Source organism: Psychromonas sp. KJ10-5 (assembly GCF_055808325.1).
On the sequence record NZ_CM147864.1, the window covers coordinates 1,441,786 to 1,499,456 of the forward strand.

Here is a 57,671-nt window from a genome sequence, read left to right on the forward strand (position 1 = left end):
ATTCAAAGGGATTAGTTTGTTTACTTTTAATGCAAAATTTTGTTATCTACAGACTAAGATGGTAATAGCCGCCATACATTTTTACAAAAAAATATATATAAATGATAAAGGAATTAATCATGTCGATAGTTAACTCTATAAAATGGGCCACCTTAAGTTTATTAACCTTCAGCGCTGTTTTAACAAGCTTACATGCACAACAAGATACCCAGTCAGAAACCGATCACAACCCATTACAGAACATCGGAGAAGTAAAAGTGGTTGCCAGTGGATTTATCTCCACTGAAGGCCCTGTTTGGCATAAAAAATCCAATTCGTTGATCTTCAGTGATATTCCTGGTGACACTATTTATATCTTAGAGGCAGAAACAGATACCTTATCCGTTTTACGCAATCCCAGTAATAGCGCAAACGGCCTCGCATTAGATAACCAAGGATTTTTACTCGCGGCAGAGCAAAAAACCAGAATGATATCACGCATGGACCTTAGTACTTCAGAGGTCGTGCCGTTTATTAGTCGTCTTGAACTCGATGGAGAGAGTAAAAAGTTTAACTCTCCCAATGATATAGCAGTATTTCACGATGGCAGTGTATTCTTTACTGACCCTCCTTTTGGATTAAGAGGAAAAGCCTCTGACTTAGGATTCAATGGCATTTATGTGCGTTATCCTAGTGGCAAGATTAACTTAATCAAAAAAATGCCGTTAGATGAAAAACCTAATGGCATCCTTTTTAATGCACAACAAAACATCTTATATGTCGCTATTTCAGATGACCAATCTGGGCCTATTTTAGCTTATGACGTTAATTCAAAGGGGATGTTATTAAATGAGCGAGAGTTTGTTTTTGCACAAAATGCAGATGGAATGACCATTGATAAAAAAGGCAATCTATACGTTGCGACTCGTACTGGTATTGAAGTATTTTCAGCAACAGGACAGCACTGGGGGAAAATAACATTACCTAATTCATTGCGCACCACTAACTGTGCCCTAGGAGGGAAAGCGATGAGTACCTTGTATATTACCAATCGAAGTGGTGATCTCTACGCTGTGGAGCTGCCCGCGTTAACAAAATAAGAGCCAAGTGCCAATCAACCACACCTTAGTCGGTGATTGGCGCTTTAATCAAATGCTTGCTATAACCACTTTGATACTTGCGCTTGATAAGTAGCATAATTAACAGGAAAAATGTTTAATAAATGCTTTTCTTCAGCAATGCTTTGACGTTGTAATGCAATCACACCAATCACTAAACAAGCCAATGAAAACAATGAAGGTAATGCCAAGAAAAAACCTAACTGTGATAGTATAATACTGACAAACATAGGATGACGAGAATAGCTATAAACACCAGTAGTTTGTAGATATGCTGGTCCACTTGGGTCAATCCCCGTTCGCCAATGCTTACCTAATAATAAATGGATAAAAACAGTAGAAAGGAAACCAAGTGTTAACAATACATTGCCTAAGACAATAACACTTGCTGTATTTAAAAAAGAGATGGTACCCAGATAAATATCAACATCAATAAATGCTAAGCGAATCAAACAAACAAGCCAAATCGCAGCTCTAAACACTCGGAAGGTCATGTGATTCCACCAAGTATTACAAAAACGTTTGCCTGGAAAAATCACTGATTTAGATTGTAGTTTTTGCTGTTTTCTTATAATACGAACAGTATAAAATAAAGCAACAAAAGAGTAAAAAACCGCGAGATAAACACGGGTAAAATCCACCACCTGTTGGTGGCTGTAAAAAAGTTCCATCGCTAAAATTTACCTTACTATAGCCGCCGTTCAATAATGGTTGTTCACAACATCACTGAATACTATATACCACTGCTTTTATTGAGCTACTTATTGTAAATAGCATCAGTTAATACGGAGTATTCTAACTGAAATTAGCTAACTAATTAATATTTTAAGCTTAATTTTAGCTCTCTATTTATGGTGCATTTCTTTCTGAAGGTGAACGTTTAAATGTTCTCCCCATGCTTAACGGGTCAAGCAACTGTCGTTGTTGATGAGTCGCCTCCGCCCACCACATAAGTTGGTTAAAAGTTTGTGTAAAATAGTCAAACCATGAATCTTGATCTTGAGGCTCTTGTATCGCACCATCAGCGGCAAAAACGTCTTGCGCTTTGGGAATGTGAATCATCGATGAAACCGATAAACAACCTAGTTCAGACAAAAATGTACGCATAGCGACGGCCGCTCTCATTCCCCCCCATTGCCCAGCAGAGTAGGTGACAATCGCACTCGGTTTATATGAAAAGAGTGAACTACCAAAGTGATTTAACAAATGACTCAAAGCTGGACTCATAGAGTGATTATATTCCGGGCTAACCATAATATAACCATCACTTTGTTTAATTTTTTCAGCTAATGAATCCAAATCTGCTGGCACCTGACTTTTAGCATAGGCGAAATGAGGTTTGAAAACAGTTCCTAATGAATAGTCTAAGGCATCAACTAGCTCAAACTGATGCTCCCTATACCGCCCCTGCAAACAGGAGAGACAAGCCTCTGCCACTCTTTCTCCTAATCTTGCAGGTTTAGGTGGTGTACTATCACGCACCGAACCTAAAAATACCAAAAACTTCATTTCGCCTCACTTACAGTTAGTTAATAACTGCGATTACCCTTACATAAGTTAATAGATTATTTATACCGACTATATTAAATAAATGTTTTGAATTTCGCGCAGGAAAAATGACTTAGTTTAGGGTGTAAATTAAAGTAAATGGCTGTTTCCTTTTACGAAAATTACAACGAAGAAATAAGTTATTTTAACCAGTGAAATAGATCCGTTAATTAGTATGATTGGTATTAAACATCTAACACAAACTTTTGAATCGCTTTAGCGACACCACTTTCAGTATTAGACAATGTGACATAATCTGCGATCTCTTTTATATCGTCGGTAGCATTGCCCATGGCCACACCCAAGCCAGCGTACTTAAGCATATGGTAGTCATTGCCAGCATCACCAACACACATTACTTGCTCAGCTGGAATTGAAAAGTATTCAGCAATCGCCTTAACACCAATACCTTTGTTACTTTGTTTATTCAAAAACTCTAAAAAGAAAGGTGCACTTTTTAGAATAGTAAATTGCTCGTATAATTCAGCGGGTAACTTTTCAATCGCATCCGTTAATTTTTCTGGTTTATCAATGATCATCACTTTCAAAATAGCGTCGTCGTCATCAAACTCATTAAAGTCGAATAAGGTAATTAATTCGCCATTAGTGCGAGACTCTAAATCCGTGTATTCATTATGTGCTGGCGTTACTAAGCCTCTTTTTGCACAAAAGGCATGCACATGTAACCCCAGTAAATCAGCTAATGCAGCTATTTTTTTTGCATCTTTGCCCTTCAAAATTTGACTACGAATAATCTCACCACTTTTAACTTGCTGCACCACAGAGGCATTAAAACTTAAGACATAATCATCATTGCTAGTCATGCCTAACTCTTCTAATGCACCTCTCATACCACTAGTTGGACGTCCAGATACTAATACAACACGCACCCCCTTAGCACGAGCGGCATCAATAGCAGCTTTATTTTCAGCGGTGATTTTCTTATCCGGCGTCATTAATGTGCCATCAATATCTAGGGCAATCAGTTTATACATATAAATTCCTCTTTTTTCAGGCTAAAACAAGCTATTTTAACCATCAGTTCATAATAAAATTTTAGTGTTAAATTTACTCGTGTTCTTTAGTCAACCAATTAAGTACATCTGAGAAGCGATAATGTGCTAATGAAGCAAACCCTGTTAATTGACGTACTTTTAAACGCGTAAATATTGGCGTAGTTAATCCACATAAAAACCGTGCTCTTAATATATAGCTATCGTGCTCACCTAATCTTGCTGCAATAGGCTGACTTAACTGAACAGGATCATATGTCTGTAAAGGTGTTAACGTCGGTACTGGCGGCATCACTGCAGGCTGACCGACACACACAGAGCAATGTCCGCATTGACTTTGTAAACGTCGATCTGAAAAATAATGAGCAAGTTGCCAATTTAAACACTGATCACTTGCAAAAAAATCTAACAAATGGTGAATACGTTGAACTTCACTCTTCTCTTTTTGTAAAAATCGAGTAATCAGTTCATCACGTAAATCTTTAGTAATATTGGATTTATCAACTTTGTAGACCTGCGTCATCTGTTTTGTTTGCAGTTCGATCAACCCTTGTTGATCAAGATAATCTAATGCGGTTAGCACTCTACTCCGGTCACATTGAACCTTAGTTTGCATACGTTCAAAATTTAAAGAAGACCAAGTACGAGCTTTATCAGAAGTGGCTAAAATTGTTTGTACAAAGTGCGCTCTTTCACCATGAAAGCGGCCCACCAACTCAACTTCAGATACTAATAATTTATATTTGTATTCTGCATAATAACTATAAGCAGGCTCGATCACCGCTTCTAATTCGAGATAAACTAATAATGTTTTTAAGGCTAACAAGCGAATATTGGATTGGGTTGATAAGCTGTTCATTACGACTTCCCATTGCCCCTGTGCCTTGCTTATCTCTTCGATAATAAAGTCCACTGCACTGGCTTCTGGTGTATCCGCATGAACAAAGTTTTCTAGTACATTTAGATTATTTTTATTAGCTAAGACCAGGCATTCTGAGGTTTTGCCATCTCGTCCTGCACGACCGATCTCCTGAGCATAGTTTTCAATGGACTTAGGTAAATCATAATGCACCACAAAACGAATATCACTTTTATCAATACCCATACCAAAAGCAATGGTTGCTACGATTAACGGTAACTGACCACTCATAAACTGTTGTTGAATTTGTTGCCTTTGTTCATTACCTAACCCTGCGTGATAGGCCGTTGCCCTGACACCTGCTTGAGTTAATGCTTCAGCTACCTGTTCCGCCGTTTTCTGTAACGTGACATAAATGACCCCAGCTTGACCTACTTTACTTTCCAGCCAAGGTACTAAACAAGGTAATTTATTCTGCTCATCAACACCTAATACAGAAAGATTCAGATTCGAACGATAGGAACCCGTTAACGTAATATGCTCAGGTTGAATGTTAAATTTATCTGCCATGTCGTGGATCACTTTTTCAGTCGCTGTGGCAGTAAGTAGCAGCACTTGTTCAATAGAAAACTGATCTCGATAAGTCGCTAATTTTAAATAATCGGGTCTAAAATTGTGCCCCCATTCACTGATACAGTGTGCTTCATCAACCACCATCAATGAGATAGGAACTTGCTTCAAAAAAGTTCTAAAACGTTCACTGTTTAAACGTTCCACTGAGATAAACAAAATCTTAATTTGACCTTCGCTAACACGTTTATAAACCTCAGCTGCTTCTGCGCCAGTTTGCATAGATTGAATGCTCGCCGCTTGAATTCCTTTACTTTGTAAAAAATCCAGTTGATCTTGAATCAAAGCTAACAAAGGAGAAACGACCAAAGTTAAATGCGGTAGATGTAACGCGGGTAATTGATAGCAGAGACTTTTTCCTGAACCAGTAGGAAAAATAGCCGCAGCACTGTGCCCTGCTAAAAGAGATTGAATGACGGACTCTTGCCCAGGGCGAAACTGATCAAAGCCAAAATATTGCTGCAAGGTAGAATACATATAACAACTCGAAAACTAAATGAGTAAACATTTATACCATAGTTACTTATGTTTTGTAGTTATCTGTCTACACATATATCAATAAAATATAGTTAAACGATACGTCCATAAATGTGATTCAATGAAATGTAAGAACAACTTTAAAGGAATGACAACTATTCAATATAAATGCTATCTAATTGAATTTAAATATTTTACCAGCTTGTAAGTTTATAAAGATACGATCTTCACACAACAAACCTTGCCTGCTAACTAAAAGCCCCTTATCATCCTCTTGAAAATATAAACTTGAGGTCAAGATGACAACACCACAGCCTAACAAAGTCAGCAAACGATTAATTATTACTTTGTCATCTATCTATGCCATATCACCTTTTGCCATCGACAGTTACTTACCGGCTATTCCATTAATCGCCAATGAAATGCAGGTTGATATCTCCTTATTGTCAGTCACCGTAAGTTTATATATTTTAGGGTTAGCTATTGGTCAGCTAATTGGCGGCCCACTTTCTGATAAACACGGTAGATTGCCTATCATGTTGCTAGGCTTAGCGATCTTTGCTTCAGCAAGTTTATTACTTACCACCAGCACTCATATTGCTTGGTTATGGGGATGGCGATTAATGCAAGCCATTGGCGGTGGTATCGCAATTGTTGGAGTCCCTGCAACAATTCGCGACAATGCTGACGGTAAAGAGGCGGCCAAACTATTTGCTCTTGTAGCATTGATAATGATGATAGCGCCATCTATTGCACCGACCATTGGCAATTTAATTCTATCGTTACAATCATGGCATTGGATTTTCTACTTTACAGCCGGGTTTTCCTGTGTCGCTATGCTGATGGCGAAAAAATACGTTCCACATCAATCAAAGAAGCAAAAAAAGTTATTAGCAATCACCATTGAGCGTAATAAAGGCATAAAGTTTATTGAAGTATTTAAACACAAACAAGGGATCGGCTATATGATGGCCCAAGCTTTTGCCTTTGCAGTAATGATGACCTTTGTTACTAACTCCGCAATGATTTACTTGTCTATTTATGAAGTTAGCACCACTACCTTCACTCAACTTTTTGCCTTAAATATTGGTGGGTTAATCTTTATTAATCGACTAAACACACTACTATTAAACCGATTTGAACCCGCAACTTTAGCAAGATGCTTTTTAACGATGCAATTTTCAGGTGGTATTTTACTAGTCACTTCGAGCTGGTTAGCACCTAATAATTTAACACTCACTGTAATTGGCTTTATGTTAATGATCAGTGCAAACGGTGGGGTAATGGCAAATTGTAATGCATGTTTCTTAAAATATTTTGGCAAAAATGCAGGCACAGCTTCAGCAGTGTTAGGGGCTTTTCAATGTGCAATGGGAGCCACAGTGAGTGCCTTTGCAGCATTCATTAGTATGGGGTATTTACAACCTGTGGTACTGATCATGTTACTTTCTTCAACCGTGGCACTTACCGCAGTGATCCACAGCAATAAACAAGCTCGTTTGGCTGAAAATTTAGAGGCAGATAACCTGTAATCGTCTGAAGTATTACTTATGCTTTATAGCATACTAGTGAAATGCCCATAATAAAGCTTTTCACCCACCAGTGATTCTAATACTTCACGGCTCGGTAGGCTATACCAAAGCTCAGCCGCTTGCTTAACAGCTTGCTCACTTGTCCAAGTCAATTGCCAACAAACTTCATCTTCACGAGTAGTACTTTGTAAAATATCGTAGGAAGAAATCAACTGACCATGGTGATTAATCTCTTCGAAAATTAATAGACTTACACGCATTACCTCAGGGATATTTTGTTTAGAAACTTTAAAAATAGCAACTTCAGCGCATAAACTCATATTGTTTAACTCTTTATGAATAAGATTAAGAATACACAGTTTTTCTTAATCTTATTCATAAAGCAAACGTTAAAATCCTGATAAATTAACCAAGGTCAAATAAGATGAAAATAATAACCATTATGAGGTGTTATTTTTGATAAGCTAAGCTAATATTCCATTGATTGAGCGTTTAATTTTTAAGCTATTTAATCTACAAATATTATTTATTACGGTCGTTTGATGTTTGTCATCATTAAATATTTAAGCTCTAAAAATCATAAGAGAGCATTTTCAATGAACTTAATACCAATATTATTACATTTCTTTTCTACAAAAAGGTTAATTCTCCTACCTGCTTTACTACTTATTATTCCTAATGTATGTGCTACCGATACACCAGAGACTCCATTTGAACGAGACTCATTTGTTATTGGGCGTGTTAGCGACAACCCCAAAAAACATTTTAAAACATTAAAACCTTTAGCAGATTATCTCGCTGTAAACTTACATCAATACGGCATTAAAAAAGGCAATGTCATATTTGCAAAAGATAATCAACAAATGCGCCAATATATTGAACAAGGAAAAGTAGATTTAGTTTCTGAAACCGCTTTTTCTGCCACTATTTTAAGCCAAACCGATCATGCAGAAGTAATACTTAGACGTTGGAAAAAAGGCGTGGCTAATTACTGTACGTTGATTTTTGCACGTAAAGATAGCGGCATCAATTCATTAGCAGATTTGGTTGATAAGACAATCGCTTTTCAAGATCCTGGTTCAACTAGTGCTTTTTTTATCCCTTCTGCAACGCTAATTCGCAATGGCTTTGAGCTATATCCTTTAAAAAGTATCAGAGATAAGCCTCCAAAAGGAAAGATTGGGTATGTTTTTGCTAACAGTGAGATTAATATTTCCGCATGGGTAAATAACAATATTGTTGATGCAGGTGCATTCAGTAATTTAAATTGGGAAAACCCAAAAGATATGCCAGACACATTTAAACAATCTCTCTCAGTATTTTATGAAAGTGAGCACTTCCCTCGCGGTGTAGAGTTAATCCGTTCAAATATCGATCCTCGTATAAAACAAGCAGTCACCAATTTGCTACTAAACGCAGATCAAACACCAAAAGGGCAAGAAGCTTTATTAGCTCATCAAGAAACTAAAAAATATGAACCACTGTCTGAACAAGACTCTATTATGGTGATTACAAAAGCACTACAAGAAATTGTTTCTAATCAACTATAAACTTAGGAAATATCTATCCATTATAAATTATTAGAAATACTTAAAACTAAGCTTCCTTCATTACGATTAAGAGGTCGCTATGTATCAATTCATATGATCACAGTATTACTGACTGTGTTCATATTATCTTGTGTTCAACTTTACTTTTTTAATAAAAACGCGCAAACCATATTGCAACAAACAACCTTAAGCACCAGCACAAGTTTGCTTGAACAGATGAAAAAGAGAAATATTGGTGTCTTAGACTACCTTACAGAATCTTTAGTTAACCCATTATACCAACATGATTTATATGCAACTTATCACCTCCTTGCTCCCGCATTAACCAATACAGAGATACAAGCAATTTATGTTTTTGATAGCCAAGGAGCGCTATTTCATGATGGGCAAATGTATCCTAAAAACCTTGGAGTAGCTATTCAAAACACAGCCGTATTAGATTCAGTGATTAATCGTAAGAAAAATTATACTGCTGTGGATAACCATACATTAACCATAGCCAAACCTATTTTACTTGGGAATATGTTACTAGGAGGCGTGTCTTTAGAACTTTCATTGAAACAAATTAATAACGATATTGATCAAATGTCCGATATTTTCTTACAAGAAAACCAACAAAGTCTAAAAAGTATCACGCTTATCTTGTTACTTGCAGCCATTGTATTAAGTTTTATCGGTTTATTACTCTCTATTTTTATTTCCAATTCATTAGTACGTCCTATTCAAGCATTAGCATTACATGCAAAGCAGATTGGTAAGGGTAAGTTTGATCTAGTGAACAGCGTACAAAGAAACGATGAAATTGGCGAGTTAGCACAAAGTTTTAATAAAATGGGCAAAAAGCTAAAAGCACGTACTGAAGAGATCACTTTCCTTGCATATCATGATTCATTAACTTCACTACCTAATAGACCAATGTTCATTGAGCACACCTCTAAACTAATCACTAACTGTTTAAAGACTCACCAAAAATTTGTGGTGTTATTTATCGATTTAGATGACTTTAAAATGGTCAATGATAATTTTGGTCACAAAGCTGGCGATCACCTATTATGTGAAATTTCTGAGCGAATTAAAGGTCACTTAACAAAAAATAATATGACCCCACCTCATTTAGATGATGCTTTAATCGCTCGCATTGGTGGAGATGAGTTTTTAATCTGCTTACCTCAAATTAGAGTAGAAAAAGACATTAATCATTTTACACAAACACTTATAAGAAAAATTCGAGCTCCCATTACAATTAACACAGAACAAGTGATCGTTGCAGCCAGTGTAGGAATCGCAAAATTTCCTAACGACGGAAAAAATGCAGAAGAATTAATAAAAAATGCAGATATTGCCATGTTTCAAGCCAAAAAAGTGGGTAAAAATACCTTTAGTTACTTCACACTAGAGATGGACCAACACATAAAAAATAGAGCAAAATTAGAAAGAGATTTACGCAAAGCTTTAGTGAATTTAGAACAACTAGAGCTCTGGTATCAACCGCAATTTGATTTAACAAATAATACCCTTTGCGGTGCAGAAGCCCTATTACGCTGGAACCATCCTGAATTAGGAATAATCTACCCTGATCAATTTATTTCTATTGCAGAGGAAACTGGGTTAATCATCCCAATGGGTGACTGGATTATACAAAGTGCATGTAAACAACTCAAACAATGGAAGTCTCAACTAAATGGTCAGCCCTTCCACCTCGCACTCAACATGTCAGCCAGACAAATTTATCAAAGTAACCCTACTGGTATATTTAAAAGGATGCTCAAAAAATATCAAATTGAAGCAGGTAACTTACATATAGAAGTAACTGAAACATTATTGATGCGTGACGAAAATGAAGCTAAAAGTATGCTCAATGCAATTAGAGAGCTTGGAGTTGAAGTCTGGTTAGACGATTTTGGTACGGGTTACTCCTCTTTAGCGTACTTGCGCCACTTTGAAGTTGATGGATTAAAAATAGATCGCAGTTTTATTCTAGATATTGACCGAGGTATTTACGATAAAGCCCTCACCTCCGCGATCATTTCGATAGCGCATAGTTTAGATATAAAAGTAGTCGCAGAAGGCATAGAAAAACAAAGTCATATCGATTTCCTTAAACAACAGCAATGTCACTTTGGACAAGGTTATTTTTATGCCAAAGCAATTCCTGCAAATGAATTTTCAGAACAGTTTTTACCCAACATATAAAACAATTCTACAAATTAATGGGCTATCACAAAAACAATAAACAACATGATTGATATAGCGCTACTCATTTAGCTTTTATATGACTGTAACAATAAACAGATCATAATCAAAAATAGACCAAACCAACCTAATAATGAGATTGACTCTCCCACTACACACACAGCAAATATAGCAGCGACAGCAGGTTCAAAAAGGGTTAATAGTGTCGCTTTACTTGCATGAATTGTTTTTAAACCAAAACCAAAGCACAGGTAACCGATAAACATAGGAATAATGGCAATATAAAGCAACACCATAGTATTCACTGACGAAATAATAAATGTATTGGTGTTCAATAAAAATACAGGCACCAACAATATACCACCTAAACCAAATATACTGCCTACGGCTGATTTAGAGCTAACACCACGGTTGATTAGAGCTTTAGCTGCCCAAGAGTATAAAGCATAAGTAAAGCCAGCAACAAAGCCCAATAAAATGCCCAAATATTTATTACTCATGTCTAGTGTACTACTTGATACACTGGTTTCTGTACTGGCTAAAAAAGCAATGCCTATTGCCCCCAACAGCAAACTAAATAACCAGTAACCATCGATATTATTTTCTTTGCTAAAAAGTCGCTCGATAATCGCAACAAAGAATGGTGCACTAGCAATCGAGACAACCGTACCAATAGCAACACCGGATAACCGCATAGCGCTATAAAAGGCTAATGGATAAATAGCTAAAGCGATTGCGCCAATCAACAAGACATAACGAGCTTGAAGCAGTCTGTTAATATCTAAACGTATGTGTTTAGCCCCATTGATGGCAAGCAATAATCCGCCAATGCCCATGGTAAAAGAACCGATTGCTAAAGGACTAATACTAGAAGCATAAGAAGCTGCAGTTCCCGTTGTTCCCCATAATAATGAGGAAAATAATATAGCAAACACTCCCTGTTTACTTGCCTTAGGGCTCACTGTTAATTGGCTCAATGTTAGATTCCTTTACGAATTGATTTATGCTTCAAATAGTAAAGTAATAATTTAACACTTAGTTTGCAGTTAAGACGCTTTTTTTATCATTAAAGACTTACTTAACTTCTTATTTGGCGGGGAGATAGTTTGTAAAATTGAGAAAAGCGACGACTGAAAGCAGAGATATCACTATATCCGACTTGTTCTGATATCAATTGCACTGGGACATCAGTGTGAGTTAATAGCGCTTTGGCTTTCTCCATGCGCTGTACCGTAATATGTTGTAGCACACTTTGTCCGGTGCATTGTTTAAATACCTTTTTAAATTGTGTTGGGCTAAGGCATGCCATTTCAGCCAGTTGATTAATATTAAAAGACTGAGATAGATCATCAGAAATAGTTTGCAATACACGACGTATTCGTGGATCGATTTGCTCTTCTGCTCTCTGTTCCGATAACAACTTGTTAAACATCTCAATCATCATTTTTTCTAAAGACTTATCAACCTTATACTCTAATTGCTGCTCAATAAATGATAGATAAGTACGCAGCGGCGCTGACATTGAGAATACTAAAGAGGCCATTCTCAATAAATTGTCAGGCAGTTCATTGAGATCAGCCACAATAAAGCGAGCGGCTTCATCAGCTTTAAAAAGATGAAATACTTGTGCCGGTATTACTACACACTCTCCTACCGATACCTTACCTGTATAACCTTCTAGCTCTAGAATAATTGTCCCTAAGATAGGCAGAACTAACTGATGATAGGAGTGCACATGTCCTTTTTGTTGTTTACTATAAGCTCGAATGCTAAGGCTATCCTGCATTATTCACTCACTTCACTGCTATCAACTGCATTTTTAACACCAAAAGGGATATGCACAGATGGAGCAACGGTACTTGTCGAGCTTAAGTGACCCGATTGGTCATCAAAGAAAATATGTGGTTTTAATACACCCAAAATCAACCCTTTATCCACCCCGCCTAAGAAAAAAGCATCATTGGTCATCACGCCCCACTCTTTTAAGGTATTTAACGCTCTTTCATGGGAAGGTGCATTACGCGCAGTCACAATCGATACACGTAAACGATTACGGTATTCGGGATCATTTTTCTTCTTATGCTCTTCAATTTTTTGAATTGCAGACACTTTCACCAAAAATTCTTTCAATGGTCCAGGATTATGAGGTTGTAGCACATTTTTAGTTTCGTGCTCATGAAACTGATTAAGATCATTAGTTTTATGCATCACGGTTTCAGACTCATCGTCGGCCAGCACACCATCAAAGTCGAATGCAATACGTAAATCATCATCATCTTCATCAATAATTGCAGATTTCATCACATGCCCTGCCGGATAGCCTAATCTAATCGCTTCTTTTACATCAGAGGAGTTGCCTGATAAAAACAGAGAGATACTTAATGCAGGTATATATTGATAAGGCGACTTACCTTGCATAAAAATAGCCCGAGAAATAGGTAAGTTATGGTGCTTAATGGATTTCATGACACGTAGCCCTGTATCTGGGTCATTACGTGACAACAACACCACTTCAACCAATGGGTCAGACTTAGCATCATCGGTTAAATTATTGAGCGATAATAAACGCTTAACAAATGAAAATGATGGTCCCTTAGGTAATGGTACATCCACATGTTTTGTTTGATATTTACGGTATTCTTCTTCACCTTTGATGCGAAAAACCGTGTCGGATTCAGTCAAATCAAACATCGCACTAGATGCGACACCAATGACTAAACGATTACCCAGCTCATAGGGCATATAACAACTCCAAATATTAAAACAGTAAAATACTGCCACTGTAAACAACACTAGTATACAGCGAGTGTAAAGCTGTATGGCAAATGTATAGTGGATAAATGAATTCTATTTAACCTTAAGAACAACAAATGCAATAGTCATATTATTAATATTAATCGCACTTCAGTACTTTCACATAATGGTTGTTCACAGTTCCAATCAATCAAGCACTGAATCTTCATCACGATTAATGTATTATGTCGCGCATATATTCTCCCGACATAAAAGAACTTTCATGGCTATTCAACAATTCGATAATGAACTCACTATTATGCGCACTGCTAACACTGAAGTAGTGGCGCCTGTTATTGAGGGCTTATCTTCCTCCAGCATCATACTCTCCACACTTAACTCTAAATATATTCACTCCAGTTTAGGGCTACGTTACTTATATGCTAATTTAAAGGATCTACAAGCGAATTGTGAAGTTAAAGAGTTTGTTATCCATACACGTCCTTTGGATATTGTAGAGCAAATACTAGCGGCTAACCCTACTATTGTAGGCTTTGGTGTGTATATTTGGAATATTATTGAAACCACTAATGTAGTTAGCCTATTAAAAGTGATCGCCCCGCATGTAAAAATTATATTAGGCGGTCCGGAAGTCAGCTATGAATCTGAATCACAACCTATCGTACAAACTGCTGACTACGTATTAACTGGCGAAGCTGACATCAGTTTTTATGATCTGTGTAGAGATATTTTAAGTGGTAATGCACCTGATATTAAAGTGATCAAATCTAAGCCAGTAGATTTAAAAGATTTGGAAATGCCTTACCAGTATTACAGTGATGAAGATTTAAAAAATCGATTATTGTACGTAGAAGCATCACGTGGTTGCCCATTTAAGTGCGAGTTTTGTTTATCCTCTTTAGATACAAAATCAAACCCTTACGAGTTAACCGTCTTTCTAAAGCAGATGGAAACCTTGTACCAACGTGGTGCTCGTAACTTTAAATTTATTGATAGAACCTTTAATTTAGACATTAAAACCTCCTTACAAATTATGCAGTTCTTCTTGGATAGAATGACAGAGGATCTTTACCTACACTTTGAAGTAGTGCCAGATCACTTACCAAGAAAGCTAAAAGAGATGCTCGCTTTATTTCCAGAAAATACCCTACAGTTTGAAATAGGTATACAAACCTTTGATCAAGAAGTGCAAACCAATATCAGTCGTAAACAAAACAATCCAAAATCCAAAGAAAATTTAATCTGGTTAAAAGAAAACACCACGGCACATATTCACGCAGATTTAATCTTCGGATTACCTGGCGAAACATTTGAGACATTTAAAGATAGCTTCGATCAACTGTACGCTTGTAAACCACATGAAATTCAAATGGGTATTTTAAAGCGCCTTAAAGGTAGCCCAATCATTCGACATACAGAAAACTTCGATCTGCGCTTTAATCCACTGCCACCCTTTAATATATTAAGTACCGACAGAGTTGATTTTGCGACAATGCAACTGGTTAATCGCTTTGCGCGATACTGGGATATGATAGGTAATTCAGGTCGATTTAAACACACACTCGACCTATTATTAGCAGATAAGCCTTTTGATAACTTTATGGCTATCTCCAACTGGATTTTTGATGAAACAGGTCAAACGCATAAAATCAATTTGAAACGCCTGTATGAATTAATTTCTCAATCAGTGTTTGCTCTCTTCCCAGAGCAACATTCGCTCGTATTACCTCAATTAGAAAAAGATTACCAAGCTTCAGGATTAAAAAGCATCTTTAACACACTTAACCTTTACCAAGCTCAGAAAAAAGACAGCAATAAACCAAGCAAACTCTTACAACGTCAAAAACAACATATGAGTTAGTTTACTATAAAACTATAACTAAGCTGTTATTGAATAATTAGCTGAATTTTCCTTCAAAATTTTATTCAATACAGCCTAAACAACCAACTTGCGCCTCAAACTAATTAATGGCTAACAATCATACAACTTGTAAAAGCCAACTGTATTATTCATCCAGCAAATAAATTCACCTTCCTTGCCTAATTGAAACCGATTCCAAGTATAAAATAAACAATCATCAACACTTATATTCCCTCCTGATCATTTTGTTTGTCTTTATTAAAAACAGTACTTTAGCTATGCAAACTAGTTTGCGAATCAGATTGGATTGATAGCGAATAACTGACCTTTTGCTATGCCAATCTCAATTGACATAATCAAAATGAAAGGAAGAACAATGATTACATTTAGTGCATTAAACCTGAATAAATATACCATCAATGAGTTAACCGAAATAAAGTCTACGTTTTATCAACAAGGTTTTGTCTTGATAGACACTCATTCCATTAATGCTAAAGATAAAATATCTCCCGTGGCCAATGCCTTAAACCTTGGAGAAGCCGCTACCACAGCTTATAACAAAAAGTATTTTGATTATAAGTTAACCGCCGACAACATGGCCGTGATTGGTGACTTGCCCAATAGAAAAGGAAAAATCAATCATGAAGGTTTTGAAAGTAATAACGCCCAGGGCTTACATGTTGATGGCACGATTGAACCTTTAGGATCTATCCAAACCTCGCTCTTGTACTGTAAACAACCCGCAAAATTTGGTGGTGAAAGTATTGTGTTCAATCTGATCGGAGCCATTAATCACTTAGCCAAAAATGATTTGTCTCTTATTCAGCCCTTATTTGATCCCAATGCGCTTACAAGGGCCTCTACCTATGAAGGTATCAATGAGAGTCATACCGGTCCAATCTTAGGTTACCACCTTGAAACAAAGAGGCTGATTGCTCGTTTTGCAATAAACATTACCTGCCAGTGGCAAGAAGGATTTGACAAAGTGCCAGGGTTGCAGAGAACCATTAAACACCTCTTTGAAATGGCTAAGGAAGATTCTCCTTATACCGCTAAATTTCCATTACAAAGTGGTACATTAATGGTAATGGACAACAGTAGAATCTGTCACGGTCGTGCCGCTTATATAGATTGTACTGAGAACCCACGAACCATGATCCGAGGTATTTATTCGCAACTACCTAGTTAATTCAATTTATAGACAGTTATAAATAACGCTTTAGGTATAAAGCACGATAAAAGACCATCGTGCTTTTTCTTTGAAAAAATAAATAGAAACATTAAATGAGAAACAGGTTACTGCTCAACTAATCATAACTATTTTCAACAGTAAATATTGCAATTACGTTGTTTCATATATTGTTGGTTGCCATATTTGCATCAACATCTCAGGTTTAGAAACGGGTTTAAAGCCAAATTTAGCATACAAAGAATGCGCACTACTTGTAACCAACATAAAACGTCTCAAACCTTGTAAATCGGTATGCTCACAGATGGTCCGCAACAAAAATTTACTTAATCCTAAGCCTCGGTATGCTTCTAATATAAAAACATCACTTAAATACGCAAAGGTCGCTTTGTCAGTAATAACACGAGCAAAACCTGCTTGTTGGTTTTTATCGTCATAAACACCAAACACTAATGAATTAACAAGGGATTTTTTAAATGTTTCAAGTGGTATATTGTTAGCCCAGTAAGTATTGGAAATAAAAGAATAGATTAACTCAATATCTAAATCATCTGGATTGGTCGTTATGTTAAAACCTTGCAAATGAATACTCCTCAATAGCTATATACAGTAAAATTGCTTACACATATTATGTCTAAAGTGACTTGCTCATTATCTGTTTGAGCAGAACTCTTTTTGCAACGCTTGTTTTTGTTCTTCCTTAATATCAGTCCATGTTTTACCTGCTTCAAGACCACTGACTCGCTGTTCATATTTATCACAAGCTCTTTTTAAAACAGCAGTTGGGTTAATACCCATCTCTTTTTGTAGCGCAGTTAACACATTTAGGTAATCCCACAAGACATCACCTAACTCATCCTCTAGAAAACATTGTCTATTTTTAGGCATCTCCTCTATGACTTCATCAACTTCATTCTTTATTTCAGTCAGGTAAGTTTCAGCGCCATTAGCCCATTGACTGTGTTCATCCAGCAAAGCCTTACGCTTTGCTATCACCATTAATTTATCGAACTCTTGCATAAAACCTCATTACACTAACCTGCTTTTACAAGCTAAAAAATAACACTGCAACTAAAGCTAAAAGAGCGGGTAGCCCCTGTATTAACCAAATTGTTTTCTTCACCGTAAAACCGCCATAACCTGCAGCGACGACAATACACGCTAAAAAGAATACTTGAATTTGCTGTGCAAAAATGGGGTTACTATGAACAAGTCCCCACATTAATCCTGCCGCTAAAAAACCATTATAAAGTCCCTGATTAGCGGCCACCACAGCTAATACATCAGCCTCTTTTTTCTCAATACCAAACATCTTAAGCGTTCTTGGTTTATGCCATAAAAACATTTCTAGTATTAAAATATAAACATGCTCTAGGGCAACCAACAGTACTAAAATAAAAGGTATTGAGTACATATTTTTCCTTTGGATTAACCAATAACGCATCTGTAAAAATTTTAAAATCGTTTATTCACTGCCATTAACATGACTAAGTAGACTTAAACAATTCCAACTAAAACAACAATATAAAAATATATATTTTCTTTATTGTATGAGCATACTATGACTAAATGACGACGTTAAGCGTTATATTATTTTTAAAACTTTCAAGAAATAAATTGTTAGGGTACTTAAATTCAGTATCACCACTCCCCATCACTTAAATAATCACCTTTGCCTTTTACACCTATCAGATTGATTGGAAATAACCATAGTAAAAACAAGATATGTCATAGACAAACCTATCAATTAAGCATAAATTAGACATATATTAATAATAACCATTATCATTAAGTAGGGTTGTTAGCCTATTAGACTTATTGATAGAGATGTAAGAATAATAGAAAAAAGAACATGAGAACTAAACATTAAATTGGGTGAATTATGAATAAAAAAACAATCCTTATGATTTTAGATGGCTGGGGTACTTCACCAGATCCTAAAGTATCAGCACCAGACAATGCGAACATTCCATTTCTAGATTCTTTATATAAAGATTACCCTAATGCCTCACTTCGCACCGATGGTGAACATGTTGGTTTACCAACAGGACAAATGGGTAACAGTGAAGTTGGACACATGAACCTTGGCGCTGGCCGCATTGTGTACCAAGACTTAGCAAAAATTAATATGGCCGTTGCGAATAACACGCTAGCGAAAGAACCAGTATTGGTTGATGCATTACAGTACGCTAAAGAAAACAACAAAGATGTGCACTTTTTAGGCTTGTTAAGTGATGGTGGCGTTCACTCACATTCAAGCCATTTAAAAGGCTTTATCGATGCAGCACAACAAGCTGGCGTAGAAAACTCTTACGTCCACGCATTTTCCGATGGCCGCGATGTAGACCCGAAATCAGGTAAAGGCTCTATTGCAGATTTACAAAATTACATCAAAAACACTAATACACAAATAGCTTCAATTACTGGTCGCTACTACGCAATGGACAGAGACAATCGCTGGGAACGAGTACAACTAGCCTATGATGCACTAGTGAATGGTGTTGGCGTAAAAGCAAACGATCCAATCAGTGCCATTGAACAAAGTTATGCAGATGGCATCACAGATGAGTTTGTTAAACCAATCATTTTAACTGATGACGAAAATCAGCCTCGTGCCACCATTAAAAAAGATGATGTGGTTATCTTTTTTAACTTCCGCACCGACCGAGGCCGTGAACTAACACAAATGCTGAGTCAACAAGATTTCCCAGAGCAGAACACTACTAAACTTGACTTGTACTACGTGACAATCACTAATTACAGTGATGACTTTAAAAATGTAAAAGTCATCTACGACAAAGACAATATTAGTGACACGCTGGGCGAAGTATTAGAAAAACATGGTAAAAAACAGATCCGTATTGCGGAAACTGAAAAGTACCCGCACGTTACGTTTTTCTTTTCAGGCGGTCGAGAAGAACCTTTTGAAGGCGAATCTCGTATCTTAAAAAATTCACCTAAAGTCGCCACATACGATTTAAAACCTGAAATGAGTGCCTATGAACTACGTGATGCACTAGTACCAGAGTTAAACAAAGGCGAAGCTGACTTTGTTTGTCTTAATTTTGCCAACGGTGATATGGTAGGCCATACCGGTATGATGGATGCAGCGATTAAAGCCTGCGAAGCTGTAGATGAATGCGTTAAAGATGTTGTAACAGCCGCACTTGCAAATGATTACACCACCTTGATCATCGCTGATCATGGTAACTGTGAAACTATGATGAATCCAGATGGCAGCCCACATACTGCTCACACAACAAATCCAGTGCCTGTGATTTTAGTGGATAAAGATCTGAAGAAAATTGAAGATGGTGTGCTAGGCGATATGGCGCCTACAATACTGAAATTAATCGGTATCGAGCAACCTGCTGCAATGACCAGACATTCACTAATTTAGCATCCTAATAAATACTAACTAGCAGGGTAGACAACTGCCCTGCTTTTAACCTAAAGATAATATTTGATATCAAGATAGAATTACGTTGCAGAAAATTAAAGTCATAATGTAAATTATTGAATGCCCTTAATTAAGATTCTTTAGAAAGCGACTAAACCAAAAGCTCAATCTAATTTTTGGGGATTATCTCCATTCTACTAAGAATAAGTAACTATCACTCCTCGTTCATTAACAAGTAAGTCTTCCCAGCACTCCAGATGCCAACCCCAGTTCCTTCTGATGTGGTTAACGTTTCTAACTCATTGGCCATATCATAATAAACGTGGCGGGAAATTAAGGCCTTCATACCATAGCGCATAGAGACATAAGGGCGTTCATTACCTTGATAGGGAGCCAGCCAAATGTCACAGTCAATACCCAATATAATATTGTCATCGGTAAGCGTCCGAAACTCAACAGCGCGACCTTGAGCGGTATCAATCCATTGCCAGCTTATAATCATAAATGGCGCATCTTCCACTTGTATTCGCACTTTCTCAACAGGCGTGACTAAATAGTATTGCTCATCTTCTAACCATAGGATACGGCTGAACATTTTAACCATGGCAGTACGACTGATTTTCTGACCTTCATGAACCCAATCACCATTTGACTTAATGACAAAATCCATATCACCACAAAAAGCAGGCGTCCACTCGTGAACAGGTGGTAATGCGTTATATTTTGTACTTTCTAAACCTTTTAACATAATCGTTATTTCCCTGAATCCGTACTAACTAATTAGATAATGATTTGTAAAACAGTACAGCAACTTTTCTAAGGAGATGCAATCACAATCGAACATTGAGTTATTTCTAAATGATTTAAGTGCCAGTACAATTTCTTACAACAAAAATTAACAAAGTCTAAATTTGTAATGATCGTTAGTATTTAGTCGTTCGTACTCCATTAAAGCTAGGCATAATGGCCTCCATTTCAGGTACTCGCCACTACCTTAGATTAACTTGAAATCAAGGGGGCATTACTTCTATTGATAATCTAATGAAGAAGCTAGCATGTATAAATGTAGTATATTTATCATTTAGTTAAATACACCTAAAACGATATCTGATGTCATTTGACTCAGGCTACATAAGAAATAATACCCACAAAGATTGTATAACGTTGATAATTATAAATAACCAGCATATCGGATACACAAAGACATCATAACTTTTACTAATATAAAATGGATAACACATAACTATGGTTGATTTTAGCCGACTCGCCTATATTGATCTTGAAACAACGGGGACTAAACCAACACGTGATCAAATAACTGAAATTGCTATCGTCCAGACTCTTAATGGAGTAATCGTCAGCACATGGCAATCGCTAATCTGCCCAAATACTCACATTCCCTTAATGATTCAGAAATTAACTGGAATAACGCCAGAAATGGTTGCTGATGCCCCTACTATTGACGAAGTTTTACCTGTCATTATTGAGAAACTTGCTGGTCATGTGCTGGTTGCACACAATGCGCGATTTGATGTGGGCTTTCTGCGAAACGCCTTTAAGCAAAATCATAGAGAATTTAAGTATCCAGTGGTGTGCACAGTCAAACTCTCTCGAGAAATGTACCCCAATGTTAAAAGACACAACCTAGACAGTATTATTAAACGTCTTGATTTAATTTGTGAAAGTCGGCATAGAGCAATGGATGATGCAGCTATTCTGCCACAAATAGTGGCCCGTATGAGAAGTGACTTTAATGAACAGGCTGTACTAGAGGCAATGCAATCTCAACAAAGGCTTTCTAGCGTTCCTCCTCATATAAACCCAGATATTTTTTCAGCTATGCCCAATGAACCAGGCGTTTATTTATTTTATGGTGAAACAGGTAACTTATTATATGTCGGCAAAAGTGTGCAAATTAGAGCGCGAGTTATTTCACATTTCTCTAGCGATCATAGTCATGACCGTGAAATGCGCATGGCCCAACAGGTATATGACATTGAATGGGTAACCACCGCTGGTGAATTTAGTGCGTTGGTTTTAGAATCTGAATTAGTTAAGTCGCGTGCTCCTTTGTTTAATAGACAACTTCGAAAACAAAAATCCCTATTTACAATCTATTGGGAAAACAGTGCCAGTGAAAATGTTGCTCAACCAAGTGTGATTGATATTAATACTTTAAATACACAATCGAAAAAAGCATCACTACGCAATACCTACGGACTTTATAAAAACCGCCGAACCGCACTTGAAGCCCTACGTAAATTAAAAGATGAAAATCAACTATGTGGAATACAATTAGGTTTAGATAAAGGAAAAGGCCCTTGTTTTTCCTATCAACTTAAAAAATGTAAAGGTATTTGCTGCGGCCAAGAGTCGAGCATCAGTTACCAAATGCGAATGCAACAAGCATTTTCACCGATAAAAATTAAAGGTTGGCCCTATTCAGGCGCGATTGGCATTAAAGAGTACAATGAAACTAGCGATATAAGCTGCATTCATATTATTTCGCATTGGTTATATTTAGGGAAAGTGAATGATGAAAGTGAATTAGCAGACTTTAATTTTAATGTGGCAGCCAAACTGGATATAGACTTTTACAAGATATGTATTTCTCAGTTACAAAAGAGCCCTGCGTTGATTAATTTAGAGGATATTAACTAATAACTAAAGCCTATTTATCCTTTTTTGGAGTAACATAAAAGTTCTCTTTGGTGCTGTCGTTTCTCTGCAGAAATACATGTTTACAAACATCCAGACAACAGTTAACAGGACATATATGGTCACTCCTTTTCTATGCTAATTTTGGGTACAACTAGCTCTTCAAATGCTTTTCGTACAGAGGTTAACTTCCACTCAACTTTTCTGCGTTTTTTCTCTAGTATTTCTCGGCAAACTAGTTCAATAGAATTCAAAATTTCTGACTGACTATTACTGCTTACCATCAAATCGCTCATACTAACATTACTGACATCTCTACTTGTCGTTGAATTACAAAACTGGCAGGCCGTAACTGTATTTATTGCATCAATTTCTTTCGCAAATAACTCACTTTCTTCGTTAGTTAAGTTCGGGAATTTATCGTTTATTTCAGACTTTATCTGCTTTAAGTAACCGCCTTGTGATTTACCGATTAAGTGCTCAACCGTCATTTGCCGCCACAAGTCAAAATCTAAGACTCCATCACCACAACCACATAACTGACACACGCCTTTACAGCGAATATGTACATTAGCTGAATAGCCAAATAATGACTGGCAGTTTTTATAATTGTACTCGCTCACAATTCCCTCTTTTGAAACTAACGCCCACATTAAGCGGACTAAAATTATTGGCTGAAATGTGTAGCGAAGCGGAAAGTAGCCAACTGTTTTAGTTCTGTTTAAAGCTCATGTTAAGTGCCTTTTTGAGCAAGACGATTAATACTAGATAATTCAGCTTGCCACCAAAGTAATGCATCTGACAACTGTTCAAAAAGTTCATGACCGTCTGGAGTAATGTGAATATTATCATCTACAACATCGATCTTCCCTTCAGAATCGGTATCTATCCATTCACATTTATAAGTTATGAAATTAAGTTCATATTCTTTTAAAACAAGATTTCTAGATTCATTAATAAACGTCCAAAAAATGGTTGGTTCTGGCTTGTTTTGATTGATTTCACTCCACCATTTATCAATTACAGCCTTATGAGTTATTGATAATTTAGAATCAACTTTATGGAGTACATGACCAATCATTCGAAGTAGACAAATAGTAGAAACCCAATGCACTCGCAACTCTTCATAATTTGAAGCTTTTTCCATTAAACTTAGTGATATCCAAGCGTCATCAAGAACTTTTCGGGATTTCATAGAGCCTCCATTGGCACTTAACGCCGCAATAAATGGTGTGTAAGTTGGCGCTGTTTTTGCTGGCTTTTTGTTTTTAGCATAAATCGCGACAGCCGTAATGCGTCCGATTTAATTGCCTTGTTATAACCTAATCCAACTCATAATTTACGAAGTGATTCCATTCATCAATAGCATCTTCTGCAGCTTGTTGATGCTTCGTTGCTGCATCATTTTGCTCTTCAATAAAATCTTGAATGCATTCTTTATAGCGCTCAACGTCATCATTAAAGCTATCAACTTCATACTGAGAAGTAAATTCATATGGTTTGTAAGGTTTTGAACATGAATGGCTTGGTGTAAACATATCAGCCAAAACAGGCAATGATAAAAAACACATACAAAAACTTGTCAATATTAATCTTTTATTCAATCTCATACAAAACCTCAACTTTGAGTTATAACGCCTCATTAATAGGCAATAAAATAGTTGGTTAAAATAAGCGAGGCACGAGCAAAAACCAACTGTTTTTTGTCCTGCTTTAATGACTTGTTATATTTTTTTATACTCACTAGTGACTTCAACATTTGCTGAACATTGAAAAGCTATCAAAGCCTTATTTGCATTATTTCTCAATGTTAAAATAAGCTCGTCGCGCTGTTCCGAGTTTGAATTTTTATTGAAGCCAATATATTGATTTGTGCAATCAAATAATTGATGAGCTGCGGCTTGTACATTTTTAGGGGAGATAATTGCTACTTCGTTATAAAGCATTAAAAACGTCTTATAGTCATCTGTTTCAAAACCACTACAAAAATTAACATGATCATAAGTTAACTTATGTGAACTTGATGTAAATTCAACATATTTTGCTTTTTGAACTTCTTGTCGCTTTAAGAAGTTAGTCCATTGTTCTTTTTCGAACTCATGTTCTTGTGTTTTTTTTAGAACGCAAAAGCCTGAAATAGCAGAGATTAGAGCACCTAAGCCAATTTTAACAGCTGTATCGGCTACGTTCACCCAGTCCATTTGAATGCTCCTATCGTGATTAAAAATATAACATCTCATTAGATAACAAAATGTCACCTTTCCCGCGGAAAGATGGCAAACACACTGAACTGTATAAATAAACATACATTTTATTTATAGCTGTATTTTATGGTATGCCCATTTTTAATGGCTGTTGCTGAAAACATGTGTACGAAAAATTAGGCATAAAAAAACCCGCAAACCTTAATAAGGTGTTGCGGGTTTTCTCGTACCTATTCGGTACTTAATGTGGCGGAGAACAAGAGATTCGAACTCTCGAAGGGTTGCCCCTTACACACTTTCCAGGCGTGCGCCTTCAGCCACTCGGCCAATTCTCCGTAAATTGCTCGTTTATTAGACTAAAGTGATAGTTTTAATAATAAAGCGATGCGCATGATAGTTAACTCGTTGCGGTAAATCAACCATTAACACCAATAATTCAGGGATTTATGCTAATTCTTGTTGTAAATACACGGATGCACCTAATAACCCTGGGTTAGGATGCGTGATCAAGTACGTTGGAATGCCTTTTAAATAATGGCTCAATCGCCCTTTTGCTTCGAAGTAAGGTCTAAATTCACTATTTTTGAAAAAATCGACGAAGCGCGGAATAATACCACCAGCAATATAAACTCCACCTTTGCAATCTAAGCTCAAGGCTAAGTTGCCAGCAAAACTACCTAATGCTTCGCAAAACAGGTTTAAAGTTTGTGTTGCGAGTTCACATTCACTATTCAATGCAGCTTCTGATATTTGTGCAGCTTCAAAGTACTCAGGCTGTTTTCCTGCTAAGCGACATAAAGCATGGTAAATATTGACGAGCCCCTGCCCTGACATTAATCGTTCATTAGAAACATGTCCGAATTGACCTTGTAATAGTAATAGCACATCAGCTTGTTGCGATGTGTTTGGTGCAAAACTAGTATGCCCACCTTCCCCATCTAAGCTTATCCATTTTCCTGCATGTTTTATTAAATGTGATACGCCTAAGCCCGTGCCAGGACCAAACACAGCTTTCACACCTTCTTTAACTTCTGTGCCCGTACCGATTTGAATTTTCTGATTATCTTCCACAAATGGAACCGCTAATGAGATAGCCGTATAATCATTGATCACGTGTAACGTTTTAAGGGATAGTTTATGTTGTAGGGCTTGCTTAGAGAACTTCCAATTTAAGTTGGTCATTTGAACTAGATCATGCTCAACTTGGCAGGCAATACCAATACATAAATGGCTCACAGGGTCTGGCAAGGTAACAAAATATTGCGCTAAAGCGGCATCTAAGGTAATAAATTGCGCACAAGGGTATTCACGAACTTTGCTTATTTCTCCAGTTACGACATCTAACACTGCTAAACGTATATTGGTGCCGCCAACATCTACAACTACTGATAACATGGTACAACTCCCGCCTTTTTTCATCGTTTTATGAGATAAGAGGCGGATCTGCCTCTCAATTTTTTAATTTAAATTTTAATTTTTTGATCTGAAACATTATTCGAATGTAATAAAATGACATAAAAATTTAGCTATTCTATAATGATTTACAAATATTACTGGTCGTTTATGTAGTTTTATTTCATTTTTAGTTGCAAATTTTCCATTACTAGACACCAACTTATTGCTGAGTGAAAATATAATGAATACGTTAGAGTTAATTAAAAAAAATCTTGATACTTTTAGTAAATCAGAACGAAAAGTAGCTGAAGCTATTTTAGCTTCTCCAGAAACAGCTATTCATTCAAGCATTGCCAACCTTGCCAAAATAGCAGAGGTCAGCGAACCGACTGTTAATCGTTTTTGTCGCCGTTTAGATACCAAAGGCTTTCCTGATTTTAAACTACATTTAGCACAAAGTTTAGCCAATGGCACGCCTTATGTGAACCGAAATGTAAATGAAGATGATGGCCCAGAAGCTTACACATCGAAAATTTTTGAATCTACTATGGCCTGTTTAAATGCAGCCAAGAATGGTTTAGATACTAATCTCATTAATCGCGCTGTCGATGTATTAACACAAGCAAATAAAATATCCTTCTTCGGATTAGGCGCTTCTTCGTCCGTTGCACATGATGCGCTGAATAAATTTTTCCGTTTTAATATTCCAGTTTCTTGTTTCGATGACATCGTAATGCAACGTATGAGCTGTATTAATGGTAGTGAAGGTGATGTAATTGTATTGATTTCACACACAGGCAGAACCAAGCCTTTAGTAGAAATAGCACAATTAGCCCGAGAGAATGATGCCTTTGTTATTGCCTTAACAGCAGAAGACTCTCCACTAGCGGAACAAAGTAATTTAGTACTTTCTTTAGGTGTACCTGAAGATACAGATATTTATATGCCAATGTCTTCACGTATCGCACAACTAGTTCTCATTGATGTACTCACTACTGGTTTCACATTACGCCGTGGTGCAAAGTTTAGAGATAATTTAAAAAGGGTAAAAGCGGGTATTAAAGATTCTCGTTTTGAAAAAACTAATGATGAAGCGCTTTAAAAGTATTACAGTATAACGGTGCATTTATTAACCCCCTTTTAGCCTTATATTTTTTTATATGTAACAGGAGTTAACATGGCAAGACGTACGAAAATAGTTACTACTTTAGGCCCAGCGACGGACCGCGGTAATAATTTAGAACAAATCATTGCAGCTGGTGCCAATATGGTACGTATGAATTTTTCTCACGGTGAAGCAGCTGACCACATCAAACGCGCACAACAAGTTAGAGAAATTGCCGTTAAACTAGGCAAAGAAGTGGCGATCATGGGCGATCTTCAAGGTCCTAAGATCCGCGTATCTACTTTTGAAAATAATAAAATTCAATTGGCTGTCGGCGATAAATTTACATTAGATAGTGATGTAGAAAAAGGCCAAGGTAATCAACAACACGTTGGTTTAGATTATAAGACGCTTCCGCAAGAAGTGGATACAGGCGATGTCTTATTATTAGACGATGGCCGTGTTCAGCTTAAAGTTGAATCAGTTGAAGGCAATAAAGTACATACCGTAGTTACTATTGGTGGACCGCTTTCAAATAATAAAGGTATCAATAAGCAAGGTGGTGGTTTATCTGCTGCTGCATTAACAGACAAAGATAAAAGAGATATTTTTACTGCCGCTGAAATCGGTTGTGATTACCTTGCTGTATCTTTCCCTCGCAATGGTGCTGACTTACATTATGCACGTAAATTAGCGCAAGAAGCTGGTAGCTTTGCTAAAATCGTTGCTAAGGTTGAACGTGCTGAGGCAGTTGAAACAAAAGAAGCCTTAGAAGATATTATCTTAGCCTCTGATGTGGTGATGGTTGCACGTGGGGATTTAGGTGTTGAAATTGGTGACGCACGTTTAGTTGGCGTACAAAAAGATATGATCCGTACTGCACGTCGTTTAAACCGTGTTGTTATCACTGCGACGCAGATGATGGAATCAATGATCAGCGCACCGATGCCAACACGTGCGGAAGTTATGGATGTCGCAAATGCGGTATTAGATGGGACTGATGCGGTAATGTTATCGGGTGAAACGGCAGCAGGTGATTACCCTGTTGAAACCGTAAGAGCGATGAGTGAAGTATGTATTGGTGCAGAAAAACATCCTAGTATTAACGTTTCAAACCATCGTATTAACCATACTTTTGATGATCCTGGTGAAGCGTTAGCAATGACTACTATGTATGCCGCTAACCATACAAATGGCGTTAAGGCGATTGTTGCATTAACCGCGTCTGGTTCTACACCGTTGTTAATGTCTCGTTTAAGCTCTGGTTTACCGATTTACGCACTTTCTAGTAATCAGCAAACATTAAACTACTGTGCATTATACCGTGGTGTAACGCCTGTTAAGTTTGAATCTACAACGACTAACAGCATCGAGTTTATTGAAAATGCGTTAACGACACTAAAAGCATCTAACTTAATTGCTGAAGGTGATTTGATTCTGTTAACTCATGGTGACAATATCAATCAAGGCTTTACTAATACTTGTAAGATCATCAAAGTATAAACTGAGTTAAACTTATTTTTTAAGTTACAAAAAAGGCGTGTTATTCATTGAATAACACGCCTTTTTAATAAAATCTTATTTTATTCTTTAGGTGCAGTTTGCGTAAAGATAGGATCTGTTTGAGCAAGATCTAATAATTGTTGTAGCGCTGGAAAAGCATCTAGTGAAATTTGATTCCTGAATATAGCCCAATCAAGAAATACTGCTAATCGAGTTTCAGCCTGAGTTAACGGCAATGCTTGGCTAAATGTTTTATTGTTAATCGCTTCTAGACCAGATTGAATACGATCTTTCTGACGTGTTAAGTAAACACTTTGATCGGCCGTTATACCGTCAAATTTAGCTAACAGGACTAAATTAACACAAGCATCTAATACTGTGTTGGTCATATGGTAAAGTTCTACTTCTTCTAAATCAGTTAAAAATCCCTCTCCAACTAATTCATAAAGATGGGTCAGAATAGACGTTGAATCAGTCAGTTTTAATTCACAATCAACTAAAAGTGGTACTTTTTTAGTTGGTGATAATGTGGCACTTTGTGTTGCATCAATTTCAAGAAATTCGCACTCAAGTTCTGTTTGTAATAGTGCAATGCGACAGTGACGAACAAAGGGTGAAGTGTAGCTACCGTATAATTCCATGAGTAAACCTTTAAAGTAAGAGTAAGTAATACCACTCGGATGAAACTTATTTAATGGTATCGTGAAGTACCTGATTATATAAGCTCAATGCTTATTAATCACTTTATGAAACTCTTTATTATTAGTCAATATAACTATTCACTGAGTCCTATCATTGATATTTTACATATAAATCAATTAATTAAATAGGTAAAACACGATTTCTTCCTAAATTTTTGGCTTTATAAAGGTATTCATCTGCCCGTGCAATCACTTCAGTAATACTTTCATTTGGCTGACTTTCCACCACACCAAATGAAGCGGTAATATTGTTAATCATCTGTCCAGAACGTTTATCTTTTAAGGATAGTTTTTCTAATTTTTTACGTATGGATTCTGCAAAATGACGGGCAATACGAATATTAGTTTTAGGTAATAACATCACAAACTCTTCACCGCCAAAGCGATAAGCGGTGCTTTGCTCGCGCATACTTTCGTTAATTTTACGACCAACGGCTTTTAAAACTTGGTCCCCTAACAGGTGCCCCCAAGTATCATTGAATTGTTTGAAGTGATCTATATCGCAAAGGATGATGGAAAAACTTCCGCTATTAGATTGTAGGTAACTAGTGAGCTCTGTATCAAAAGCATGACGATTAAGCAGGCCAGTTAATGAATCATATAGTGCAGCTTTACGTGATTCCTCTAGCTGAGTTTTTAATGTGCCAATTTCATTCTTAGCTGACGCTAGACTATTACCAAAGAATTGCGTCGCATTACGCATCTGTTTTGCATCTTTTTCTAAGCTTTTTAATAAACCAACCACTTCCTCTATTGACCAGCCCTCTTCTTCTACTTTACTGATATTAGAAACATTTTTATCAAAAGAGTGCTGAAAGTCGGTGGTATCAGAATGCGTATCGCCAATTAATTGGTCCAGTTGCGTCATCATATTTTCAAGAGTTGAACGGAATTCCCATGTTTCATTTTCTGTTGCAGAGCAAACATGCTCTCGATAAAGTGACTCAGCTTGAATAGGCGGACAAATATCACTCGCTGACAATAATTTATCCATGGACTCTTTAAGTGCAGGATTTTTTTCAGCAACATAGTGATACCAAAGAGCATAATTGTTAGGTGTGGTTGGCACTGAGTATTTCATCATTAATGGCAATGCTTTCTTTAGGTTGTTAGCAGACTCTACAATTAGCTCTTTGCTCATAATATCTTTCTTATTAGGTTTATGGATTAATTAACTCAAATTATAAACCCTAATTAGGTATTTATGCATTAAAATATACGAGAACTAATCACCGATCTCATATTCTTTCTGCGATTATCAAATAATTAACTAAGTCTTTGTTATTCATTACTTTGTAAAAGTACTACTCACACTTCCTTCCTGTAAATGATTGAATCAAAAATCTAAATAAAGCTTTTATTGATATTGCGTAATATTTGTTACTAATTGCCGATTTACAAGACTATACAAAGCAAGTACTCTTGCGCCGCTGTGCAACATTGCACCCTATTTTAGTCGTTTTAACGGCTCAATTTTTATGAAGGTAACAGAGTGACACAAAGAAAATCATTTACGCTAAGTACAATATTGACGTTCATTATCCCATCATTGATTGGGTTGATATTGTTTATGGCACCTATTCAATACAATGATGCGTTGACTATCCCAATTGCTATTATCTCTAAAGCGTTACAAGCTTTATTAGGTGATGCTATTACCCTTATTGTCACGATCGTTGTTTTAATCACAGCGGTACTCAGCTTAATAAGTAAAATAGCCAATCCTGCTTTTTTACAACGCTCCTCTTTTATCCATGGCTTGCTTAATGTTAGCCCAATTTGGTTAATCATTCGTGTGTTGGGTGCGGTATTTATTGTCGCGACTTATTGGGGTATTGGCCCGGAAATGATTAACTCAGGCAATACAGGTGCGTTAGTACTAAATGATTTAATGCCGGTTTTATTATGTGTATTTATTTTTGCAGGTCTATTATTACCGCTATTACTTAATTTTGGTTTATTAGAATTATTTGGGACGTTATTAACCAAAATCATGCGCCCTGTATTTAACTTACCAGGCCGAAGTGCTATCGATTGTATGGCGTCTTGGTTAGGTGATGGAAGTGTCGGTATTTTAATGACCAGCAAGCAGTATGAATCACGTTTCTACACACAACGTGAAGCCGCTGTTATCGGTACTACCTTCTCTGCTGTATCAATAACTTTTTCATTAGTTGTGATTTCACAAGTAAAACTAGAATACTTATTCTTGCCTTTCTACTTGTCTGTTTGTCTAGCCGGTATTGTAGCTGCGATCATCGTACCTAAATTACCACCACTACGTAATAAGAAAGATCTTTATATAGACGGCTCTGCACGCGAAGAAGGTGATGAAAAAACGCCTGAAGGTCATCATTTATTATCATGGGGTTTTCATCAAGCCTTAACACGCGCTGAACAAGCTAAAGGGTTCAAGAGTACTATTCAAGATGGCATCAAAAATGTGATTGATATGGTATTTGGTGTTTTACCCGTGGTCATGGCGATTGGTACAATTGCGTTAATGATTGCAGAATACACACCTATTTTTAATTACTTAGGTATGCCTTTCATTCCTCTACTTGAGTTATTACAAATTCCTCAAGCAGAACAAGCGTCAACGACTATTGTTGTCGGTTTTGCAGATATGTTTATTCCGTCTATTTTAGCCGCTTCAATTGAATCTGATATGACGCGCTTTATTATTGCGGCAATGTCGGTAACACAGTTAATTTACATGAGTGAAGTGGGTGCTCTATTATTAGGTAGTAAAATACCTGTTAATATCGCAGAATTATTTATTATCTTTATTCTACGTACATTAGTAACGTTACCCGTGATTGCAGGTGTTGCACACTTTATCTTCTAAATGTGTCATCATAGGCTAATCTTAATAATGGCAGGCTAATAACCTGCCATTTTTATATCTGACCATTAGGTCATTGCATCCATCGATTATATAAAAAGAAGAGAGTTTAAAATGGATTTTGCATTATACCTTCATGCTATTACTGGTTTATTAGTAATTATCGATCCCATTGGTTCGGCATTAATATTTAACTCCCTCACCTCAGGTAGTGACCAAAGACACCGTAATTTAATGGCGATTAAATCTATTATTATCAGTGGATTAACTTTAGTTCTATTTGGTAATTACGGTGAAGCACTGTTTTCACAATTAGGTATCAATATTAATTCACTACGTATCTCAGGTGGGTTACTACTTTTTTATACCGCATTTATGATGATTACACAGGAATTGAAGTTTTCTAATAGTGGTAAAAATGCAGATATTTCCGTCTTTCCAATGTCAATTCCGCTTTTGGCTGGTCCAGGTACATTAACGCTTGCTATTTTACTATACTCACAACCTCCAGAAACGGGAAGTACCATGTTATCTGTGACAGCAGCTATCATTAGTGTGTTACTCATTACAATGGTAGGAATGGTCGGGTCAAAATATTTGAAGAAGATTATTGGTAAAACTGGCGATGAGATTTTACGTCGCTTCTTGGGCGTTATTTTGGCTGCACTGGCGATTCAATTTATTTATGAAGGTGTACGAAACATTTCAATGTAAAAAGCTAACTGGCGATCAATCATCAATCAAACTTAACTGTATGGATTGCTCGCTAGACTTTTCACTCAGCCCGACGCTTACGCCTAATAAACGGATTGGTTTATCGGGGTTTGCGACAATCAATTGATGTAATAATTGCTCAAATATTCCCTGATTCAACTGTGAATATTTGCGTTCACTACTCTTGATTGTAAAGTCACTAAACTTTAATTTTACTCCCAGTTTAGTGACCACCTTCTTTGATAGATGCTTTTCAACACGTTGTGTTAATTGTTGATAGAAATCGGCTAGTTTTAACAGGCACTGCTCTTCCGTTAATAAATTATGTTCAAAGGTATGCTCTACGGCCACTGACTTCCGCTCTCTATTTGGCTGCACCTCACGGTTATCTATGCCTTTGCTGAAAGCTAACAATGATTTCCCTAGTTTCCCAAAAGTTAGCAATAATGCCTGTTCAGGATACTGTGCGACATCCGTACAAGTGACTAACCCTTTTTCAGCTAAATGTCCTTGTGCAACTTTGCCCACACCAGGTATTTTCTTTAATGGTAGCGAGGCAATAAAGCCTGGTGCTTGCTCGGGACTGATCACAAATTGCCCATTGGGTTTGTTTTCATCAGATGCGATTTTTGCAAGAAACTTACAATAAGAAACACCTGCAGAGGCTGTTAGGTTAAGCTCATCTTGAATAGTTTGTCTGATATCTTGGGCAATATAAGTAGCGGAGCCTTTAAATAAAGTACAATCTGTCACATCTAAAAACGCTTCATCCAAAGACAGAGGCTCTACTAGGTTCGTATAACGATGAAAAATAGCCCGTATTTTTTGTGATATTTCAACATATACCGCCATTCTACCAGGTACAATTAATAAACTAGGACAAAGTTGCTTTGCTTTAAATACAGGCATAGCCGAGTGTATGCCAAATTCTCTGGCGTGATAGTTACACGTTGATAACACCCCTCTGCGTTGGCTTTTGCCACCGATTGCAAGCGGGATGCCTTGATATGAAGGATTATCTCTCATCTCCACCGCAGCATAAAAACAATCCATATCAATATGAATAATTTTACGTACTGTTTTCTGACCAACAACAGTTGGAGCAACAGATTGCACTTCTTCTATGGACATACTGAAACAATCCTATCTATAAAATAATTCAAGCAAAAGCCCTTAGCTATGATAGTTCAATGATAATAACTTAAGAGCAACTCAATACTAACTAATACAATGACTGTTTTTATAAACAGTATAATTATAAAGCATATACAAAGTAACTAATAATTTTTTGTTGTTTATGTTTGACGTTACCCTTACGGTAAGGGTTAGTCTTTGTTTATGATTTCAACAAAACAACACGACTAGTATAGGAGGGTAACAATGACTAACCCAAACAACATCACTTTTCCTGTCTATGGAATGCACTGTGCTTCATGTGCCACTAATCTAAGTAAAGCCTTTAATCAGATTGAAGGTATTGACTCTCAAGTTAACCTTACATTGGAAAAGGCCACTTTGGCCTTTGATAAGACCGATAATAAACACCCTTTAGCGCCAATGATAATGGAAGTATTATCTGAAAAAGGTTATCAAACAGACCATCAAAATATTCAATTTGAAGCAGAATGGTCCTGCTCAAGCTGTGTAGAAAGCACGTTAAAAGCGATTAAATCACATCACCTAGTGTTCGATGCAACAGCTAACTTTGCCACTAAGACACTACAGGTTAATACCTTTGCGGGTGTAGCGAGCAAGCCATTTATTAAGGAATTAATAGACTTAAGTCCTTATCCATTAACACATAAAGTAGCAATAACTACACAACAACAATTGCTCAATAAGCAAAAATTAGAGCAAAAGAAACAACGCCGAGAACATGTTAGTCTGGCTATTGCTGTATTACTCAGCCTGCCATTTTGGGTTGCAATGATCAATATGCTATTTAGTGACACCCCTTTGTTATTACCTTGGGTTGAATTTGCACTTGCCACTCCGCTTCAGTTTATTGTGGGGGCACGTTTTTATAAAGGAGCGTGGAGTAGCCTAAAAGGCGGTTCGGCTAATATGGACGTACTTGTTGTTTTAGGCACCTCTGCGGCTTACTTTTTCAGTTTGTATCACCTACTAAACAATACGCCATCACATCTTTATTTTGAAACCAGTAGCTTAGTAATTGTATTAATACGTTTAGGTAAATATTTAGAGTTTCGAGCAAAACAGGCTAGCAGCAAAGCTATTAGCGCATTAAGTCAATTACAGGTTTTAGATGCGCTAGTTAAAAAAGGCAACAATTTTAAACGAGTGCTAATGGAAGAGATACAAGTCAACGACATAGTCCAAGTTGCAGTTGGCGATAAAGTCCCTGTTGATGGCATTGTAATAGAAGGCAGCAGCTATATTGATGAGTCATTATTAACCGGTGAAAGCGCTGCTATTCAGAAGCAACAAGATGATAAGGTGTTTGCGGGGACGTTAAATGGTGACGGTACATTATTAATTAAAACCACTGCAGTCAATGAACAAACGAAGTTACATAATATTATTCAATTGGTTGAATCAGCACAAATGAGTAAAGCACCTATTTTACAATTGGTGGATAAAGTCAGTGCTATTTTTGTCCCTATTGTTTTAGTTATTGCAGTTATTACCTTTGCCCTTTGGATGTTCACTACAGGCGATTTAGAGCAAGCTTTAATGCACAGTGTTGCTGTATTAGTGATTGCTTGTCCTTGTGCGCTTGGTTTAGCAACCCCAACAGCTATGGTGGTTGGGACAGGATTAGCCGCGCAAAAAGGGATATTAATTAAAGATATTAATACACTACAACTCGCTCATAAACTCAAGCATATCGCCTTTGATAAAACGGGTACACTTACTAAAGGGCAAGTCGCAATAGATGATGTGACCTCTTTTGATTCACGGTTTTTACCTCTTTTATTAGCGATGCAACAATCAAGTAAGCACCCTATCGCAAAAGCTGTTGTCGCATATTGTAAAGAGTTAAATATTAATGCAGAGCAAATTGGTCAACCACAAAACATACATGGCGAAGGCCTACATGGACGTTTTAAAGAACAAGACCTATTAGTGGGAAATCGTAAATTACTAACCCATTTTGATATTGATGTTGAGCAACAACTAGCGATCCATACGGTCAATGTAGAGGCGGATCAGAATGTTATTTATGTATGTTATGCTGGCACTTTATTAGGGTTATTTATTATTGCAGATGAACTTCGCCCTGAGAGTCAAACAGCTATCACTGAACTTAAAGAGTTGGATTTAACAACGACTTTAATCAGTGGAGATAAATACAGTGTTGTACAAGCCATGAGTGCAGAATTAGGCATTAATAGCTTTTATGCCGAACAAACACCTGAGCAAAAATTACAACAATTATCACTCCTACAAAAAGACGCTTTAGTGGCGATGGTAGGGGATGGTGTTAATGATGCCCCAGCTCTTGCACAAGCCGATGTCAGTATTGCAATGGGTGGAGGGAGTGATGTGGCGAAACAAACCGCTTCAATGACCTTAATGCATGATGACCCACGACTAATTGCTGTGGCCATGAAAATATCACGAGCAACTTGGTCGACGATCCGTCAAAACTTATTTTGGGCATTTATTTTTAATGCATTAGCGATACCTGCAGCAGCATTAGGTTATTTAAGCCCTTCTATTGCGGCAATCGCGATGAGTGCATCAAGTTTAATTGTGTTGAGTAATTCACTGCTATTAAAGCGTACTCGTTTAAAATAACCTACTAAAGACAGAGCGAATTATCCATGTGTTACTAATACACATGGTTAAAAACAGCATAGGAAAATGATTATGTTATCGATTAGCCAAGCAGCAAAAGAAACCGGGTTATCTGTTAAATCAATTCGGCATTATGAATCTATCGGTTTAATCTCTTCCCCTCCTCGCGAGGAAAACGACTACCGATTTTATCCAGAGCAGATAATACAACAGTTACATTTCATTCATAAAACTAAACAAGCAGGTTTTAACCTTAAAGAATGTAAAGCACTTTTATTATTATCAGAAGATGAACACCGAAATAGTGCCGATGTGAAAACCATTGCGTTACAAAAAATTCAAGAAATAGAACTACGTATTAAACAGCAACAAGCGATTGTTAATCAGTTGAAAAAGATAACTCAACAATGCCCAGGTAATGAACAAGCCAATTGCAGTATTATTGATGCCTTTAGTTAACAAGTAATAAAAAGCCCAGTTATAAACTGGGCTTATCAACTGACTAAATCAAAAACGGATTAAGCGTTTATATTTTTACCTGAAACAAGTTCATCAGACTCTTCTTTATTACCCGCATTTGGGTCATTGAATACATTAACGTCCATCTCACCTTCAGACTTAGCAACGATACAAGTCACCACACTGTCACCAGTAATATTAACGGCAGTACGAATCATATCAACTAATCTATCAACACCAAGTAGCATCGCAATCCCTTCAACTGGAAGACCTACTTGATTCAATACCATCGCTAACATGATGATACCAACACCAGGAACACCGGCCGTACCGATAGACGCTAAAGTTGCTGTTAAAATTACAGCGACGTAATCAGATAAGGTTAGGTCAATATTAAATGCTTGTGCAATAAATACTGTCGCAACTCCTTGCATAATAGCCGTGCCATCCATATTGATAGTTGCACCTAGTGGTACAGTGAATGAAGCGACTTTATTATTAACACCAAGACGTTTAGTGGTTGTTTCTAAGGTAGCAGGAATAGTGGCATTAGATGATGAAGTTGAGAATGCGAAGCTGATTGCTGTTTCCATTTTTTTGAAAAAGATAATTGGGCTTAAACCAGTGAATGCCTTAAAGAAGGCACTATAGGTAACCACAGCATGTATAACAAGCGCAGCAGTAATCACTAAGAAATAGTTAATTAAATTAAAGATCGCGTCCAAACCAATTTCACTAAATAGTTTCGCCATTAAGAAGAATACACCGTAGGGTGCAATCTTCATTAACATAACCACTAGCTTCATGATCACAGTATTAAGATCAAAAAATATCGCTGAAATACGCTGCCCAGCGCTCCCTGATGCACTAATAGCAATACCAAATAAAATAGCAAAAACTATAATTTGTAGAGTATTACCTGCAGCCATTGCGTTAATTGGGTTCGTTGGGAACATGTTAATAATAACATCACCTAATGAAGGTGCATCTTTAGTTGCATAGGTTGTTGCTTGTGCTAGATCAACACCCACACCTGGTTCGAATATATTTGCCATGAAGATAGCAAGTGTTATAGCAATCGCTGTCGTCGCCATGTAAAAGGCAAGCGTTTTACCGCCTAAACGTCCTAATGTAGACATATCTTTTAAACTGCTTGTACCACAGACTAATGAGATGAAGATCAGTGGCACCACTAACATTTTTAATGTAGCGATAAAGATTTTACCACCTACATAAAATAAACCGTTAACGATGTAATCTTGTACAAAATCCACATCAGCTAGAACAGAGCGAATTAAAAATCCAGTTAGGATACCAATTCCCATGCCGATTAAAACTTTCTTGGTTAATGACATTTTTTGCTTAATTGCTGTCATAATAATTCCTTGTATTCCATAAAAATGATCTCTTAATCTTGATATGTTGCGCAGATAATTAAGCCATCATGGCCATGCGGCGAAGCCGTTTAATCCTTTATTAACATCTGGAAATATGCAAAATATTCATCGCGAAAAAAGAGGTGAAGCTAAAAACGGCGCTATCTATACCATAAGTAGATAGCAATAAGGAAATGTTAGTTATGCAGTATGAAGTCGATTTTATTCATTTAAACCCCATTAATTAAAATAGCTAAACAGTGTAGACCGCAGTAATACTGCATTGTAGAGATACTTTTAAAGCTAAATGATTTAATAATCATTTTATTGTCTTTTTTATCAATGACTCTGATAGCTGAAATATTTTGTGTGCTTTTTGACCATTTTTTTCATGGAGTCAATCGCGAACTCTATGCGTAGTTTGTGCAATACTTGTGAATTTTTATGCTGTATTCAACAATAAAATTGTAACAATTCACCAAGCTTAACTTTCTCATCTGCCACAAAGCCAACCACTGTAATATCGTTGGGTGGTAAAAAAAATAATGATAATGCGCTGGGCACCGCTTGTTTTAATAAACTACGACAAGCTTGCTTTACCAATCGCACAGTATTCACTGAGCCATCTTCGTCTAACCACCTTTTACAAATACCAGGCACATATTGTGTATGCTCTTTTGCATTTCATTGACGTTATTTAACGCTCCTCACCTCACAAATTCACTAGGTTCCTGCTTAAAATTTTCTAAAATGGGCATAAATAACGTGGATCTTTTTTTAAATCTAGCAAACCATAGCCCAAGGTAAGCGAGGACGTCCACCTTCGGAGACTAATCGCCTAGTATGATCATTAGAGTTATTTGTCCACGCTAACAAATAACATGCATTTTATCAGGATAACGTTCAATGAAGGGTTTAATCGCACACTCTGCACTCAAAAATTGAGTAATATAAGCCAGTGAAGTTGAAGCGGTAGTTAAATCATGTAAACCGTGTATATCAATATAAACAGGAATAAACATGCTTCGCTAGCTTGTAAAGTGTGGTGCAATATTTTCAATAATTGACAGGGGTTATATGTAATCTAACTGAATAAAAGTACGTCACTGTTATGCAATATGGTGATGGCGTGCTCTTTACGCTTTTGTTGGCCACTCAGTTCAAATACAGCAGCAATAAAAGCGTCGCTAGCAAATTCAGGATAACTTAATGTGACTTGCAGCGCCGAACGTTCGAGGTAAGCTTGGTTGTAGACATCTTTTAATAAATCAGCCATTTAGGGCACCGCCGGTTATTTAATTAAACGGCCTATCTTCTGAAGAAAATGATTAAGCATCAATAAACCTTGAGAAAACTAATGCTTAATATTCAATGAGTTAATATTTACAATACCCGTTCACCAAAATGAAAAACACAAAACTCACCTTCTTGCATTTTTGTCCATGCTTCGTCTTTGGTTAATGGACGAGTAGCAATCACAGTCACCACATCACTATCGGAGGTTTCTTCTTGAAAGTCCACGGTCATATCTTCGTCAATTAACTGTGCTTTACCAAAGGGTGCACGGCGTGTGATCCAATGTAAGTTATTAGTGCAATAACACATGACATATTCGCCGTCTGTTAATAACATATTAAATACACCTAACGCTTTTAACTGGTCGGCATACTCTGCTACTTTTTTAAACATGCTCAGCATATCTTCAGGTTGCTGTTGATATTCTTTATGTAATTTATCAATAATCCAACAGAAAGCACGCTCACTATCGGTTTGGCCAATTGGATTGGCATACCCCATCGCTAGACTTTCATAACCACTGAGTTGACCATTGTGTGCATAGGTCCAATTACGTCCCCATAATTCACGAATAAACGGATGCGTATTCTCTAAACTCACTCCGCCTCGGTTAGCCTGTCTAATATGACTGATCACCGATTTACTTTTTATTGGATATTGCTTCACTAATTCGGCAATTTTTGAATCACAACTTGGTTGAGGATCTTTAAAGCTTCGACAACCTTTACCTTCATAAAAAGTAATTCCCCAGCCATCTTTATGAGGGCCAGTTGCGCCACCACGTCTTATTAAACCACTAAAACTGAAACAGATATCCGTTGGGACATTGGCACTCATGCCTAATAATTCACACATTCTTTAGTAACCTAAACCATCTTTTTTTCAATTAAATAGATCAGGATATGAATGATCTTAATATGTACTTCTTGAATACGGTCAGCAAATCCAAAATGTGGTACTCGGACTTCAACATCAGCAAGACCAGCCATTTTACCACCATCTTTACCCGTCAAAGCAATTACCTTAATGCCCTTTTCTTTGGCAACTGCAATTGCTTTTAAAATGTTTTCTGAATTACCACTAGTCGACAAGCAAAACAGCACATCGCCACGACGGCCCACGCCTTCTAAATAACGCGCAAAAATTTGGTCATAACCATAATCGTTACCTACACATGAGATATGACTTGGATCTGAAATAGCAATCGCTGGGTATGAAGGACGATGTTCACGATAACGTCCTGTTAACTCTTCAGCAAAATGCATCGCATCACAATGCGAGCCACCGTTACCACAAGCTAATACTTTACCTTCGTTTTTAAAGGAATCAGCTAACAATGTCGCAGCATCTTCAATATGTTGTAAGTTGTTTTGGTCTGATAGGAAGGCAGATAACACAGTTTGTGCTTCTTGGAGCTCATCTTTGATTAATGATAAATTCATAATACTCACTTAATTGAATTAAAAACTGATAAACCACTCACCAGTTTGTTTATCGCTAGAGAAACTCATTAAACAACTAGCCTAAATACAGTTTAATGAGAAAATGATAAATATTGGCTTATACCAAAATTAATACCAATATTGTCAATGAAAATCAGTGATGCCTTTGGTTTTTACTGCTTAACAAAAGCCGCTTAAAGCATTTTTACATAAGTCTATTTTATCATAATAGACTGACGATATTTCATAAGGTTCGTCATAAAAGGGTTTAGTAACATCCAGTAGAATTCAATCATGGCAATCTAACATTGCATAATAACATGTGAATTTAATCAGATAGTGAACTGCATGACTATTTATAAGTTAAGTAGATGAAGATCATCATTCTCATCAGTTTGAGCAAACTGTTTCTTTAACTCTTTTTTCGATTGCATATAGATCTCACCATTTTGTGCAATAGTAAAATGGTCTGGATCGATATTAAAGTGTTTCTGATAAGCCATCACTAGTTGCAATGAATGCGCTTTTTGCTCTTCACTTAAAGGCGCACCATCTAGCCACTTTCCGGTTTCCACTGCAGTACTGAGTTTTTGATAGAGTTCAGGGGTGATATTTTTTGCATACTCATTAATATTGGTCACGGTATTTACCTTGTACTACTTTAGATTCAATGCGATGAGTATATTTATTTGTTTAAAATTATCTAGTGCTGTTTTTAAAGAGAAAGCAATTTTAGGGGTTGCTCCTCTATAAAAGTGCGCTTACTCACTTTTTATTGCGGCTTTGTGCTTCAAACAATATTGTCGAGTGCGCTTTGGCATGAATAGATGTTTCCTGTGAGTTATTGTCTACCAATGCACCATCTGCGCAACTCGTATCTAGCATTTTACACCAGACCTTATTATCAGCTAAATCAGGTAATTCACAGGCAATTTGATAACTAGAAGCATTCAATATTAAATACCAATGTTCTCCATCAGCTTTTGCTTCTCTTAAAGATAATGCAATGGCTTGCGAGTTTGAGGCATGCCAATCGACCTCTTCCATTAAATAACCATCCGGATGATACCAAGTCACAATGTCACATTCTGGATCGCTGTCATTTAAGTTTAAATCACCAAACAAGCGTGATTTAGCACGTAACGCAATCATATTAGTGGTGAAGGTATGCAACAACTGATCATTTTCAGATCGTTCCCAATTGATCCAACTAATTTGATTGTCTTGACAGTATGCATTGTTGTTACCAGATTGGTGGTTGCCCATTTCATCACCGGATAAAAAATGGGGTGTTCCCTGTGATAAAAACAAAGTAGCAATCATATTACGCTTTTGTTGTTGTCTCAGACGATTAATACGTTGATCTTCTGTCGGCCCTTCACAACCATAATTTGCTGATAAATTATGTCCATGACCATCACGGTTATTTTCACCATTTGCTTGATTATGACGTTCTTGAAAAGACACCAAATCATCCAAGGTAAAACCATCGTGGTAACAAATATAATTCACACTAGTTGTATTGGTTCTAAACTTACTCGGGAAGAAGTCATGTGAGCCTAATAGTCGTGTCGCAACTTCTGAAACTTTGCCCGTATCACCACGCCAAAATGAACGAATAGTATCTCGGTACCTATCATTACACTCTTTCCATTGCTCTGGGAAAGCACCTAAACGATAACCTCCTGGGCCGATATCCCAAGGCTCAGCAATCAATGTAACTTGGCTTAACACAGGATCTTGCATTAAGGCTTTAAAAAAAGCACTACGCTCAGTAAACCCAGTTGCTTCGCGCGCTAGAGTTACTGCTAAATCAAACCTAAAACCATCCACTTGCATTTCAGTTACCCAGTAACGAAGCGCATCTAGGGTCATTTTTAAGGACCAGGTATAATCGATATTAACTGTGTTTCCGCACCCAGAATGATTGCTATAGCGTTGGAAATCAACCCTCTGTTTATTACTCTCAAAACAATAATATTTACGGTTATCAAAGCCTTTTAAACTCAACACCAAGCCATCTGTACCCGATTCCGCAGTATGGTTAAATACAACATCTAAAATAACTTCAATGTTTGCAGCGTGTAACTCTTTAACCATAGTTTTAAATTCCGTAACAGCATCATATTGGCTATAACGAGACTCTGGAGAGAAGAAGTTGATTGGGTTATAGCCCCAATAATTTGTTAAACCGAGATCACTTAGGCGCGGTTCACTCATAAAACTGAAAACCGGCATAATTTGCAAACTGGTAACGCCTAGAGACTGGTAGTGTTTAATACTTTCAATATGAGATAAACCAAGGTACTTACCACGCATCGCTAGCGGAATAGCTGAGTTTGTTTGCGTAAAACCTTTAACATGTAACTCATATAAAATGCGTTCTTGATCTGGTATATTCGGCTTTTCAGTATCTTGCCAATCAAAATGGTCATCCACCACCACCGACTTTGCAACAAAGTTATCATCTAGGTCACTTTGCGCTTGTACAAAGCTATGCTGTACTTTGCTTAAGGCTTTTGCATAAGGGTCTATAAGCAGGTTATTTTTATTAAAAAATAACCCATTGGCAGGCTTAAACTCACCATCAACACGATAACCATAAGCTTGGCCGGCTTTAATCCCCGCTAAATGGATATGCCATAAGTGTGCATGTGATGAATTTAACGTGTAGCTATCAATTTGTTTCTCATACTTATCAAATAGACATAACTCAACGGAGCTTCCACCATGACTATGCACGACAAAGTTACATCCTTGTTCATCTAAGGTTGCACCTAAGGGAAAACAGTTGCCTTTAGTGGCAGTAAACAGTGATTGTTTATGATGCTGATTGGCTATCTCTATTTCAATCTCATGTTTAGACATTTAGGCACCTTTGCGTTTTAAATACACCGTTGATAATGGTGGTAAATTAACTACTATCGAATGTTTTTTTCCTTGCCATGGATGTGCTTCACTAATGAACACACCCATTTGTTCACCCATTTGGTAGTTACTGCCCCAATAATATTGACTGTCTGTATTAATCACTACTTCGTAATGACCTACCTCATCCACTGCAATACGATACATTTGACGAGGTACTGGTGTGAAGTTAGAGACACAAATCACATATTGGCTTTTGTCTAGATTATAGCGAACAAACGAAATAATACTGTTGTGATCATCACTGTGATCTAACCATTCAAAACCTTGCGGTTGATAATCAGATTCATACATCGCTGGGTTGGTTTTATAAAAGTAATTGAGATCCGATATAAGTTGTTGTTGTCCTTTATGTTTTTCAAACTCTAGAATATCCCAATCCAAACTATGGTCATGGTTCCATTCACGGCTTTGTGCAAATTCAGCACCCATAAAGTTTAATTTTTTACCCGGATGTCCGTACATGTACCCCATATAAGCACGTAAATTAGCGGCAGTTTGCCATTCATCACCGGGCATTTTATCCAATAAACTTTTTTTACCATGTACCACTTCGTCGTGTGATAAAGGCAAAATAAAATGTTCATTATAATGATATGCCATGGCAAACGTCATCTCATTATGATGGTACTTACGGTACATAGGATCCTGTGACATATAATTTAATGAGTCATGCATCCATCCCATGTTCCACTTAAAGCCAAATCCTAAACCGCCTTCAAAAGTTGGTTTAGATACCCCAGCAAAAGCAGTCGACTCTTCAGCAATGGTCATGGCATTTGGGAATTGGCTGTAAACTTCTTCGTTAAACCATTTCAACAGACTAATTGCTTCATAGTTATGATTACCACCATCAACGTTAGGTACCCATTCACCCTCTTCACGTGAGTAATCCCAATACAACATTGAAGCAACTGCATCCACTCGTAAGCCATCCACGTGGAACTTATCTAACCATATCAATGCACTTGCTACTAAGAATTGGCGAACATTATCACGTCCAAAGTCATAGATATAAGAGTTCCAATCTGGATGCCAACCGCGGCGAGGATCTTCATATTCATAAAGAGGGGTGCCATCAAAGCGTGCCAATCCATGTGGGTCTGCAGGAAAATGTGCCGGTACCCAATCAATAATAATGCCTAAACCCACTTGGTGACATTGATCAATAAAGTATTTGAGGTCATCGGCATCACCAAAACGACTGGTTGCCGCAAATAAGCCAACAGGCTGATAACCCCAAGAGCCATCAAAAGGAAATTCAGAGATAGGCATTACTTCTAGGTGTGTATACCCCATCCCTAATAAATAAGGTAGTAGCTCTTCTGCTAACTCTCGATAAGTTAACATGCGCTCCTCACCATTCTCACGCTTGCGTTTCCATGAGCCAAGGTGAACTTCGTAAATACTCATCGGCGCATAACGTTTGTCACCTACTTGTGATTCTCTCCACGCTTGGTCATTCCATTGATACTGTTCATGATCAACCACAATCGAAGCATGAGAAGGATATTGTTCAGCTTGGAAACCAACAGGGTCGGCTTTGTGCGGTAAACGGTGACCAGCAGCATCTTTTAATTCATATTTATAAGCACACCCAGCCTTTAAATCAGGAATAAACAGTACCCAATGACCACACCAACTTTTTTGCATTGGGTGATGTTGTCCATTCCAAAAATTATGCTCAGAAATAAGACTCACGCTGCTTGCATTAGGCGCATAAACAATAAACCTTACACCGCTAATAGCAACACCATTAATCTCTACACTTTTAAGTTGAGCACCTAAGGTGTGATATACATTTTGTGGCGCTTCATGCAAAGTCGACAAGCCTTCAAATGCAATTTCATGAAACTGGTAAGGGTCAATAACTTGATGCGTATCACGGGCATAAGTAACGATGAGTTTGTAAATAAATCGTTCACTAACATTTGGTAAATTAATTTCAAATAATCCTGAGTCATAGACCTTGATTAACTGGCCAGAATTATTGGAACCATCTATAGCAACAAATTCAACTGCTTTCGCATCAGGTAACCAAACTCTTAATAGAAAGCCTGGATTATCTATATGTTTAATTAAACCTAATGTTTCAAAAGGGTTCGCTAAATTAGCTTTCTCTAATTTTGTTAATAACGTTGACTTTAATGGGGTTGCCACTAACTTATTCTGCAATTCAATATCTTTAACCAGCGTCTGTTTCGGTTGTTTTTTATTGTTGTTAGCTACCGGTTTTTCCACATTTTTCTTAGTCATATTCATTACCTAATCAGAAATTATTTAATCGTTTACTATTAGCGAGACCGTGCTTCTGTCACTTGCTTTAATAATGAGACAATATCTTTATCGGCAAAAAGTGCCTCTAAGTTATGCGATAGTTTACGCTGCCAATTTCGATACTCGTCACTTGTTCCAGGTACATTAACGGGTTGTTCCATCTCTAAAAAGTCTTCTAATTGTAAACTGAGTAGTGACGCACTTCCCCCTGCAAGATGTTGTTGTAATTTGAAACTTAACTGTTTGTCCATGCCGGTATTATTTGCATCATGGTATAGGTCATCTGGAATGGAGTGATGCCCATGTAAACTATTTAAAATTTGTTGTTTGGCATTAACGCGATCACTTAATAACCGTTCAAATACCTCTTGATCTGGGTATAACCCTAACTCACGTCCTAAATAAAGGTCTTCACAATGCCAATAACCTTTAATAGTCGGCATATCATGAGTCGATAACGTCGCCATTGCTTGTTGTATATAATGACTAGGTGAAATAAACCCACCATCAGATGCTTGCTCAAAAAAGAACACTTTGTAGGAATAGACACCAGCTTCTTGCAATAAAGTATCCATCCCTTCTGGCACAGTACCTAAATCTTCACCGATCACTAAGCATTGGTTACGTACGCTTTCTAACGCTAATATATTAAGCATGTCATAGACATTATAATAAACGTAGGCTCCACTATCGGCGGTTTCCCCTTCTGGCACCCACCATAACCTGAGCAAGGCCATCACATGATCAATACGCAGTGCCCCACAATAACTCATATTTGCTTGTAACAAGTCAATAAACGGCTGATAACCCGATTGATAAAGTTGATCCGGAGCCCAAGGTGGTAATCCCCAGCTTTGTCCAAGTGGCCCTAATACGTCAGGTGGCGCACCAATACTAATATTTTCACAGTATAAGTCATGGTTAGCCCAAACATCGCTGGCACTTTTACCAACACCTACTGCCAAATCACGATATAAACCAAGAGACATCCCCAAAGATTGAGCTAATTGATCTGCTTCATCTAATTGCTTCTCTGTGACCCATTGACAATAACACCAGAATAAAATTTCTTGCGCATTATCATCACACCATTGTTGTGTACCGTCACTTGAGAAAGATTGAAATCCTGCCGGCCATGCAGGCCAGCCCCATGCATTTTCATCTTCAGATAAAAATTTAAAACGTAATGCATCATAGGCAGCCTGTTGTTTCAACGCGTCACCTTTCTCCGCAATATATCGTTTAAGAGCATCAAGACGCTTCAACTTTTGTATATTACTGTTGTTCTCTTCACTATTTAATAAGGTTGCAAACAATTCACGCAATGCAGATAGTTTTAATTTTGTGACCTGCTCATAGTCAACCCACTCCGTAGCGCGTAATGCAGATAATGTTGATTGGAATGCATCACCTGCGAATTGCTCTTGCAATGACTCACAATGTTGAAATTCAGGCACAGCGGTAATATCAGTATAAATAATATTTAACCACTGGCGTGAAGAAGGACTATAAGGGCTTGCTTGGTTAGGCTGTGATGGGTTTAATGCATGTATAGGATTTAAACCAATAAAATCTCCGCCATTTTCAGCAGTTTTTTGTAGTAACACTTTTAAATCAGAAAAATCTCCAATCCCCCAGTTTGTTTCACTTTTTAAACAATACAACTGGACACTGGTTCCCCACAGTTTTTTACCTTGTTGGATAACTTCAGGCGTAAAACAACGTTCCGGTGTAATAATTAACGACATCTCTGCGAGCGGTTCGTCATTACCTTCTTCTAATAAGGTTAGACGGTGATAGCCAATATTGAGAGGGACTGCAAGTTCAACTTCATATAGTTGAAACTCGATTTCGTTTATCTCTTTGCTGCCTACCAAAGAGAAATCAGTAGCGGTTATTTGCGTATCAATTTCTAGACCATCTTCAGTGGTAGTTCTGTAAACGAGAGGCTCGGTAACAAAGTCGATAGGTAGATGTACTTCCAGCGCATAACTTTGTGCTTGTTGTACAACCATCACGGGAGCAAGAACCGATAACCAATGTTGTAATTCTTGTTGTTGATAATAGTCCATCAATGCAACTTCATCATCAGCATTAATTCCCATGTGATTAATCAGATTTTTGATTTTGTCTTCGGTAACTGTCGCCGGATTCCCCCATGCATCAACAAAATGCTGGTCTATTCCTTTGAGTTGCATAAATGATTCTAATGCAGGACTATTCATAAAACACCTATCTATATAGTTAACTTACTGTCATATTGACACGTTAAAATGAGTATTTAACTAATGGCGCGGTTTTGCAATGACTTAATCACTCAAATATCCTCATTGCATAAAATATAACTGATAAAGTAAGCACTTTGGATAAATAAATATATAAAAAATTAACTGATAGCAAGAAAACTAGCATTTATTATTTTCAATCAATTTTGCTGGTGAGAAGTTAAATATAATGACTATGCTGTATATTATTCATTACATAGGAAACACTATGATTTCACATTTAAAACTTAAGACAATCAGAACATTAAATGAACATGTAAGTATTAAAGTTGATCAAAATGATTTTGAATTTATCATTTTAAAGCATAAAAAGTTCGATGCAGCCTTTAGTTTACACGGTGCTCATCTTGTCCACTTCCAAGCTAAACAATCAGCCCCTCTCATCTATCTCAGCAAAACCGCTATATTTGATTCAAAGAAAGCAATTCGAGGAGGTGTGCCTATTTGCTGGCCTTGGTTTGGCAGCACACAACAAAGTAAACAGAATGGATTAGCGTCACATGGTTTTGCACGTACCAGTGAATGGACTTTATCAACAATTGATATCACCGATATAGGCATTAATATTGAATTTTCATTAGAATCCAGCCAATACACTAAAACTATCTGGCCTTATGATTTCAATCTGACCTTAAAAGCATCCTTAACTGATCATATTGAATTAACATTAATCACAGAAAACACCGGCGATTCGCCTTTTAACTATAGTGGTGCATTACATACTTACTTACATATCGCAGATCAACGACAATGTTCAGTGACAGGTTTAGCAACAAGCTACACCGATTCATTACAAAATAATCAAGCAAAACAAAGTCACCAAGCACTTAACATCGACCACCCTATTGATTCAATCTATGCTGTCAATGACACTGCGATTGTGGTTAACGATGGCGCTTACCAGCGCACAATAGCAGTGAGTAACGAAGGAAATGATTCTGTTGTCGTGTGGAACCCATGGGTTGAAGGTGCAAAAGCCTTTGCTGATATGCCCGATGATGGTTATCAAACCATGCTTTGTATTGAATCGGCTATCACTGCAGACCCAGGTCAATTAGTGGCGGCTGGTGAAACACACTCTTTAAAAACAGTGATTAAATAGTACAAAACTTTCATAAATTTTAAAAAAAGTTACAAAACACAAACAAAAAAATCTATTTTATGAAATATAGTTATGGAACTGGTTACAGATAGCTATTGACTTAAATAAAAACCTAAAATAGTGCGAGAATTAATAGTTTAATGATGGTTTTTCTTTATTTTATCGAGAATTGCCCTTAATATGCCCTAGTAATTTAATTACTGTGATATTAGTTCAAAAAAACACTAATAGCTGATTAACGAAATAGTGAGCAAGAAAAGTGTTTTTTAGAGCTTATAACTTGACTAACATCAAATCCTAAGTGTCGAAGGCATTTATAATGATGACAAGTTAAAAAAATCAAACATCCATAAGGAAAAATAAAATGACAATTAAAGTAGGTATTAACGGCTTCGGTCGTATCGGCCGTTTCGTATTCCGTGCAGCATGTGAACGTGCTGATGTTGAAGTTGTTGCAATCAATGACTTAATCGACGTTGAATACATGGCTTACATGCTTAAATATGACTCAACTCACGGTCGTTTCAACGGTACTGTTGAAGTTAAAGACGGTAACCTAATCGTAAACGGTAACACAGTACGTGTAACTGCTGAGCGTAACCCTGAAGATCTAAAATGGGACGCAGTTGACGTAGACGTAGTTGCTGAAGCAACTGGTCTTTTCCTTACTGACGAAACAGCTCGTAAGCACATCACTGCAGGCGCGAAAAAAGTTGTTTTAACTGGTCCTTCTGGCGACGTTCCTATGTTCGTTAACGGCGTAAACTTCTCTGAGTACGCTGGTCAAGATATCGTTTCTAACGCTTCTTGTACTACTAACTGTCTTGCTCCTATCGCTAAAGTACTTAACGATAAATGGGGTATTGAATCAGGTCTAATGACGACTGTTCATGCAACTACTGCAACTCAAAAAACTGTTGATGGTCCATCTGTTAAAGATTGGCGCGGCGGTCGTGGTGCTTCTCAAAACATCATCCCATCTTCAACTGGTGCTGCTAAAGCTGTAGGTAAAGTAATTCCTGAGCTAAACGGTCTTCTAACTGGTATGGCTTTCCGTGTACCAACTGCTGACGTTTCTGTTGTTGACTTAACTGTTAACCTAAAAACTGCTGCTACATACGAAGAAATCTGTGCTGAAATGAAACGTGCTTCTGAAAATGAAATGGCTGGCGTTCTTGGTTACACAGACGAAGCTGTTGTTTCTCAAGATTTCATCGGTGAAATCCAAACTTCAGTATTTGATGCTGCTGCTGGTCTTTCTCTAACTGACAAATTCGCTAAAGTTGTATCTTGGTACGACAACGAAATCGGTTACTCAAACAAAGTGTTAGACTTAGTTGCTCTTATCTCTAAATAAGACAAACTACTAAATTTTGTTATCAAGCCTATACTTCGGTATGGGCTTTTTTATATCTAGAGTTTAAGGTTTAAGGTTTAAGGTTTAAGGTTTAAGGTTTAAGGTTTAAGCATGTTATTTTTTCAAAGTAATAACAAAATCGAACTAGATAAAAAATAAAGTACTAAACCTAGTTGCTCTTATTTCTAAATAAGAAAAGAACTAAACACTTTTATAAAAATTACGGTGTTGCAATTATTTTTTGTATCTAGCGCGCTCTGAATCAATAGTAAATAAGTAGTATTAAATCCCTGTCCATTTTTATGTAAACAACCTGTAATTATTTTTGTATATTTTGTTGCCTTGTTGTAACTCAAGTAACATTATGAAGAAGCATGTTAGCTACGAGAGATAAATTTACAATGTATTTTGAGCCATCACATACCTCCAGAAACCTATTATATAAGAGTTCTGCGATTTATTTTCACAACAACAGCACACAATAAAATAACCTTTCATCTCCGACTACTATTTGTTCTTTGATAAAGATAAATTGTAATTATGGATACAGAAAAGCAACAAAATCGATTTATTGCATAACTCGTTCTATGCTCAACAGACTCTAAGCTTACTTGTCATTACAGTTTAAAAACTCGTATTTAAAATAAATAAGCAGTGTTAACTGTCTGGATTAAACAATAAGAATTATGTGGCTGATTAAATTGTCGACATGCTTTTTCAAATAAAACCTAAAGCGCTATTAAATTAATCAATTAAACTTACTTTTCAGTAACATTCATCTCAATTGATTCGCTTTTTAATAGTAAATTCGACACAATATAACGACATTAATTACGGGTAAATATTATGAATCAAGTATCACCAAGCCTATTATGGCATGACTATGAAACCTTCGGATTAAATCCAGGCACAGATCGCCCTTCACAGTTTGCTGGTATTAGAACCGATCTTGATTTGAATATTATTTCAGAACCATATCAATGGTATTGTCGACCACCCAATGATTATTTACCCGCACCTGAAGCTTGCCTTGTAACGGGGATTACTCCGCAATATGCGTTACAACATGGTGAGTTTGAAAACCAATTCATTTTTAATATTTTACAACAGTTCCAGCAGGCTAATACCTGTGTAGTGGGTTATAACAACATTCGTTTTGACGATGAAGTGACTCGGTTTACCTTGTATCGAAATTTTCATGATCCTTACCAAAGAGAATGGCAGAATGGTTGTTCTCGTTGGGACATTATCGATATGGTGCGAGCGTGTTATGCATTGAGGCCGGAAGGTATCGAGTGGGTATTTGATGAAAATGATGCGCCCTCTTTTAAATTAGAGTTATTAACAAAAGCGAACGATATTGTGCATCAACAGGCTCATGATGCGATGTCCGATGTTTATGCCACGATTGCCATGGCTAAATTGATCAAAGAGACACACCCTAAACTTTATGATTACTGTTACAACTTAAGACAAAAAAACAAAGTATTAAATGAATTAAAGCTAGGTTCTTTTGCTCCATTAGTTCATATCTCTGGCATGTTTCCAGCGCTACAAGGTTGTTGCTCATATATTTTACCTATCGCACAGCACCCAACTAATAATAATGCAGTTATTGTTGTTGATTTAAACAAAGATTTATCACAATTATTGTCATTAGATATCGAACAGATTCAATCTTATTTATATACCGCAACCGACAACTTGCCAGAAGGGATTAATCGCCCGCCAATTAAGCTGATTCATATTAATAAATGCCCAATTGTTGCAAGTGCAAAAACCTTAACGGCAGATCGTGCAAAAGAATTAGGAATTGATGCCAAACAATGCAGAGAGTCAATGAATTTATTTCTAGCTAATAAGCAATTGGTAGATAAGCTGACGGCTGTTTTTGATACTGAAGCAAAAAGTACAGGGCAGCAGCAACCTGAACAAAAACTGTATTCAGGCGGTTTTCCTTCAGCAAACGATAAAAAGCAAGCAAAAGAGATCACTCAATTATCGCCACACCAAATCGAATCCTACCAAGTTCACTTTGATGATCCAAACCTAGAGATATTATGGAATCGCTACAAAGCGAGAAACTATCCACAAACGTTAAACAGCGAAGAGCTGCAAAAATGGAATCGTCATAGGGAGGCTTATTTCATCGAAAATGTTGATAACTACATATCACGCTTAGAAATACTCGCAATTGAGCATCAACATAGTGAAGAAAAAATTGCAGTTTTACAAAAGCTCAGTCATTACTTAGAATTTTTAACCAACAATTAACGTTTTCATTTGCGCATATCAAGGTTACTTGTGTGCGCAGATAACTTTATCTGCGTAAACAATCCAGTACCCGATCAGAAATAGCCTGATTCATAAAATAAAATGTAATTTCACTTACTAAACAATTACTTTAAAAGAGAGTGATAATCCAACATATCTCAAAAATCTATATGGTATAACAAAATTTCACTTCCGCATTTTTAAACATTGGATATGCTATAAGCTATCTATAAAAAACACCCAACCAATAGGAACAATATGATGAGTAAGATTTTTAGCGATAATTCACAAGCAATTGGTAACACTCCACTAGTACGTTTGAACAATGTAACTACAGGCAATGTATTTGCAAAAGTTGAAAGTCGTAACCCAAGCTTCAGCGTTAAATGTCGTATTGGTGCAAACATGATTTTAGCAGCAGAAAAAGACGGTACGTTAACTAAAGATGTTGAATTAGTTGAAGCGACAAGTGGTAATACTGGTATCGCACTTGCTTTTGTTGCTGCAGCTCGTGGTTACAAAATCACCTTAACAATGCCAAACACAATGAGTATTGAACGTCGTAAATTATTAAAAGCACTAGGTGCAAACCTTGTGTTAACTGATGGTGCTCTAGGTATGAAAGGCGCAATCAACAAAGCAGAAGAATTAGCACAGTCTGAAACGAAAAAATACCTAGTCTTACGTCAATTCGAAAACCCTGCAAATCCTGAAATCCACGTAGAAACAACTGGCCCAGAAATCTGGAATGATACAGACGGTGAAATTGATGTATTTGTAGCTGGTGTTGGTACCGGTGGTACTATCTCTGGCGTTAGCCGTTACATTAAAGAAATTAAAGGTAAAGCGATTACAAGTGTTGCTGTTGAACCAACAGATTCGCCAGTTATTTCACAAACTTTAGCTGGTGAAGAAGTTAAACCTGGCCCTCACAAAATCCAAGGTATTGGCGCAGGTTTCATCCCTAAAAACTTAGATATGACATTAATTGACCGTGCAGAGCAAGTAAGCAACGAAGATGCAATTGCAATGGCACGTCGTTTAATGGAAGAAGAAGGTATTTTAGCGGGTATTTCTTCAGGTGCAGCAGTTGTTGCAGCAGCACGTTTGGCAGCTGAGCCTGAATACAAAGATAAGAATATCGTGGTTATTTTACCAAGTTCTGGTGAGCGTTACCTATCAACTGCACTTTTCGCAGGTGTATTTGAAGGCGAAAACTTCGCATAATCAAAACCCTAAATAGCTTAAAAAAGGTGCTTTTTAGCACCTTTTTTCATATCTAAATGTTGTAAAAACTTAGGCCTGCTTAAAAAACACCCAAAAACAGCAATAATACATAGTTTTCCCCCTCAAAGCGGAGAAAATCGTTGACCTAGTACCCCATATTTAGGATCATTAAATATGATATTGAACGTTTTAATAACGGTTGCTTAAAGATGAGTGAGCCTAGAGAAAAACTTAATATTTAGTTAATAGCTATTATCAATTTTTTCTTTTATTCCAACCTCTCATTTTTAAAGTTTATACGCTGCATTTTAACAATTTCAATGTCGTTCAATAGCAATTTTTTTTTACATCAATTAAAATTTGCTATCATTACAAATTTAAATTTATTAAGGTGTTACCATGTATCAAAAAACAGTAACTATCACGGCTCCAAACGGTCTTCATACTCGCCCTGCAGCACAATTTGTTAAAGAAGCAAAATCTTTTGCATCTGACATTTCTGTTGAAGTAGGTAGCAAATCTGCAAGTGCAAAAAGTCTTTTCAAACTACAAACTCTTGGTTTAACTCAAGGCACATCAGTGAACATTAAAGCTGAAGGCGCAGACGAGCAAAAAGCTGTTGATACGCTTGTTGAGTTAATGGCAACATTAGTTTAATACATATATCTTTCAATAAGATAAAAATTTAGTAGTTTAAGGATAGGTTATGATATCTGGCATACTGGCATCCCCTGGTATTACGTTTGCAAAAGCATTGTTATTACAAGAAGACGAAATTTCTCTCAATACTGAGAAAGTAAGCGATATTGAGCATGAAATTTCTCGCTTTCTTGATGGCCGAGCAAAAACTTCAGCTCAACTAGAAGTAGTTAAGCAAAAAGCTCTTGAGACATTTGGTGAAGAGAAAGAAGCTATCTTCGAAGGGCATATAATGCTGCTTGAAGATGAAGAGCTTGAAGAAGATATCATCACCTATATCAAGAAAAACAAATGTACAGCAGACTACGCAGTTAACGCAGTAGTTGAAGAAAACGCACAAATGCTACAAGAGTTGGACGATCCTTACTTACGTGAGCGTGCTGCGGACTTCCGTGACATCGGTAATCGTTTATTAAAAAATGTATTAGGCATTGAGATTGTTAATCTTAGTGATATTTCAGAAGAGGTTGTGTTAATTGCAAATGACCTAACACCTTCTGAAACGGCACAAATTAACCTTGATAAAGTATTAGGTTTCATTACTGATATTGGTGGTCGTACTTCACATACTTCGATCATGGCTCGTTCATTAGAAATTCCTGCAATTGTTGGTACTAACGATATTACTCAAAAAGTGCAGAATGGCGATATGGTTATTCTTGATGCTTTAAACAACAAAGTAATCATCAACCCAACAGATGCGCAACTAGAAGAAGCTAAAACGGTTCGTGAAGAGTTCTTACACGAAAAAGCTGAACTAGCTAAATTAAAAGATTTACCTGCAACAACGACTGATGGCCATCAAGTTGAAGTTGGTGCAAACGTGGGCTCTGTAAAAGACACTGACGGTGCTAAGCGCAATGGCGCAGAATGTGTAGGTTTATACCGCACTGAATTCCTATTCATGGACAGAGACCAATTACCAACTGAAGAAGAACAGTTCCTTGCATACAAAGATGTTGTAGAAGCAATGGAAGGTAAAGCTTGTATTATCCGTACGATGGATATCGGTGGTGATAAAGATCTTCCTTACTTAGATCTACCAACTGAATTAAACCCATTCCTAGGATGGCGTGCAATTCGTATCTGTTTTGATCGCCCTGAGATTATGAATCCACAATTACGTGCCCTACTGCGTGCCTCTGCATTTGGTAAGATTCGTATCATGTTCCCAATGATCATTTCAGTTGAAGAGATCCGCAAGTTAAAAGATATCTTAGAAACATTAAAAGTTGAGCTACGAGATGAGAATCTTGCTTTTGATGAAGAGATTGAAATCGGTGTAATGATTGAAACACCAGCAGCTTCAGCAATTGCTCACCACTTAATTAAAGAAGTAGACTTCTTCAGTATTGGTACAAATGATTTAACACAGTACACACTAGCTGTAGACCGTGGAAACGAACTAATTTCTGATCTATACAACCCATTAACACCATCTGTTTTAACTATCATTAAAACAGTTATTGATGCATCTCATGCAGCTGGCAAATGGACAGGTATGTGTGGTGAACTAGCAGGTGATGAACGTGCAACACTATTACTACTTGGTATGGGCTTAGATGAGTTCTCAATGAGTGCAATTTCAATCCCTACGGTTAAGAAAGTTATCCGTAGCACTAGCTTTGAAGATGCAAAAGCGCTAGCTGATAAAGCATTATCAATGGCAACAGCTGCAGAAATAGAAGCCTTAGTTAACGACTTCAATAAAGCTAAAGGTATTAGTTAACTGATTGATAAGTGAGGTGAGCTTGTACTTACCTCCCTTTTTATTTTATTAAATTGGAGTTTAGTTATATGGGTTTTTTTGATTCTTTAAAAAAAGCGGTTAGCGGTAATACACAAACAGCAAATACTATTGATATTATTGCACCTTTATCGGGTGAAATAATTGCTATTGAAGATGTGCCAGATGTTGTTTTTGCTGAAAAAATTGTTGGTGATGGTATTGCTATTCGT

The 57,671-nt window shown here is 37.0% G+C and carries 51 protein-coding genes and 1 tRNA gene (1 of these 52 running past the window's edge); 21 read left to right on the forward strand and 31 right to left on the reverse strand.

Annotated elements, in window-relative coordinates; all coding sequences use genetic code 11:
- Nucleotides 1-119 precede the first annotated feature (119 nt).
- Entirely contained in the window at nt 120-1,079 is a 960-nt protein-coding gene (locus AC0L3W_RS06440; RefSeq protein WP_290037855.1) for an SMP-30/gluconolactonase/LRE family protein, read from the forward strand.
- Between the two features lie 59 nt (nt 1,080-1,138).
- On the opposite strand, the gene AC0L3W_RS06445 is transcribed toward AC0L3W_RS06440, so the two are convergent.
- The 4 genes from AC0L3W_RS06445 to AC0L3W_RS06460 form a co-directional block, all read right to left on the reverse strand.
- Entirely contained in the window at nt 1,139-1,768 is a 630-nt protein-coding gene (locus AC0L3W_RS06445) for a methyltransferase family protein (RefSeq protein WP_409439368.1), read from the reverse strand.
- Between the two features lie 178 nt (nt 1,769-1,946).
- The gene (locus AC0L3W_RS06450) at nt 1,947-2,606 is read right to left on the reverse strand and encodes an NADPH-dependent FMN reductase (RefSeq protein ID WP_409439367.1); all 660 of its coding nucleotides are present in this window, start codon (nt 2,604-2,606) and stop codon (nt 1,947-1,949) included.
- Nucleotides 2,607-2,830: 224 nt separating this feature from the next.
- Nucleotides 2,831-3,640, reverse strand: a complete 810-nt coding sequence (gene yidA, locus AC0L3W_RS06455) for a sugar-phosphatase (RefSeq protein WP_290037849.1) — start codon at nt 3,638-3,640, stop codon at nt 2,831-2,833.
- Between the two features lie 73 nt (nt 3,641-3,713).
- On the reverse strand, nt 3,714-5,624 hold the full coding sequence (locus tag AC0L3W_RS06460) for a RecQ family ATP-dependent DNA helicase (RefSeq protein ID WP_409439366.1): 1,911 nt from the start codon (nt 5,622-5,624) through the stop codon (nt 3,714-3,716).
- 299 nt (nt 5,625-5,923) lie between these two features.
- Between AC0L3W_RS06460 and AC0L3W_RS06465 the strand changes: the two genes are divergently transcribed.
- The gene (locus tag AC0L3W_RS06465; protein ID WP_290037845.1) at nt 5,924-7,156 is read left to right on the forward strand and encodes a multidrug effflux MFS transporter; all 1,233 of its coding nucleotides are present in this window, start codon (nt 5,924-5,926) and stop codon (nt 7,154-7,156) included.
- Nucleotides 7,157-7,179: 23 nt separating this feature from the next.
- On the opposite strand, the gene AC0L3W_RS06470 is transcribed toward AC0L3W_RS06465, so the two are convergent.
- Nucleotides 7,180-7,476, reverse strand: a complete 297-nt coding sequence (locus AC0L3W_RS06470; RefSeq protein ID WP_409439365.1) for a hypothetical protein — start codon at nt 7,474-7,476, stop codon at nt 7,180-7,182.
- Nucleotides 7,477-7,752: 276 nt separating this feature from the next.
- Between AC0L3W_RS06470 and AC0L3W_RS06475 the strand changes: the two genes are divergently transcribed.
- The gene (locus AC0L3W_RS06475; protein ID WP_409439364.1) at nt 7,753-8,706 is read left to right on the forward strand and encodes a phosphate/phosphite/phosphonate ABC transporter substrate-binding protein; all 954 of its coding nucleotides are present in this window, start codon (nt 7,753-7,755) and stop codon (nt 8,704-8,706) included.
- A 216-nt stretch (nt 8,707-8,922) separates the two neighbouring features.
- Nucleotides 8,923-10,899: an EAL domain-containing protein gene (locus AC0L3W_RS06480; RefSeq protein ID WP_409439363.1), complete on the forward strand. Its 1,977-nt coding sequence runs from the start codon at nt 8,923-8,925 to the stop codon at nt 10,897-10,899.
- 68 nt (nt 10,900-10,967) lie between these two features.
- Here the strand turns inward: AC0L3W_RS06480 and AC0L3W_RS06485 are convergent, their stop codons facing one another.
- The 3 genes from AC0L3W_RS06485 to AC0L3W_RS06495 all read right to left on the reverse strand — a co-directional run bounded on the left by AC0L3W_RS06485 (nt 10,968) and on the right by AC0L3W_RS06495 (nt 13,641).
- Nucleotides 10,968-11,876 carry a DMT family transporter gene (locus AC0L3W_RS06485; RefSeq protein WP_290037836.1) on the reverse strand — a complete coding sequence of 303 codons (909 nt, stop codon included), beginning with the start codon at nt 11,874-11,876 and terminating at the stop codon, nt 10,968-10,970.
- Between the two features lie 101 nt (nt 11,877-11,977).
- The gene (locus AC0L3W_RS06490; protein WP_409439362.1) at nt 11,978-12,685 is read right to left on the reverse strand and encodes an AraC family transcriptional regulator; all 708 of its coding nucleotides are present in this window, start codon (nt 12,683-12,685) and stop codon (nt 11,978-11,980) included.
- Complete coding sequence (locus tag AC0L3W_RS06495) at nt 12,685-13,641, reverse strand: 5'-nucleotidase (protein WP_409439361.1); 957 nt, start codon at nt 13,639-13,641, stop codon at nt 12,685-12,687. Before AC0L3W_RS06495 ends, AC0L3W_RS06490 begins: the two co-directional genes overlap by 1 nt.
- 274 nt (nt 13,642-13,915) lie before the next feature.
- Here AC0L3W_RS06495 and AC0L3W_RS06500 point away from each other — a divergent pair, with 274 nt between their 5' ends.
- Nucleotides 13,916-15,514, forward strand: a complete 1,599-nt coding sequence (locus AC0L3W_RS06500; RefSeq protein ID WP_409439360.1) for a B12-binding domain-containing radical SAM protein — start codon at nt 13,916-13,918, stop codon at nt 15,512-15,514.
- 376 nt (nt 15,515-15,890) lie between these two features.
- Complete coding sequence (locus AC0L3W_RS06505) at nt 15,891-16,703, forward strand: TauD/TfdA family dioxygenase (protein ID WP_290037829.1); 813 nt, start codon at nt 15,891-15,893, stop codon at nt 16,701-16,703.
- 153 nt (nt 16,704-16,856) lie between these two features.
- Here the strand turns inward: AC0L3W_RS06505 and AC0L3W_RS06510 are convergent, their stop codons facing one another.
- The 3 genes from AC0L3W_RS06510 to AC0L3W_RS06520 all read right to left on the reverse strand — a co-directional run bounded on the left by AC0L3W_RS06510 (nt 16,857) and on the right by AC0L3W_RS06520 (nt 18,117).
- Nucleotides 16,857-17,285, reverse strand: coding sequence for a GNAT family N-acetyltransferase (locus AC0L3W_RS06510; RefSeq protein WP_290037827.1), 429 nt, complete (start codon nt 17,283-17,285; stop codon nt 16,857-16,859).
- A gap of 69 nt (nt 17,286-17,354) precedes the next feature.
- On the reverse strand, nt 17,355-17,723 hold the full coding sequence (locus AC0L3W_RS06515; RefSeq protein ID WP_409439359.1) for a MazG nucleotide pyrophosphohydrolase domain-containing protein: 369 nt from the start codon (nt 17,721-17,723) through the stop codon (nt 17,355-17,357).
- 25 nt (nt 17,724-17,748) lie between these two features.
- Nucleotides 17,749-18,117 (reverse strand): DUF1304 domain-containing protein, encoded by a 369-nt coding sequence (locus tag AC0L3W_RS06520; protein WP_290037824.1) that lies wholly within the window; start codon nt 18,115-18,117, stop codon nt 17,749-17,751.
- 468 nt (nt 18,118-18,585) lie between these two features.
- Between AC0L3W_RS06520 and gpmI the strand changes: the two genes are divergently transcribed.
- Nucleotides 18,586-20,103 carry a 2,3-bisphosphoglycerate-independent phosphoglycerate mutase gene (gene gpmI, locus AC0L3W_RS06525; protein ID WP_409439358.1) on the forward strand — a complete coding sequence of 506 codons (1,518 nt, stop codon included), beginning with the start codon at nt 18,586-18,588 and terminating at the stop codon, nt 20,101-20,103.
- A 214-nt stretch (nt 20,104-20,317) separates the two neighbouring features.
- Here gpmI and AC0L3W_RS06530 read toward each other — a convergent pair whose 3' ends face one another.
- The gene (locus AC0L3W_RS06530; protein ID WP_409439357.1) at nt 20,318-20,851 is read right to left on the reverse strand and encodes a DUF1285 domain-containing protein; all 534 of its coding nucleotides are present in this window, start codon (nt 20,849-20,851) and stop codon (nt 20,318-20,320) included.
- 497 nt (nt 20,852-21,348) lie between these two features.
- Here AC0L3W_RS06530 and AC0L3W_RS06535 point away from each other — a divergent pair, with 497 nt between their 5' ends.
- Nucleotides 21,349-22,764, forward strand: a complete 1,416-nt coding sequence (locus AC0L3W_RS06535; protein WP_409439356.1) for an exonuclease domain-containing protein — start codon at nt 21,349-21,351, stop codon at nt 22,762-22,764.
- Nucleotides 22,765-22,883: 119 nt separating this feature from the next.
- Here AC0L3W_RS06535 and AC0L3W_RS06540 read toward each other — a convergent pair whose 3' ends face one another.
- From AC0L3W_RS06540 to AC0L3W_RS06565, 6 genes are all read right to left on the reverse strand, one after another.
- Entirely contained in the window at nt 22,884-23,384 is a 501-nt protein-coding gene (locus AC0L3W_RS06540) for a hypothetical protein (protein ID WP_409439355.1), read from the reverse strand.
- Between the two features lie 110 nt (nt 23,385-23,494).
- Nucleotides 23,495-23,956, reverse strand: coding sequence for a hypothetical protein (locus tag AC0L3W_RS06545; RefSeq protein ID WP_409439354.1), 462 nt, complete (start codon nt 23,954-23,956; stop codon nt 23,495-23,497).
- A 127-nt stretch (nt 23,957-24,083) separates the two neighbouring features.
- Nucleotides 24,084-24,332, reverse strand: coding sequence for a hypothetical protein (locus AC0L3W_RS06550; RefSeq protein WP_409439353.1), 249 nt, complete (start codon nt 24,330-24,332; stop codon nt 24,084-24,086).
- 153 nt (nt 24,333-24,485) lie between these two features.
- Nucleotides 24,486-24,962 (reverse strand): hypothetical protein, encoded by a 477-nt coding sequence (locus AC0L3W_RS06555; RefSeq protein ID WP_409439352.1) that lies wholly within the window; start codon nt 24,960-24,962, stop codon nt 24,486-24,488.
- A gap of 250 nt (nt 24,963-25,212) precedes the next feature.
- Nucleotides 25,213-25,300: transfer RNA gene (locus tag AC0L3W_RS06560), tRNA-Ser, on the reverse strand.
- Between the two features lie 109 nt (nt 25,301-25,409).
- Entirely contained in the window at nt 25,410-26,360 is a 951-nt protein-coding gene (locus AC0L3W_RS06565; protein WP_290037815.1) for a glucokinase, read from the reverse strand.
- A gap of 241 nt (nt 26,361-26,601) precedes the next feature.
- Here AC0L3W_RS06565 and AC0L3W_RS06570 point away from each other — a divergent pair, with 241 nt between their 5' ends.
- Both AC0L3W_RS06570 and pyk read left to right on the forward strand, forming a co-directional pair.
- Nucleotides 26,602-27,462, forward strand: a complete 861-nt coding sequence (locus tag AC0L3W_RS06570; protein WP_290037814.1) for a MurR/RpiR family transcriptional regulator — start codon at nt 26,602-26,604, stop codon at nt 27,460-27,462.
- 75 nt (nt 27,463-27,537) lie between these two features.
- Nucleotides 27,538-28,968, forward strand: a complete 1,431-nt coding sequence (gene pyk / locus AC0L3W_RS06575; RefSeq protein WP_290037813.1) for a pyruvate kinase — start codon at nt 27,538-27,540, stop codon at nt 28,966-28,968.
- An 80-nt stretch (nt 28,969-29,048) separates the two neighbouring features.
- Here pyk and AC0L3W_RS06580 read toward each other — a convergent pair whose 3' ends face one another.
- Both AC0L3W_RS06580 and AC0L3W_RS06585 read right to left on the reverse strand, forming a co-directional pair.
- Nucleotides 29,049-29,609 carry a glutathione S-transferase family protein gene (locus AC0L3W_RS06580; protein ID WP_290037812.1) on the reverse strand — a complete coding sequence of 187 codons (561 nt, stop codon included), beginning with the start codon at nt 29,607-29,609 and terminating at the stop codon, nt 29,049-29,051.
- Between the two features lie 181 nt (nt 29,610-29,790).
- The gene (locus tag AC0L3W_RS06585; RefSeq protein ID WP_409439351.1) at nt 29,791-30,810 is read right to left on the reverse strand and encodes a GGDEF domain-containing protein; all 1,020 of its coding nucleotides are present in this window, start codon (nt 30,808-30,810) and stop codon (nt 29,791-29,793) included.
- Between the two features lie 429 nt (nt 30,811-31,239).
- Here AC0L3W_RS06585 and AC0L3W_RS06590 point away from each other — a divergent pair, with 429 nt between their 5' ends.
- Complete coding sequence (locus tag AC0L3W_RS06590) at nt 31,240-32,517, forward strand: YjiH family protein (RefSeq protein WP_409440419.1); 1,278 nt, start codon at nt 31,240-31,242, stop codon at nt 32,515-32,517.
- 111 nt (nt 32,518-32,628) lie between these two features.
- Nucleotides 32,629-33,228 carry a MarC family protein gene (locus AC0L3W_RS06595; protein ID WP_290037809.1) on the forward strand — a complete coding sequence of 200 codons (600 nt, stop codon included), beginning with the start codon at nt 32,629-32,631 and terminating at the stop codon, nt 33,226-33,228.
- A gap of 15 nt (nt 33,229-33,243) precedes the next feature.
- Here the strand turns inward: AC0L3W_RS06595 and dinB are convergent, their stop codons facing one another.
- Complete coding sequence (gene dinB, locus AC0L3W_RS06600; RefSeq protein WP_290037808.1) at nt 33,244-34,359, reverse strand: DNA polymerase IV; 1,116 nt, start codon at nt 34,357-34,359, stop codon at nt 33,244-33,246.
- 249 nt (nt 34,360-34,608) lie between these two features.
- On the opposite strand from dinB, the gene AC0L3W_RS06605 reads away from it, so the two are divergent.
- Complete coding sequence (locus AC0L3W_RS06605; protein ID WP_409439350.1) at nt 34,609-36,990, forward strand: heavy metal translocating P-type ATPase; 2,382 nt, start codon at nt 34,609-34,611, stop codon at nt 36,988-36,990.
- Between the two features lie 72 nt (nt 36,991-37,062).
- Nucleotides 37,063-37,449: a Cu(I)-responsive transcriptional regulator gene (gene cueR / locus AC0L3W_RS06610; protein ID WP_290037805.1), complete on the forward strand. Its 387-nt coding sequence runs from the start codon at nt 37,063-37,065 to the stop codon at nt 37,447-37,449.
- A gap of 59 nt (nt 37,450-37,508) precedes the next feature.
- Here the strand turns inward: cueR and AC0L3W_RS06615 are convergent, their stop codons facing one another.
- From AC0L3W_RS06615 to malQ, 10 genes are all read right to left on the reverse strand, one after another.
- A complete protein-coding gene (locus tag AC0L3W_RS06615) occupies nt 37,509-38,825 on the reverse strand; it encodes a dicarboxylate/amino acid:cation symporter (protein ID WP_290037804.1) in 1,317 nt (438 codons plus the stop codon).
- Between the two features lie 453 nt (nt 38,826-39,278).
- The gene (locus AC0L3W_RS06620) at nt 39,279-39,485 is read right to left on the reverse strand and encodes a hypothetical protein (protein WP_409439349.1); all 207 of its coding nucleotides are present in this window, start codon (nt 39,483-39,485) and stop codon (nt 39,279-39,281) included.
- Nucleotides 39,486-39,694: 209 nt separating this feature from the next.
- A complete protein-coding gene (locus AC0L3W_RS06625) occupies nt 39,695-39,847 on the reverse strand; it encodes a hypothetical protein (RefSeq protein ID WP_409439348.1) in 153 nt (50 codons plus the stop codon).
- Nucleotides 39,848-39,909: 62 nt separating this feature from the next.
- Nucleotides 39,910-40,101 carry a hypothetical protein gene (locus AC0L3W_RS06630; RefSeq protein ID WP_290037800.1) on the reverse strand — a complete coding sequence of 64 codons (192 nt, stop codon included), beginning with the start codon at nt 40,099-40,101 and terminating at the stop codon, nt 39,910-39,912.
- 107 nt (nt 40,102-40,208) lie between these two features.
- Entirely contained in the window at nt 40,209-40,976 is a 768-nt protein-coding gene (locus AC0L3W_RS06635) for a class II glutamine amidotransferase (protein WP_290037799.1), read from the reverse strand.
- 11 nt (nt 40,977-40,987) lie between these two features.
- Complete coding sequence (gene lpcA, locus AC0L3W_RS06640; RefSeq protein ID WP_290037798.1) at nt 40,988-41,563, reverse strand: D-sedoheptulose 7-phosphate isomerase; 576 nt, start codon at nt 41,561-41,563, stop codon at nt 40,988-40,990.
- A gap of 356 nt (nt 41,564-41,919) precedes the next feature.
- Entirely contained in the window at nt 41,920-42,204 is a 285-nt protein-coding gene (locus tag AC0L3W_RS06645) for a YeaC family protein (protein WP_290037796.1), read from the reverse strand.
- 124 nt (nt 42,205-42,328) lie between these two features.
- Nucleotides 42,329-44,431 carry a glycogen debranching protein GlgX gene (glgX, locus tag AC0L3W_RS06650; RefSeq protein ID WP_409439347.1) on the reverse strand — a complete coding sequence of 701 codons (2,103 nt, stop codon included), beginning with the start codon at nt 44,429-44,431 and terminating at the stop codon, nt 42,329-42,331.
- A complete protein-coding gene (gene glgB / locus AC0L3W_RS06655; RefSeq protein WP_409439346.1) occupies nt 44,432-46,753 on the reverse strand; it encodes a 1,4-alpha-glucan branching protein GlgB in 2,322 nt (773 codons plus the stop codon).
- 32 nt (nt 46,754-46,785) lie between these two features.
- Nucleotides 46,786-48,993, reverse strand: coding sequence for a 4-alpha-glucanotransferase (gene malQ, locus AC0L3W_RS06660; protein WP_290037793.1), 2,208 nt, complete (start codon nt 48,991-48,993; stop codon nt 46,786-46,788).
- Between the two features lie 268 nt (nt 48,994-49,261).
- On the opposite strand from malQ, the gene AC0L3W_RS06665 reads away from it, so the two are divergent.
- The 7 genes from AC0L3W_RS06665 to crr form a co-directional block, all read left to right on the forward strand.
- Nucleotides 49,262-50,155, forward strand: coding sequence for a D-hexose-6-phosphate mutarotase (locus AC0L3W_RS06665; RefSeq protein ID WP_290037792.1), 894 nt, complete (start codon nt 49,262-49,264; stop codon nt 50,153-50,155).
- A 364-nt stretch (nt 50,156-50,519) separates the two neighbouring features.
- Nucleotides 50,520-51,512: a type I glyceraldehyde-3-phosphate dehydrogenase gene (gene gap, locus AC0L3W_RS06670; protein ID WP_113819511.1), complete on the forward strand. Its 993-nt coding sequence runs from the start codon at nt 50,520-50,522 to the stop codon at nt 51,510-51,512.
- Nucleotides 51,513-52,358: 846 nt separating this feature from the next.
- Nucleotides 52,359-53,786, forward strand: a complete 1,428-nt coding sequence (gene sbcB / locus AC0L3W_RS06675; RefSeq protein WP_409439345.1) for an exodeoxyribonuclease I — start codon at nt 52,359-52,361, stop codon at nt 53,784-53,786.
- A 261-nt stretch (nt 53,787-54,047) separates the two neighbouring features.
- Nucleotides 54,048-55,013 carry a cysteine synthase A gene (gene cysK / locus AC0L3W_RS06680; protein ID WP_290038322.1) on the forward strand — a complete coding sequence of 322 codons (966 nt, stop codon included), beginning with the start codon at nt 54,048-54,050 and terminating at the stop codon, nt 55,011-55,013.
- Between the two features lie 399 nt (nt 55,014-55,412).
- Nucleotides 55,413-55,670 (forward strand): HPr family phosphocarrier protein, encoded by a 258-nt coding sequence (locus AC0L3W_RS06685; RefSeq protein WP_113818788.1) that lies wholly within the window; start codon nt 55,413-55,415, stop codon nt 55,668-55,670.
- A gap of 49 nt (nt 55,671-55,719) precedes the next feature.
- Nucleotides 55,720-57,441 (forward strand): phosphoenolpyruvate-protein phosphotransferase PtsI, encoded by a 1,722-nt coding sequence (ptsI, locus tag AC0L3W_RS06690; protein WP_290037787.1) that lies wholly within the window; start codon nt 55,720-55,722, stop codon nt 57,439-57,441.
- 68 nt (nt 57,442-57,509) lie between these two features.
- Nucleotides 57,510-57,671, forward strand: the start of a protein-coding gene (gene crr, locus AC0L3W_RS06695; RefSeq protein ID WP_290037785.1) for a PTS glucose transporter subunit IIA. It continues 348 nt past the right edge of the window; 162 of the gene's 510 nt are visible here — the first part of the coding sequence; the start codon lies at nt 57,510-57,512; its stop codon lies beyond the right edge, outside the window.

Coding starts and splice junctions, on each gene's coding strand:
- glgX (WP_409439347.1), bottom strand. CDS start 44,431: ATGTCTAAACATGAGATTGAAATAGAGATAGCCAATCAGCATCATAAA.
- AC0L3W_RS06665 (WP_290037792.1), top strand. CDS start 49,262: ATGATTTCACATTTAAAACTTAAGACAATCAGAACATTAAATGAACAT.
- AC0L3W_RS06685 (WP_113818788.1), top strand. CDS start 55,413: ATGTATCAAAAAACAGTAACTATCACGGCTCCAAACGGTCTTCATACT.
- AC0L3W_RS06515 (WP_409439359.1), bottom strand. CDS start 17,723: ATGCAAGAGTTCGATAAATTAATGGTGATAGCAAAGCGTAAGGCTTTG.
- AC0L3W_RS06565 (WP_290037815.1), bottom strand. CDS start 26,360: ATGTTATCAGTAGTTGTAGATGTTGGCGGCACCAATATACGTTTAGCA.
- AC0L3W_RS06495 (WP_409439361.1), bottom strand. CDS start 13,641: ATGCCCTATGAGCTGGGTAATCGTTTAGTCATTGGTGTCGCATCTAGT.
- AC0L3W_RS06570 (WP_290037814.1), top strand. CDS start 26,602: ATGAATACGTTAGAGTTAATTAAAAAAAATCTTGATACTTTTAGTAAA.
- AC0L3W_RS06635 (WP_290037799.1), bottom strand. CDS start 40,976: ATGTGTGAATTATTAGGCATGAGTGCCAATGTCCCAACGGATATCTGT.
- ptsI (WP_290037787.1), top strand. CDS start 55,720: ATGATATCTGGCATACTGGCATCCCCTGGTATTACGTTTGCAAAAGCA.
- AC0L3W_RS06625 (WP_409439348.1), bottom strand. CDS start 39,847: ATGTTTATTCCTGTTTATATTGATATACACGGTTTACATGATTTAACT.
- AC0L3W_RS06530 (WP_409439357.1), bottom strand. CDS start 20,851: ATGTTAAAAGGTTTAGAAAGTACAAAATATAACGCATTACCACCTGTT.
- AC0L3W_RS06595 (WP_290037809.1), top strand. CDS start 32,629: ATGGATTTTGCATTATACCTTCATGCTATTACTGGTTTATTAGTAATT.
- AC0L3W_RS06465 (WP_290037845.1), top strand. CDS start 5,924: ATGACAACACCACAGCCTAACAAAGTCAGCAAACGATTAATTATTACT.
- AC0L3W_RS06445 (WP_409439368.1), bottom strand. CDS start 1,768: ATGGAACTTTTTTACAGCCACCAACAGGTGGTGGATTTTACCCGTGTT.
- AC0L3W_RS06505 (WP_290037829.1), top strand. CDS start 15,891: ATGATTACATTTAGTGCATTAAACCTGAATAAATATACCATCAATGAG.
- dinB (WP_290037808.1), bottom strand. CDS start 34,359: ATGTCCATAGAAGAAGTGCAATCTGTTGCTCCAACTGTTGTTGGTCAG.
- AC0L3W_RS06500 (WP_409439360.1), top strand. CDS start 13,916: ATGGCTATTCAACAATTCGATAATGAACTCACTATTATGCGCACTGCT.
- cueR (WP_290037805.1), top strand. CDS start 37,063: ATGTTATCGATTAGCCAAGCAGCAAAAGAAACCGGGTTATCTGTTAAA.
- AC0L3W_RS06615 (WP_290037804.1), bottom strand. CDS start 38,825: ATGACAGCAATTAAGCAAAAAATGTCATTAACCAAGAAAGTTTTAATC.
- malQ (WP_290037793.1), bottom strand. CDS start 48,993: ATGAATAGTCCTGCATTAGAATCATTTATGCAACTCAAAGGAATAGAC.
- AC0L3W_RS06580 (WP_290037812.1), bottom strand. CDS start 29,609: ATGGAATTATACGGTAGCTACACTTCACCCTTTGTTCGTCACTGTCGC.
- gpmI (WP_409439358.1), top strand. CDS start 18,586: ATGAATAAAAAAACAATCCTTATGATTTTAGATGGCTGGGGTACTTCA.
- AC0L3W_RS06460 (WP_409439366.1), bottom strand. CDS start 5,624: ATGTATTCTACCTTGCAGCAATATTTTGGCTTTGATCAGTTTCGCCCT.
- AC0L3W_RS06470 (WP_409439365.1), bottom strand. CDS start 7,476: ATGAGTTTATGCGCTGAAGTTGCTATTTTTAAAGTTTCTAAACAAAAT.
- AC0L3W_RS06585 (WP_409439351.1), bottom strand. CDS start 30,810: ATGAGCAAAGAGCTAATTGTAGAGTCTGCTAACAACCTAAAGAAAGCA.
- AC0L3W_RS06545 (WP_409439354.1), bottom strand. CDS start 23,956: ATGAAATCCCGAAAAGTTCTTGATGACGCTTGGATATCACTAAGTTTA.
- lpcA (WP_290037798.1), bottom strand. CDS start 41,563: ATGAATTTATCATTAATCAAAGATGAGCTCCAAGAAGCACAAACTGTG.
- AC0L3W_RS06480 (WP_409439363.1), top strand. CDS start 8,923: ATGAAAAAGAGAAATATTGGTGTCTTAGACTACCTTACAGAATCTTTA.
- AC0L3W_RS06490 (WP_409439362.1), bottom strand. CDS start 12,685: ATGCAGGATAGCCTTAGCATTCGAGCTTATAGTAAACAACAAAAAGGA.
- AC0L3W_RS06550 (WP_409439353.1), bottom strand. CDS start 24,332: ATGTGTTTTTTATCATTGCCTGTTTTGGCTGATATGTTTACACCAAGC.
- AC0L3W_RS06555 (WP_409439352.1), bottom strand. CDS start 24,962: ATGGACTGGGTGAACGTAGCCGATACAGCTGTTAAAATTGGCTTAGGT.
- AC0L3W_RS06605 (WP_409439350.1), top strand. CDS start 34,609: ATGACTAACCCAAACAACATCACTTTTCCTGTCTATGGAATGCACTGT.
- pyk (WP_290037813.1), top strand. CDS start 27,538: ATGGCAAGACGTACGAAAATAGTTACTACTTTAGGCCCAGCGACGGAC.
- cysK (WP_290038322.1), top strand. CDS start 54,048: ATGAGTAAGATTTTTAGCGATAATTCACAAGCAATTGGTAACACTCCA.
- AC0L3W_RS06450 (WP_409439367.1), bottom strand. CDS start 2,606: ATGAAGTTTTTGGTATTTTTAGGTTCGGTGCGTGATAGTACACCACCT.
- yidA (WP_290037849.1), bottom strand. CDS start 3,640: ATGTATAAACTGATTGCCCTAGATATTGATGGCACATTAATGACGCCG.
- sbcB (WP_409439345.1), top strand. CDS start 52,359: ATGAATCAAGTATCACCAAGCCTATTATGGCATGACTATGAAACCTTC.
- AC0L3W_RS06630 (WP_290037800.1), bottom strand. CDS start 40,101: ATGGCTGATTTATTAAAAGATGTCTACAACCAAGCTTACCTCGAACGT.
- gap (WP_113819511.1), top strand. CDS start 50,520: ATGACAATTAAAGTAGGTATTAACGGCTTCGGTCGTATCGGCCGTTTC.
- glgB (WP_409439346.1), bottom strand. CDS start 46,753: ATGAATATGACTAAGAAAAATGTGGAAAAACCGGTAGCTAACAACAAT.
- AC0L3W_RS06475 (WP_409439364.1), top strand. CDS start 7,753: ATGAACTTAATACCAATATTATTACATTTCTTTTCTACAAAAAGGTTA.
- AC0L3W_RS06520 (WP_290037824.1), bottom strand. CDS start 18,117: ATGTACTCAATACCTTTTATTTTAGTACTGTTGGTTGCCCTAGAGCAT.
- AC0L3W_RS06590 (WP_409440419.1), top strand. CDS start 31,240: ATGGCACCTATTCAATACAATGATGCGTTGACTATCCCAATTGCTATT.
- AC0L3W_RS06440 (WP_290037855.1), top strand. CDS start 120: ATGTCGATAGTTAACTCTATAAAATGGGCCACCTTAAGTTTATTAACC.
- AC0L3W_RS06535 (WP_409439356.1), top strand. CDS start 21,349: ATGGTTGATTTTAGCCGACTCGCCTATATTGATCTTGAAACAACGGGG.